The sequence below is a fragment of the Streptomyces sp. NPDC030809 genome (assembly GCF_055572195.1).
Genome location: NZ_JBVIDV010000004.1, coordinates 284,604 through 338,108 on the forward strand (window position 1 = coordinate 284,604; position 53,505 = coordinate 338,108).

Annotated in this window: 45 protein-coding genes, 2 pseudogenes and 1 riboswitch (1 of these 48 cut by a window edge); of the genes and pseudogenes, 25 read left to right on the forward strand and 22 right to left on the reverse strand. The window is 73.7% G+C overall.

From position 1 onward, the window contains the following. On the reverse strand, window positions 1-972 hold the 5' portion of the coding sequence (locus tag ACZ407_RS08020; protein WP_468126416.1) for a M23 family metallopeptidase. The gene continues 558 nt to the left of window position 1, outside the view; 972 of the gene's 1,530 nt are visible here — the first part of the coding sequence; its start codon is at window positions 970-972; its stop codon lies beyond the left edge, outside the window. A gap of 212 nt (window positions 973-1,184) precedes the next feature. Beyond that, a complete protein-coding gene (locus ACZ407_RS08025) occupies window positions 1,185-1,991 on the reverse strand; it encodes an esterase/lipase family protein (protein WP_468126418.1) in 807 nt (268 codons plus the stop codon). Window positions 1,992-2,218: 227 nt separating this feature from the next. Between ACZ407_RS08025 and ACZ407_RS08030 the strand changes: the two genes are divergently transcribed. After that, window positions 2,219-2,632: a cobalamin B12-binding domain-containing protein gene (locus ACZ407_RS08030; protein ID WP_468126420.1), complete on the forward strand. Its 414-nt coding sequence runs from the start codon at window positions 2,219-2,221 to the stop codon at window positions 2,630-2,632. A 256-nt stretch (window positions 2,633-2,888) separates the two neighbouring features. Here the strand turns inward: ACZ407_RS08030 and ACZ407_RS08035 are convergent, their stop codons facing one another. Together ACZ407_RS08035 and ACZ407_RS08040 are read right to left on the reverse strand one after the other, a co-directional pair. Continuing rightward, the gene (locus ACZ407_RS08035) at window positions 2,889-4,523 is read right to left on the reverse strand and encodes a DUF5691 domain-containing protein (RefSeq protein ID WP_468126422.1); all 1,635 of its coding nucleotides are present in this window, start codon (window positions 4,521-4,523) and stop codon (window positions 2,889-2,891) included. Between the two features lie 470 nt (window positions 4,524-4,993). Further along, a complete protein-coding gene (locus ACZ407_RS08040; RefSeq protein ID WP_468126424.1) occupies window positions 4,994-6,343 on the reverse strand; it encodes an SWIM zinc finger family protein in 1,350 nt (449 codons plus the stop codon). A gap of 158 nt (window positions 6,344-6,501) precedes the next feature. Here ACZ407_RS08040 and ACZ407_RS08045 point away from each other — a divergent pair, with 158 nt between their 5' ends. The 5 genes from ACZ407_RS08045 to sucD all read left to right on the forward strand — a co-directional run bounded on the left by ACZ407_RS08045 (window position 6,502) and on the right by sucD (window position 13,986). After that, window positions 6,502-7,608 (forward strand): ATP-binding protein, encoded by a 1,107-nt coding sequence (locus tag ACZ407_RS08045; protein ID WP_468126426.1) that lies wholly within the window; start codon window positions 6,502-6,504, stop codon window positions 7,606-7,608. Beyond that, a complete protein-coding gene (locus ACZ407_RS08050) occupies window positions 7,605-10,016 on the forward strand; it encodes a DUF5682 family protein (RefSeq protein WP_468126428.1) in 2,412 nt (803 codons plus the stop codon). Before ACZ407_RS08045 ends, ACZ407_RS08050 begins: the two co-directional genes overlap by 4 nt. 329 nt (window positions 10,017-10,345) lie before the next feature. After that, window positions 10,346-11,566 (forward strand): VWA domain-containing protein, encoded by a 1,221-nt coding sequence (locus ACZ407_RS08055; RefSeq protein WP_468126578.1) that lies wholly within the window; start codon window positions 10,346-10,348, stop codon window positions 11,564-11,566. A gap of 333 nt (window positions 11,567-11,899) precedes the next feature. After that, complete coding sequence (gene sucC / locus ACZ407_RS08060) at window positions 11,900-13,078, forward strand: ADP-forming succinate--CoA ligase subunit beta (protein WP_468126430.1); 1,179 nt, start codon at window positions 11,900-11,902, stop codon at window positions 13,076-13,078. A 23-nt stretch (window positions 13,079-13,101) separates the two neighbouring features. Then, entirely contained in the window at window positions 13,102-13,986 is an 885-nt protein-coding gene (gene sucD, locus ACZ407_RS08065; protein WP_468126432.1) for a succinate--CoA ligase subunit alpha, read from the forward strand. Window positions 13,987-14,174: 188 nt separating this feature from the next. Here sucD and ACZ407_RS08070 read toward each other — a convergent pair whose 3' ends face one another. Both ACZ407_RS08070 and ACZ407_RS08075 read right to left on the reverse strand, forming a co-directional pair. Beyond that, window positions 14,175-15,065, reverse strand: coding sequence for a SigE family RNA polymerase sigma factor (locus ACZ407_RS08070; protein ID WP_468126593.1), 891 nt, complete (start codon window positions 15,063-15,065; stop codon window positions 14,175-14,177). 561 nt (window positions 15,066-15,626) lie between these two features. Further along, window positions 15,627-15,812: pseudogene (locus tag ACZ407_RS08075) on the reverse strand (helix-turn-helix domain-containing protein); the annotation flags it as partial. A 116-nt stretch (window positions 15,813-15,928) separates the two neighbouring features. On the opposite strand from ACZ407_RS08075, the gene ACZ407_RS08080 reads away from it, so the two are divergent. Further along, a complete protein-coding gene (locus ACZ407_RS08080; RefSeq protein WP_468126434.1) occupies window positions 15,929-17,806 on the forward strand; it encodes a cell division protein PerM in 1,878 nt (625 codons plus the stop codon). 60 nt (window positions 17,807-17,866) lie between these two features. On the opposite strand, the gene ACZ407_RS08085 is transcribed toward ACZ407_RS08080, so the two are convergent. Next, on the reverse strand, window positions 17,867-18,412 hold the full coding sequence (locus ACZ407_RS08085; protein ID WP_468126436.1) for a hypothetical protein: 546 nt from the start codon (window positions 18,410-18,412) through the stop codon (window positions 17,867-17,869). Window positions 18,413-18,618: 206 nt separating this feature from the next. On the opposite strand from ACZ407_RS08085, the gene purN reads away from it, so the two are divergent. Next, window positions 18,619-19,242: a phosphoribosylglycinamide formyltransferase gene (gene purN / locus ACZ407_RS08090; RefSeq protein ID WP_468126437.1), complete on the forward strand. Its 624-nt coding sequence runs from the start codon at window positions 18,619-18,621 to the stop codon at window positions 19,240-19,242. Further along, window positions 19,239-20,804 carry a bifunctional phosphoribosylaminoimidazolecarboxamide formyltransferase/IMP cyclohydrolase gene (gene purH, locus ACZ407_RS08095; protein ID WP_468126438.1) on the forward strand — a complete coding sequence of 522 codons (1,566 nt, stop codon included), beginning with the start codon at window positions 19,239-19,241 and terminating at the stop codon, window positions 20,802-20,804. Before purN ends, purH begins: the two co-directional genes overlap by 4 nt. 111 nt (window positions 20,805-20,915) lie before the next feature. Here the strand turns inward: purH and ACZ407_RS08100 are convergent, their stop codons facing one another. Continuing rightward, entirely contained in the window at window positions 20,916-21,500 is a 585-nt protein-coding gene (locus ACZ407_RS08100; protein WP_468126439.1) for an RDD family protein, read from the reverse strand. Between the two features lie 236 nt (window positions 21,501-21,736). Here ACZ407_RS08100 and ACZ407_RS08105 point away from each other — a divergent pair. The 6 genes and pseudogenes from ACZ407_RS08105 to ACZ407_RS08130 form a co-directional block, all read left to right on the forward strand. After that, window positions 21,737-22,612: pseudogene (locus ACZ407_RS08105) on the forward strand (bifunctional methylenetetrahydrofolate dehydrogenase/methenyltetrahydrofolate cyclohydrolase); the annotation flags it as partial. A 106-nt stretch (window positions 22,613-22,718) separates the two neighbouring features. Beyond that, the gene (locus tag ACZ407_RS08110; RefSeq protein ID WP_468126440.1) at window positions 22,719-23,231 is read left to right on the forward strand and encodes a DUF3017 domain-containing protein; all 513 of its coding nucleotides are present in this window, start codon (window positions 22,719-22,721) and stop codon (window positions 23,229-23,231) included. Window positions 23,232-23,445: 214 nt separating this feature from the next. Beyond that, window positions 23,446-24,435 carry a malate dehydrogenase gene (locus ACZ407_RS08115; RefSeq protein ID WP_468126442.1) on the forward strand — a complete coding sequence of 330 codons (990 nt, stop codon included), beginning with the start codon at window positions 23,446-23,448 and terminating at the stop codon, window positions 24,433-24,435. A gap of 119 nt (window positions 24,436-24,554) precedes the next feature. Then, window positions 24,555-26,339, forward strand: a complete 1,785-nt coding sequence (locus tag ACZ407_RS08120; RefSeq protein ID WP_468126443.1) for a hypothetical protein — start codon at window positions 24,555-24,557, stop codon at window positions 26,337-26,339. Continuing rightward, window positions 26,329-26,712, forward strand: a complete 384-nt coding sequence (locus ACZ407_RS08125) for a hypothetical protein (protein WP_468126444.1) — start codon at window positions 26,329-26,331, stop codon at window positions 26,710-26,712. The genes ACZ407_RS08120 and ACZ407_RS08125 overlap by 11 nt, the downstream gene beginning before the upstream one ends. A 3-nt stretch (window positions 26,713-26,715) precedes the next feature. Next, the gene (locus ACZ407_RS08130) at window positions 26,716-28,080 is read left to right on the forward strand and encodes a hypothetical protein (protein WP_468126445.1); all 1,365 of its coding nucleotides are present in this window, start codon (window positions 26,716-26,718) and stop codon (window positions 28,078-28,080) included. A gap of 62 nt (window positions 28,081-28,142) precedes the next feature. Here the strand turns inward: ACZ407_RS08130 and ACZ407_RS08135 are convergent, their stop codons facing one another. Next, entirely contained in the window at window positions 28,143-28,664 is a 522-nt protein-coding gene (locus ACZ407_RS08135) for a carboxymuconolactone decarboxylase family protein (RefSeq protein ID WP_468126446.1), read from the reverse strand. Window positions 28,665-28,711: 47 nt separating this feature from the next. Here ACZ407_RS08135 and pdxR point away from each other — a divergent pair, with 47 nt between their 5' ends. Beyond that, window positions 28,712-30,148, forward strand: coding sequence for a MocR-like pyridoxine biosynthesis transcription factor PdxR (pdxR, locus tag ACZ407_RS08140; RefSeq protein WP_468126447.1), 1,437 nt, complete (start codon window positions 28,712-28,714; stop codon window positions 30,146-30,148). A 65-nt stretch (window positions 30,149-30,213) separates the two neighbouring features. On the opposite strand, the gene ACZ407_RS08145 is transcribed toward pdxR, so the two are convergent. The 3 genes from ACZ407_RS08145 to rocD form a co-directional block, all read right to left on the reverse strand. Beyond that, a complete protein-coding gene (locus ACZ407_RS08145) occupies window positions 30,214-31,164 on the reverse strand; it encodes a hypothetical protein (RefSeq protein ID WP_468126449.1) in 951 nt (316 codons plus the stop codon). 871 nt (window positions 31,165-32,035) lie between these two features. Continuing rightward, on the reverse strand, window positions 32,036-32,854 hold the full coding sequence (locus ACZ407_RS08150) for a DMT family protein (protein WP_468126580.1): 819 nt from the start codon (window positions 32,852-32,854) through the stop codon (window positions 32,036-32,038). A gap of 48 nt (window positions 32,855-32,902) precedes the next feature. Beyond that, window positions 32,903-34,111: an ornithine--oxo-acid transaminase gene (gene rocD / locus ACZ407_RS08155; protein WP_468126450.1), complete on the reverse strand. Its 1,209-nt coding sequence runs from the start codon at window positions 34,109-34,111 to the stop codon at window positions 32,903-32,905. Window positions 34,112-34,217: 106 nt separating this feature from the next. After that, a riboswitch (ZMP/ZTP riboswitch) is annotated at window positions 34,218-34,309 on the forward strand. A gap of 35 nt (window positions 34,310-34,344) precedes the next feature. On the opposite strand from rocD, the gene ACZ407_RS08160 reads away from it, so the two are divergent. The 4 genes from ACZ407_RS08160 (at window position 34,345) to ACZ407_RS08175 (ending at window position 38,980) form a co-directional block, all read left to right on the forward strand. After that, window positions 34,345-35,610 (forward strand): serine hydroxymethyltransferase, encoded by a 1,266-nt coding sequence (locus ACZ407_RS08160; protein WP_468126452.1) that lies wholly within the window; start codon window positions 34,345-34,347, stop codon window positions 35,608-35,610. 330 nt (window positions 35,611-35,940) lie between these two features. Continuing rightward, complete coding sequence (trpS, locus tag ACZ407_RS08165; RefSeq protein WP_468126453.1) at window positions 35,941-37,005, forward strand: tryptophan--tRNA ligase; 1,065 nt, start codon at window positions 35,941-35,943, stop codon at window positions 37,003-37,005. Between the two features lie 139 nt (window positions 37,006-37,144). Beyond that, the gene (locus ACZ407_RS08170; protein ID WP_468126455.1) at window positions 37,145-37,732 is read left to right on the forward strand and encodes a 2'-5' RNA ligase family protein; all 588 of its coding nucleotides are present in this window, start codon (window positions 37,145-37,147) and stop codon (window positions 37,730-37,732) included. Between the two features lie 222 nt (window positions 37,733-37,954). Further along, on the forward strand, window positions 37,955-38,980 hold the full coding sequence (locus tag ACZ407_RS08175; protein ID WP_468126457.1) for a YihY/virulence factor BrkB family protein: 1,026 nt from the start codon (window positions 37,955-37,957) through the stop codon (window positions 38,978-38,980). Here ACZ407_RS08175 and ACZ407_RS08180 read toward each other — a convergent pair. After that, window positions 38,925-40,175, reverse strand: coding sequence for a D-alanyl-D-alanine carboxypeptidase family protein (locus ACZ407_RS08180; protein ID WP_468126458.1), 1,251 nt, complete (start codon window positions 40,173-40,175; stop codon window positions 38,925-38,927). The genes ACZ407_RS08175 and ACZ407_RS08180 overlap by 56 nt on opposite strands. A gap of 121 nt (window positions 40,176-40,296) precedes the next feature. Between ACZ407_RS08180 and ACZ407_RS08185 the strand changes: the two genes are divergently transcribed. The 3 genes from ACZ407_RS08185 to ACZ407_RS08195 all read left to right on the forward strand — a co-directional run bounded on the left by ACZ407_RS08185 (window position 40,297) and on the right by ACZ407_RS08195 (window position 43,568). Then, a complete protein-coding gene (locus ACZ407_RS08185) occupies window positions 40,297-40,605 on the forward strand; it encodes an SCO4848 family membrane protein (protein WP_468126459.1) in 309 nt (102 codons plus the stop codon). Continuing rightward, entirely contained in the window at window positions 40,602-41,873 is a 1,272-nt protein-coding gene (locus ACZ407_RS08190) for a metallophosphoesterase (protein ID WP_468126460.1), read from the forward strand. The genes ACZ407_RS08185 and ACZ407_RS08190 overlap by 4 nt, the downstream gene beginning before the upstream one ends. A 138-nt stretch (window positions 41,874-42,011) precedes the next feature. After that, complete coding sequence (locus tag ACZ407_RS08195) at window positions 42,012-43,568, forward strand: ABC transporter substrate-binding protein (protein WP_468126462.1); 1,557 nt, start codon at window positions 42,012-42,014, stop codon at window positions 43,566-43,568. A 52-nt stretch (window positions 43,569-43,620) separates the two neighbouring features. Here ACZ407_RS08195 and ACZ407_RS08200 read toward each other — a convergent pair whose 3' ends face one another. The 9 genes from ACZ407_RS08200 to ACZ407_RS08240 form a co-directional block, all read right to left on the reverse strand. Beyond that, on the reverse strand, window positions 43,621-44,472 hold the full coding sequence (locus ACZ407_RS08200) for a TetR/AcrR family transcriptional regulator (RefSeq protein WP_468126463.1): 852 nt from the start codon (window positions 44,470-44,472) through the stop codon (window positions 43,621-43,623). 11 nt (window positions 44,473-44,483) lie between these two features. Further along, window positions 44,484-44,888, reverse strand: coding sequence for a thiol-disulfide oxidoreductase DCC family protein (locus tag ACZ407_RS08205; RefSeq protein WP_468126465.1), 405 nt, complete (start codon window positions 44,886-44,888; stop codon window positions 44,484-44,486). A gap of 2 nt (window positions 44,889-44,890) precedes the next feature. Beyond that, the gene (locus tag ACZ407_RS08210) at window positions 44,891-45,295 is read right to left on the reverse strand and encodes a hypothetical protein (RefSeq protein ID WP_468126467.1); all 405 of its coding nucleotides are present in this window, start codon (window positions 45,293-45,295) and stop codon (window positions 44,891-44,893) included. A 90-nt stretch (window positions 45,296-45,385) separates the two neighbouring features. Beyond that, window positions 45,386-46,558, reverse strand: coding sequence for a serine hydrolase domain-containing protein (locus ACZ407_RS08215; protein WP_468126468.1), 1,173 nt, complete (start codon window positions 46,556-46,558; stop codon window positions 45,386-45,388). A 266-nt stretch (window positions 46,559-46,824) separates the two neighbouring features. Continuing rightward, entirely contained in the window at window positions 46,825-47,583 is a 759-nt protein-coding gene (locus ACZ407_RS08220; RefSeq protein ID WP_468126470.1) for a succinate dehydrogenase iron-sulfur subunit, read from the reverse strand. Beyond that, complete coding sequence (gene sdhA, locus ACZ407_RS08225; protein ID WP_468126471.1) at window positions 47,583-49,337, reverse strand: succinate dehydrogenase flavoprotein subunit; 1,755 nt, start codon at window positions 49,335-49,337, stop codon at window positions 47,583-47,585. Before sdhA ends, ACZ407_RS08220 begins: the two co-directional genes overlap by 1 nt. 22 nt (window positions 49,338-49,359) lie before the next feature. Further along, window positions 49,360-49,836: a succinate dehydrogenase hydrophobic membrane anchor subunit gene (locus ACZ407_RS08230; RefSeq protein WP_468126473.1), complete on the reverse strand. Its 477-nt coding sequence runs from the start codon at window positions 49,834-49,836 to the stop codon at window positions 49,360-49,362. 5 nt (window positions 49,837-49,841) lie between these two features. Continuing rightward, window positions 49,842-50,222 carry a succinate dehydrogenase, cytochrome b556 subunit gene (gene sdhC, locus ACZ407_RS08235; RefSeq protein WP_468126475.1) on the reverse strand — a complete coding sequence of 127 codons (381 nt, stop codon included), beginning with the start codon at window positions 50,220-50,222 and terminating at the stop codon, window positions 49,842-49,844. A gap of 132 nt (window positions 50,223-50,354) precedes the next feature. Next, the gene (locus ACZ407_RS08240) at window positions 50,355-50,909 is read right to left on the reverse strand and encodes a 2-oxo-4-hydroxy-4-carboxy-5-ureidoimidazoline decarboxylase (protein WP_468126582.1); all 555 of its coding nucleotides are present in this window, start codon (window positions 50,907-50,909) and stop codon (window positions 50,355-50,357) included. A gap of 376 nt (window positions 50,910-51,285) precedes the next feature. Between ACZ407_RS08240 and ACZ407_RS08245 the strand changes: the two genes are divergently transcribed. Continuing rightward, window positions 51,286-52,005 carry an RNA polymerase sigma factor gene (locus ACZ407_RS08245; protein WP_468126583.1) on the forward strand — a complete coding sequence of 240 codons (720 nt, stop codon included), beginning with the start codon at window positions 51,286-51,288 and terminating at the stop codon, window positions 52,003-52,005. A gap of 140 nt (window positions 52,006-52,145) precedes the next feature. Continuing rightward, window positions 52,146-53,069, forward strand: a complete 924-nt coding sequence (locus ACZ407_RS08250; RefSeq protein WP_468126477.1) for a hypothetical protein — start codon at window positions 52,146-52,148, stop codon at window positions 53,067-53,069. The last annotated feature ends 436 nt before the right edge of the window (window positions 53,070-53,505 follow it).

Sequence of the window (53,505 nt, forward strand, 5' to 3'; positions counted from 1 at the left end):
GGCCACCGGCTTCACCGAGGCCGGGTCCGGCGCGGCGAGGGTGGTGGTCTCCTCGGCGGGCTGCTGGCCCCCCGTGAGACCGCCGACGGAGGCGGCCGCCACGCCCGCGACACCCATGACGCAGGCCGAGGGCACGGCCACGGTCAGCAGGGCGGAGCGCTTGGCGGGGCTGCGGCGCCGGCTCGCGGCGCGGCCGCCGCCGGAACCGGCGGGGGCGCTGCGGCGGGCGGCGCGGGAGCCGGTGGGCGCGGGGACGGGCGCCGGGTGCGCCGCCGGGGCCGCGGCCGGCTCCTCGAAGGGCGCGGAATCGTCCTCGGCGACGGCCTCGAAGACGGCCGTCCCCTCGGTCTGCGTCTCGGCGTACTCAGCGTAGCCGGCGGCGGGTTCGGGCACGGTGTACCCGGCCTGGCCGGCGTAGGTCTCGTACGGGTCCGCGGACTGGCCGAACGGGGAGTCGAGCTGCGCCTCGGGCGCGGCGAGGTCCTCGTAGCCGTAGGTCGAGGGGGCGTACTGCTGGGGGAGCTCCTCGGCGACGGCGCCGTTCCAGGCGGCCGCGTCGTAACTGCCGGTCTCCGGGCCGGTGGTGAAGGAGGGCATCGCCCAGTGGCCCGACTCCTGGCCGGCCGGGTCGTACCCGAACCCGCCCGCGGTGTGGCCGGCGCTGCCGTTCCAGGCGCTCGCGTCCCACTGGCCGGTGGTGTCCTCGGGGACCGTCTGGGCCGGAATGGCGGCGAGATAGGCCTCCTGGGAGGCGGAGCTCCAGGCCGAGGAGTCGTACGTGCCCGTGTCGTACGTCTGCTGCGTCGCGTACGTGCCGTACGGGTCGTACGCGTAGCCGTAGCCCTGGGTCTGGTGCTGGGTGTCGAAGCCCTCCTGGAGCGACCCGCTGTACGGATCACCGGCGAAAGTGGTGGTGGAAAGGCCGTCATACCCGGCATCCGGGTACTGGCCCGGCGAGGGGCGGTCGTTCACCAACTTCTCTTTCGCCTCGGCAGTGGGGGCCTGGGTGGCCGGGGAATTCGAGGTTCCCCGGAGGAGAGCAGTGGCGTGACTGTACCCGGCGGTTCGCGGCGCGGACAATCTTCGGAGGGTTTTGTGCCTTCAGGAACCGGGCATTCGGCCGCCTTTCGGCCGACTGCAGGGACAGCCTTGGCGCTGCGTTCGAAGGGCGTTCGAAAAAACGGTCAGGCTACGGAGGAGCTGTCCGCCGGGGCCACCGCGCGGAGGGCCGGGCCGTCGAGGGCCCGGCGGATGCCGGAGGTGACCGCCGGATGCACGGGCAGGGCGAGGTGGCCGATGCCGGTGACCTGCACGTTCTCGGCGATCAGGTCCGGGTGGTCGAGGCAGGCCGTGTCCACCGGGACCATCAGCTGGTCCAGATCGCTCCAGAAGCTCACGAACCGGGTCCGGCAGCCGGGCGCGGGCCGTTGCAGCTCCCGGATCACCTCGGAATCCGGCCGCATCTGCCGCACCAGCGGGTGCGCATCCATCAGCGGGGCCACCCTGGTGCCCTGGTGGGGTGTGCCGAGACAGACCAGTGTCCGCACCCGTGCGTCACCGCCGAGGCGCTGTACGTAATAACGGGCGACCAGGCCGCCCAGGCTGTGGCCGACCAGGTCGATCCGGTCGTGCCCGCTGCGGGCGCAGACCTCCTCGACCCGGACGGCCAGGGCGGCGGCCGCGGTGCGCAGGTCGGTGGTGAGCGGGGAGTAGTTGACCGCCTCCACCCGGCGCCGGCCGTGCTCGGCCAGCAGCGGGCGCAGCAACAGGAACACGGAGCGGTTGTCCGTGAACCCGTGGAGCAGCAGCACGGGCGGGCGGACCCCGGCGGGCGGGGCGCTCGCGGGGCGCTCGGAGCGGATGCCGGTCGGGTACACGAGCAGGTGCGCGGCCAGGATCACCAGCTCCAGGACCCCGGCCCGGAGGGCGTCGGCCGACAGGCCGGAGGCGCCGGGTACCTTCACCCCGGGCACTTTCAGTGACAAGCCCATGCCTGCCTCCCCAGCGGTTCCGGAGGCGGCAGCACCGTCACCGGTATGCCACGCCACCGTGCCGTGCGGCTGGCGGCACGGTGGCGTGGCGACCTCGTCGCGGCTCCCCTTGCGACCGGCTCTGTCAATGACGAAAACGTGTCAGGTGTGATTTCCCCCATGCCGTCCACCGTGAAACGGCGGCTTGCGGGATGCTGTGCTTAACGTTCGTTCACCTGGAGGTAGTGATGGGTGTGACCGGTCCGATCCGTGTGGTGGTCGCCAAGCCGGGTCTCGACGGCCACGACCGTGGTGCCAAGGTGATCGCGCGCGCTCTGCGCGACGCGGGCATGGAGGTCATCTACACCGGGCTGCACCAGACCCCCGAGCAGATCGTGGACACGGCGATCCAGGAGGACGCCGACGCCATCGGGCTGTCGATCCTCTCCGGTGCGCACAACACGCTCTTCGTGAAGGTCATCGAGCTGCTCAAGGAGCGCGACGCGGAAGACATCAAGGTCTTCGGCGGCGGGATCATCCCCGAGGCGGACATCGCGCCGCTGAAGGAGAAGGGCGTGGCCGAGATCTTCACGCCCGGCGCGACGACCACGGCCATCGTGGACTGGGTCCGGGCGAACATCCGCCACCACGCGGAGGCGTAACCGGCCCCCTCGGTCTCGGTCTCGGAGCACCGCCCCAGCCCCCCGCCCCGATCGCCGGCGGGGGGCTGACCTTGCACCGGACCGGGAGTCGGCGGCCGGGCGGTCGCCGGGCCGGGGCTCGGGCGGTCGGCGGGCCGGGGCTCGCTGGGCGTGGCCCCGCGGGCCGGACGCCGCGGGGCGGAACCGAGCCCGTTCGGCGTTCGAGGACCCGGGTCCGGGGCGGAGCAGCGCAAGCCGAGCGCCGCAGCTCACCGTCTCACCGCGTACGTATCAGCTCGCTGTGCATGGCCGCGCGCAGGCGCAAGGTCGCGGTCAGGCGGTGGAAGGCCTCGGCCCAGTAGCCCGTGGCGCCGGGGGCGGTGTCCGGGGGCTCCTCCGAGGACGCGGTGAGCGCGGCCAGACGGGTCGCCTCGGCGGGATCCAGGCAGCGTTCGGCCAGGCCCATCACCCCGCTGAAACTCCACGGATAGCTGCCCGCTTCGCGGGCGCGGTCGAGCGAGTCGACCACGGCCCGCCCCAGCGGCGCGGCCCACGGCACCGCGCAGACCCCCAGCAGCTGGAACGCCTCGGACAGTCCGTGCGCCCCGATGAACTCGGCCACCCACTCGGCGCGTTCCGCCGCGGGCAGGGTCTCCAGCAGCTTCGCGCGTTCCGCGAGCGAGGCCGTCCCCGGCCCGGCCGCCGGAGGCGCGGAAGCCGATCCGAGCAGGGCCTTCGCCCACGGCGCGTCACGCTGCCGGACGGCTGCCCGGCACCAGGCGGCGTGCAGGTCCTCGGCCCAGCCCTCGGCCACCGGAAGGGCCACGATCTCCGCCGGGCCGAGCCCGCCGAACCGGTCCCTCCAGCAGGACAGCGGGGCCGCCTCCACGATCTGCCCCAGCCACCAGGACCGTTCGCCCCGGCCGGCGGGCGGCCGCTTCACCACCCCGTCCCGCTGCATGCCCGCGTCGCAGCTGCGCGGTGCCTCCACGCCCTCCGGTCCCACGCACAGGAGGGCGCGTTCGGCCATGCGTGCGGCCAGTGCCGAACCGGGCAGTGCCGACAGCAGCTCGGCCGCGGTGGCCCGGACGTTCCGGCTGCGGTCCGACAGGGCCTCCTCCAGGAACGGCTCGTCCGCGTCGGACAGGCCGTGGCGCAGCGAGTCGAGGAACATCAGCCGGTCCTCGGCCCGTTCGGTGCCCCAGGTGCCGGCGAGCAGCTCCCGGCCCGCCGCCGGGTCGTGCCCGCGTATCAGGGCGAGCAGGGCCACCCGCTCGGCGAACAGCCCCTCCTGCCACAACAGGCCTACGGATTCCGAGTCCGCGGGATCCGGCAGTGCGGTGCCCCCGCTGCCGCTGCGCAGGGCGAACCGCCATTCCGGATTGAGGCGGGCCAGCCACAGCCCGCGCACCCCGGCCAGCTCCAGCGCGTGCGGCCGCAGGTCGGTGCGGGCCCGGGCCGCGTCCAGCAGGGCCGGCAGCAGGGCGTGCGGGGCCTGGTAGCCGTGGGAGTTGGCGGCGGCCAGCCACTGCGGCAGCAGTTCCGCCAGGTCGGGGGCGGCCCCCCGGCCGGCCGGGCTGCCCGCGGCCCGGCCGGCGAGCAGCTGCGCCAGCCGCTGCTGCGCGGCGTCCGGCAGCTGCGGGCGCGGGTCCTGCGGAGCCGGCTCCGGCAGCGGTGCGGCCGCCGCGGGCCGCAGCCCGGCCCGCCGCCGCACCGTGTGCACGGCGGCGGCATCGAGCAGCGCCTCCGGCCCACCGCCCCCGCGCCGCTCGGTCCCGAGCAGCGCAGCGGTGACCAGCCCCTCCCAGTCCGTCTGCGCCCACCCCGCCCCGGCCCCGACCGGCCGCCGGGGGCACGCAGGCGTCCCGGCCGCCCCCGACCGCGGGGAGCGCGCGGCCCCCCCGACCGCCACCGCCTCCCGCAACGCCGCAACCGCCCCCGGACCCCGTACCGACCTCCCGCCCGCGCCCAGCCCCTCGGCCCCGACGGGTTCCCCGACGGGAGCCGGCCACCCGGCTCCGACGGCGCCCGTAGCCGCGCACCCCGCCGTCCCCCCAGCAGCGTCCGGCGTCTCGGCTCCGGCGGGCCGGGCCGCGGCGGGCCACCCGGCCCCCACGGGCCACCCGGCCGGGGTCGGACGGCCGGTGCCGGTTGGGCGGCTGTCGAGCGGATGGGGGTCCGCGTCGGTCGGGCTTCGCCGCTGGTGGGCGGATGCCGTGCCCCGGCTTGGCCGTTCTGCTGTCTTGACCGTTTGCGCCGTCATCGCGGCTCCCCTCCCTGGTATCGGATCACTCGTGCCCGGGTGTGCCCCGGTCCCGCCCCCTCCGCGGGACCGGGGCAGCCAGTGACCGGCCGTCGTATGCGGCCGGTTCGGGCGGGCGGTCAGCCCAGGACGACCGCCTGCGGTGAGTCCGGCTGCCAGGCCGTCAGCGGGGTGAAGCCCGCATGGCCGCATTCGCCGAACACCGTGAGCGGGCCACCCCCCGACAGCGCCGCCAGCTGCCACCGTCCGGCCGCGGAACGCGGGCCCGGGCTCAGCGGCAGGGCGGACTTGCCGTCCGAGTCCGCCAGTTGCCAGCCGCCGTCCTCGGCCGGCACGGGTATCACCCCCGCCAGGACCACCGGCCAGGAATCCAGCCACGGGTCCTGCCTCAGCGCGGCGCCGTACTGGTCCAGCGCCGCTCCCGTGTCCACCCCCGGCGGCGGCCCCGACGGCCGGGCCGGCGGGCCGGACCGCTCGGTCAGCTCCGCCCGCAGGGGAACCGCCCCCGTGTGGAAGGAGGCCTCCGCCCCCACCACGAGCCCCACCGGAAGGGCCAGTTGGGGCGGCCTACCCGGCGGGCCGAAATCCAGGACCAGTGCCGGGCGGCCGCTCTCCACCCCCCGGAGCCAGATCCGGCGCGTGGTCAGCCGCCCGTCCGGCGAGACCGTGTCGTACTGCGCCAGCACCAGCCAGCGGTCCGGTACCGGCGCCCCGTCCGCAGCCCCCGGCAGCCCCACCCGGGTCCGCACCGTCGCGGCCAGCGGAGCCGGCAGCTCCGCCACCCCCAGCCACGCCCGGTCCAGCAGGTGGAGCAGCGCGCACTCCTCCAGCATCCGCACCGGCCAGCCGGGCCCCGACACCGTCAGCGTCCCCAACTCCCGTACCCGCGCGGCCAGCCCGGGCGCCTGCGCATCGACCATCCGCGCCGCGGTCTCCTCCCAGGCCCGGTACCCCGCCTGCTCCTGCCCCGCCAGCCCCCCGCGCAGCAGATCGGCCAGCCGCTGCTCCAACTCGGAGACTCCCGCGCCGATCCGGCCGGCCCGCCGCTCCGCCCGCCGCCGGGCCGCCGCCTCGTCCACGGGCTTCCCGGCGCCCGCACCCCCCTCCTTCTTCCGCGCGGCCTTCGCCACCCGCTCCCCGAGCCAGCCCCCGGCCCAGTCCGGTGCCTCCCCCGCGGGCACCGCCCCCTCGCCCGAAGACCAGAGCAGCAACAGCCCCAGCGCGTGCTTGCACGGGAACTTCCGGCTCGGGCAGGAGCACTTGTACGCGGGACCCGAGAGGTCCACCACCGTCTGGTACGGCCGGCTGCCGCTGCCCTTGCACAGCCCCCACACGGCACCCGAACCGGAACAGCCCGCTCCCGACCACGGCCCGGCGCTGCCGAGCCTGGTCCCCGCCTTGCGCGACGCTTCGTCAGGCGCCAGCGACAGCACCTGCTCGGCAGTCCAGCGCACCGCCTGATCAGTCATGCCTCCGAAGGTAGAGGCCCCCACTGACAATGCTTCTGACCTGCAACAACGCCCAGCCCAGGGGATTCTGACGGCCCGTTGTCAGTGCCGTGGTGCACGGTGGAAAACGTCGCCGGAGCACCCGATGGCGGCGGAGGCAGACATCTGGAGGGGGACCCATGACCATGTCCGGAAACGGCACGGGCGGCGAGGCGCTGAGGCCGCATGCGGAAGACGCGTTCGCCGATGAGCTGAAGGCCCTGGCGGCCGCGGACGACCGCCCGCGCCCGGCCCGCTGGAAGCTGTCCCCCTGGGCGGTCGCCACCTACCTGCTGGGCGGCACCCTGCCGGACGGCACGGTGATCACGCCCAAGTACGTGGGCCCCCGCCGCATCGTGGAGGTGGCCGTCACCACCCTCGCCACCGACCGCGCCCTGCTCCTCCTCGGCGTCCCCGGCACCGCCAAGACCTGGGTGTCGGAACACCTCGCCGCCGCCGTGAGCGGCGACTCCACCCTGCTGGTGCAGGGCACCGCCGGCACCCCCGAGGAGGCCATCCGGTACGGGTGGAACTACGCCCGGCTGCTCGCCCACGGCCCCAGCCGCGAGGCCCTCGTCCCCAGCCCGGTCATGCGCGCCATGGCCGAGGGCATGACCGCCCGGGTCGAGGAGCTCACCCGCATCCCGGCGGACGTCCAGGACACCCTGATCACCGTCCTGTCGGAGAAGACCCTGCCCATCCCGGAACTCGGCGAGGAAGTGCAGGCCGTCCGCGGGTTCAACCTGATCGCGACCGCCAACGACCGCGACCGCGGGGTCAACGAGCTGTCCAGCGCCCTGCGCCGCCGGTTCAACACCGTGGTCCTGCCCCTGCCCGAGAGCCCCGAGGCGGAGGTGGACATCGTGGCCCGCCGCGTCGACCAGATAGGACGCTCGCTGGACCTGCCCGCCGCCCCCGAGGGGCTCGACGAGATCCGCCGCGTGGTCACCGTCTTCCGCGAACTGCGCGACGGGGTGACCGCCGACGGGCGCACCAAGGTGAAGAGCCCGAGCGGCACCCTGTCCACGGCGGAGGCCATCTCCGTGGTCACCAACGGCCTGGCCCTCGCGGCGCACTTCGGCGACGGGGTCCTGCGGCCCTCGGACGTGGCGGCCGGCATCCTCGGGGCCGTGGTCCGCGACCCGGCGGCCGACCGCGTCGTATGGCAGGAGTACCTGGAGGCCGTGGTGCGCGAGCGCGAGGGCTGGAAGGACTTCTACCGCGCCTGCCGGGAGGTCACGGTATGAACGGTCCCCTGCTCCTGGGCATCCGCCACCACGGCCCGGGATCCGCCCGCGCCGTGCGCGCCGCCCTCGACGCGGCCCGCCCCCGGGCCGTCCTCGTCGAGGGCCCGCCCGAGGGCGACGCCCTGCTGCCGCTCGCCGCCGATCCCGGCATGCGGCCGCCGGTGGCCCTCCTCGCCCATGTCGCCGACGACCCGGGACGGGCCGCGTTCTGGCCCCTCGCCGAGTTCTCCCCGGAGTGGGTGGCGATCCGCTGGGCCCTGGCACAAGAGGTACCGGTCCGCTTCATCGACCTCCCGGCCGCCCACACCCTCGCCGCCGGCCCCGCCGAACCCCCGGCCGGAGCGGGGGGAGCGGACGGGGCCGGTGGAGACGACGGAGACGACGGAGAGCGGACCGGGGACGAGGGGGAGGAAGCGCCCGGGGGCGCGGATGCGGAGGACGCGGGCGCCGCGCTGCGCCTGGACCCGCTCGCCGCACTCGCCGCGGCCGCCGGGTACGAGGACCCCGAGCGGTGGTGGGAGGACGCCGTCGAGCACCGCGGCGCAGGCGGGGACCCCCTGGCCGCCTTCGAGGCGGTCGGGGAGGCCATGGCCGCCCTCCGGGAGGAGCACGGGTCCGCAGGCCCAGGGCGGGACCTGGTGCGCGAGGCCCACATGCGGCAGAAGATGCGCGCCGCCCGGCGGGAGTTCGGGGACGAGTACGCCGTGGTGTGCGGGGCCTGGCACGTCCCGGCCCTGCGGCTGAAGACGACGGTCGCCGCCGACCGGGCCCTGCTCACCGGACTGCCCAAGGTGAAGACCGGGACGGCCTGGGTGCCCTGGACCCACCGCCGCCTCACCCGGGCCTCCGGGTACGGGGCGGGGATCGCCTCGCCGGGCTGGTACCGGCACCTGTTCACCGCGCCCGACCGGCCGGTGGCGCGTTGGCTGACCCGGGTCGCCGGGCTGCTGCGGGAGGAGGACCTCCAGGTCTCTTCCGCGCACGTCATCGAGGCGGTCCGGCTCGCGGACACCCTCGCCGCCATGCGCGGCCGCCCGCTGGCGGGACTGTCCGAAACCCTGGACGCGGTACGGGCCGTGATGTGCGAGGGCTCGGACATACCGCTCGCGCTCGTCGAGGACCGGCTGGTCGTCGGGGACGAGCTCGGCGAGGTGCCCGCGCACGCGCCGGTGGTTCCGCTGCAACGGGACCTCAGCCGGCAGCAGCGCTCGCTGCGCCTCAAACCGGAGGCCGCGGAGCGGGAACTGGAGCTCGACCTGCGCAAGGACACGGACGCGGCCCGCAGCCTGCTGCTGCACCGGCTGCGGCTGCTGGGCGTGGGCTGGGGGGAGCCGGTCGCCTCGCGCGGCAGTACCGGCACCTTCCGCGAGACCTGGCGGCTGCGCTGGGAGCCCGAGCTGTCGGTACGGGTCGCCGAGGCTGCGGTGTGGGGGACCACCGTGCTCGGCGCCGCCACCGCGCGGGCGGAGGCCGACGCCCAGGCCGCCGGACAGCTCGGCGAGGTGACCGCACTGGCCGAGCGGTGCCTGCTGGCCGGGCTCTCGGAGGCCCTGCCCGTGGTGATGCGGGTGCTCGCCGACCGGGCCGCGCTCGGCACGGACGTGGCCCAGCTGGCCCGTGCCCTGCCCGCGCTGGCCCGCGCGCTGCGGTACGGAGACGTACGCGGCACCGACACCGCGGCGCTGGCGGAGGTGGCGGCCGGGCTGGCCGAGCGGATATGCGTGGCGCTGCCGCCCGCCTGCGCCGGGCTGGACGCGGACGGGGCGGCCGAACTGCGCGGACACGTGGACGCGGTGCACGCTGCGATCGGACTGCTGGAGCAGCCGGGGCTGCGGGAGCGGTGGACCGCCGTGCTGCGGGCGCTGGCCGGCCGGGACACCGTGCCCGGCGGCATCCGGGGCCGGGCGGCCCGGCTGCTGCTCGACGAGGGGCAGCTGCCGGCCGAGGAGACGGCACGGTTGATGGGACTGGCACTGTCCCGGGCGGCCGCGCCGGCCGATGCCGCCGCCTGGATCGGGGGCTTCGTCGGCGGGGGCTCGGGCGGCGGCACCCTTCTCGTGCACGACGACCGGCTGCTGGGGCTGGTCGACGAATGGCTCACGGGGGTGCCCGCCGACGCCTTCACCGCCGTACTGCCCCTGCTGCGCAGGACGTTCGGGGCGTACGAGCCGGCGGTGCGGCGGACGCTCGGGGAGCTGGTCCGGCGGGGGCCGGGCGCGGGGCCCGCGGCGGCCGTGGCCGGTTCGGCACCGGCCGGCTTCGCCCCGGAGCTCGATCCGGCGCGGGCGGATGCCGTGGTGCCGCTGGTGGAAATGCTGCTGCGCGTCGGCGCGGCTGCGGCGACGCCGCCGGATGCACGGGGGACGAAGGAACAGGAGACCGAGGACATGGCGGGGGCAGCGGGATGACCACGACGACGGGAACGAACGGCAGCACGGTGGCCGCCGCCGGGACGGCCGGGACGGCCCGGACGGGGGAGGACGGGACCGGCACGGCCGTGACGGGCGCCGTCGGGTCGAGGGCGGTCGCGGCGGTCACGGACGGCTCGGGGGACGTCGGGATGGGCATGGCCCAGGCGGGCGCGGCCGGCGCGGGCACGGTCGGGACATGCGCGGCCGGCGCGGGCGCGGTCGGCACGGGGGAGGCCGGGACGGGCATGGCCCCGGGCGAGGCAGGGGCGGACGCGTTCGGGACGGGGGAGGCCGGGGCGGGCGCGGTCGGCACGGGAGAGGTCGGGATGGGCATGGCCCAGGCGGGGGAGGCAGGGGCGGTCTCGGTCGGGGTGGCAGGGGCCGGCGGTGCGGGTGGGGCTGCGGGCGGGGAGGAGCGGTTGCGGCGGTGGCGGTTGGTGTTGGGGGGCGAGGGCGGGGAGGGGACCGGGTATGAGCCGGGCGGGCGGGACGCGGCCATGGACGCGGCGCTCACCGCGCTCTACGGGTCGGGCCGGACGGCCGGGGGACGGCGGCGGGCGGGGGAGCGGTCGGCGGGTCTCGGTTCGTCCGCGCCCTCGGTGGCCCGCTGGCTGGGGGACATCCGTACGTACTTCCCGAGCCCGGTCGTGCAGGTGATGCAGCGGGACGCGATCGATCGGCTCGGGCTCTCCTCGCTGCTGCTGGAGCCCGAGATGCTGGAGGCGGTCGAGGCGGACGTGCACCTGGTCGGCACCCTGCTCTCGCTCCACAAGGCGATGCCCGAGACGACGAAGGAGACCGCGCGGGCCGTGGTGCGCAAGGTGGTCGAGCAACTGGAGAGCAAGCTCGCGACCCGCACGCGCGCCGCACTCACCGGCGCGCTCGACCGTTCCGCCCGGATCAGCCGGCCGCGCCACCGGGACATCGACTGGGACCGCACCATCCGGGCGAACCTCAAGAACTACCTGACCGAGTACCGCACGGTCGTGCCCGAGCGGCTCGTCGGCTACGGCCGCGCCGACCGGTCCGTGAAGAAGGAGGTGGTGCTCTGCATCGACCAGTCGGGTTCGATGGCCGCCTCGGTGGTCTACGCGTCGGTGTTCGGCGCGGTGCTCGCCTCCATGCGGTCCATAGCCACCCGGCTGGTGGTCTTCGACACCGCGGTGGTCGATCTGACCGACCGGCTCGACGATCCGGTGGACGTGCTGTTCGGCACCCAGCTCGGCGGGGGCACGGACATCAACCGGGCACTGGCCTACTGCCAGTCGAAGATCACCCGTCCCGCGGACACGGTCGTCGTGCTGATCAGCGACCTCTACGAGGGCGGCATCCGGGAGGAGATGCTCAGGCGGGTGGCGGCGATGAAGGCCGCCGGGGTGCAGTTCGTGGCCCTGCTCGCGCTGTCCGACGAGGGGGCCCCGGCCTACGACCGCGAGCACGCCGCCGCTCTGGCCGCGCTCGGCGCCCCGGCCTTCGCCTGCACCCCGGACCTGTTCCCGGAGGTGATGGCCGCCGCGATCGAGAAGCGCCCGCTGCCGGTCCCGTGAACTGCCTGCGTCCTACACGTATCCGCAGCTCAGGCCCGGGACGGGGGTTGGGCGGCCGGTTGCGCGAGGGCGTCCGCCGAGGCCCTGGGAATGGTCCGATCGCACGAACTTGCAGTTCACCCGTGAGGCGATCTGTGAGGGGAATCACCGCGCGGGTGTGATCTGTGATTTAGGGTCCTACGTCCTCCGGGGATAACCTGCCGGACGGACATGCCGCGTCCACGGTCACCGTGTGCGCATCCCCTGTGACAGCGCCGTCACGTTGCCCTCCGCGGCACGCCCACGCAGACAACCGCGAACACTGCGAATCTTTAAGACAAGGGACGGACGCGCGTGGACCTGTTCGAGTACCAGGCGAGGGACCTCTTCGCCAAGCACGGTGTACCGGTGCTGGCCGGTGAAGTGATCGACACGCCTGAGGCGGCTCGCGAGGCCACCGAGCGGCTGGGCGGCAAGTCGGTCGTCAAGGCGCAGGTGAAGGTCGGAGGCCGAGGCAAGGCCGGCGGCGTCAAGCTCGCCGCCACCCCGGACGAGGCCGTCGCCCGCGCGACGGACATCCTCGGCATGGACATCAAGGGCCACACGGTCCACAAGGTGATGATCGCCGAGACCGCGCCGGAGATCGTGGAGGAGTACTACGTCTCCTACCTCCTCGACCGCACCAACCGCACCTTCCTGGCCATGGCCTCGGTCGCGGGCGGCATGGACATCGAGCAGGTCGCCGAGGAGACCCCGGAGAAGCTCGCCAAGGTCCCGGTGAACGCCAACGAGGGCGTGACCATCGAGAAGGCCCGCGAGATCGTCGCCCTGGCGAAGTTCCCGGCCGAGGTCGCCGAGAAGGTCGCCGAGGTCCTCGTGACCCTGTGGTCCACCTTCATCGCCGAGGACGCGCTCCTCGTCGAGGTCAACCCGCTCGCCAAGGTCGCGTCCGGCGAGGTCATCGCCCTCGACGGCAAGGTCTCCCTGGACGAGAACGCCGAGTTCCGCCAGCCGGGCCACGAGGAGTTCGTGGACCACGCCGCGGCCAACCCGCTCGAGGCGGCGGCCAAGGCCAAGGGCCTGAACTACGTCAAGCTCGAGGGCGAGGTCGGCATCATCGGCAACGGCGCGGGTCTCGTCATGAGCACCCTCGACGTGGTCGCGTACGCCGGTGAGAACCACGGTGGCGTCAAGCCCGCCAACTTCCTCGACATCGGCGGCGGCGCCTCCGCCGAGGTCATGGCGAACGGTCTCGAGATCATCCTCGGCGACACCGACGTCAAGTCCGTCTTCGTCAACGTCTTCGGTGGCATCACCGCGTGCGACGAGGTCGCCAAGGGCATCGTCCAGGCCCTTGAGCTGCTCGAGAAGAAGGGCGAGGCGGTCACCAAGCCGCTGGTCGTCCGTCTCGACGGCAACAACGCGGAGCTGGGTCGCAAGATCCTGTCGGACGCCAACCACCCGCTGGTCCAGCGCGTGGACACCATGGACGGTGCGGCCGACAAGGCCGCCGAGCTCGCGGCTGCGAAGTAAAGGGACGAGGTCACAGACTCACCATGGCTATCTTCCTCAACAAGGACAGCAAGGTCATCGTCCAGGGCATGACCGGTGCCACGGGCATGAAGCACACCAAGCTGATGCTGGCTGACGGCACCAACATCGTCGGTGGCGTGAACCCGCGCAAGGCCGGCACCTCCGTCGACTTCGACGGCACCGAGGTCCCGGTCTTCGGCTCGGTCGCCGAGGCGATGGAGAAGACGGGCGCCAACGTCTCCGTCCTCTTCGTGCCGCCGGCCTTCGCGAAGGCCGCCGTCGTCGAGGCCATCGACGCCGAGATCCCGCTGGCCGTCGTCATCACCGAGGGCATCGCGGTGCACGACTCCGCCGCCTTCTGGGCGTACGCCACCGCCAAGGGCAACAAGACCCGGATCATCGGCCCGAACTGCCCCGGCCTGATCACCCCCGGCCAGTCCAACGCCGGCATCATCCCGGGCGACATCACCAAGCCCGGCAAGATCGGTCTCGTGTCCAAGTCCGGCACCCTGACCTACCAGATGATGTACGAGCTGCGTGACATCGGCTTCACCTCCGCCGTCGGCATCGGTGGCGACCCGGTCATCGGCACCACGCACATCGACGCCCTGGAGGCCTTCGAGGCCGACCCGGAGACCGAGCTGATCGTCATGATCGGCGAGATCGGCGGCGACGCCGAGGAGCGTGCGGCGGACTTCATCGCGAAGAACGTCACCAAGCCGGTCGTCGGTTACGTCGCGGGCTTCACCGCCCCCGAGGGCAAGACCATGGGCCACGCCGGCGCCATCGTCTCCGGCTCCTCCGGCACCGCGCAGGCCAAGAAGGAGGCCCTCGAGGCCGCCGGCGTCAAGGTCGGCAAGACGCCGACCGAGACCGCCAAGCTCGCGCGCGAGATCCTCAGCGCCTGAGTCCCTGCGCACCGCCGCGCACCCGGCTGACGGGTGCGCGCGGGCGTGCGCACCCGTGGGCCCGCATCCTCCTCGGAGGGTGCGGGCCCACGACCGTTTCCGGGGCGGCCGGGCGGGTGGGCCGGCCGGCCGGACGGGCTGGACGGCCGGGTGGGGCGGCCGGGTGGGGCGGCCGGCCGGGTGCGGTGCTAGCCGGTCTTCGGGACGAGGCGTTCCGGTCCGTGCGCGGTCTCGGAGCGGAGCTTCTCCCGTAGTTCGCGGCCGTGGTCGGTGAGCCGCTGCGGGCCCATGTGCGGGGGTACGCCGCTCACGGCCGCCCCTGGCGCGGGGATGGGCTCGTACTTGGTCGGGGCGGTGTTCACCGTGTACGCGGTGGCGACGGCGATGACCGCGGTGAGGCCGAGTGCGGCGCGGGTCCACACCCGGTTGCGGTGCTCCGCGGCCCCGCGGGCCGCGGCGGGCGGGCCGGGCTCCAGTCGTACGGCGGGGGCGAACCGGCCGAGGCGTTCGCGGAGCAGGGCCGACTGGGCGGCGGGCGGGGCCTGTGCCAGCTCGGGCAGGCGCTCGGCGAGCCGGGCGTGCGCGGACAGCAGCCGGGCGGCGGCGGCCGCGGTGGTGGCCTCCGTTTCGGCGGCCGTGTCCGGCAGGTCGAGGCCGACCCCGTCGTAGAGCAGGACCGTACGCCGGTACCGGGGCGGCAGGGTGAGCAGCGCGTCGATCAGCGCACGGTCGTCGGCGGCGGCCGGTTGCCGGTCGGGGTGGCGGTGGGCGCGGCTGAACCGGTGCCAGGGCGAGAGGGCGTACTCGTACGCCACCGCGCGGACCCAGCCGACCGGGTCGCGGTCGGTGGCGACTTCGGGCCAGCGCTCCCAGGCCTGGTGGAAGGCGCGCTCGACGGCCTCGACGGCGAGGCGGCGGCGGCCGGTGAGGAGGTACGTCTGCCGGACGAGGGAGGGGGCGGTGTATGCGTACAGGGCGTCGAAGGCCTGGGTGGGGGTGATGCGGGGCCGTGGCGGCTGCGGCGGCTGTGCGGGGGGTGCGGGTGCCGGTGCCTTTGCTGCCTCCGCCTGCTCTTCCACAGCCGGTGCCTCGGCTGTGGACGGCTTGGGCGCGTCCGGCTTCGGTGCGTCCGGCTTGGGCGCGTCCGGTTTCGGCGCGGGGGTGTGGCTTGCCGTGCCGGCGGGGGGTCTGTCGGACCGGCTGTCCGGGCGGTGTTGCCAGGCGGGGGGCCTGGCGGCCCGCTTGGCCGCGGGTTTGGGGCGGGTGCCCGCGCCGGGGGTCGGCTTTGCCGTGGGGAGGGGGCGGCGGGCGGCGGTTGCGGTGGGGGGGAGGTGCGGGCCGTGCGTGGTTTCGGGGGCTCCGCCCCCGGGCCCCCGCGCCTCAATCGCCGGCGGGGCTTGGTTTGGTCCCGGCGGGGCGTGGTTCGCCTCCGGCGGGGCGGGGTGTGGCCCTGGCGGGTCCAGCCTCTGTGCACGGGCGGTTGCGGTGGGGGGGAGGTGCGGGCCGTGCGTGGTTTCGGGGGCTCCGCCCCCGGGCCCCTGCGCCTCAATCGCCGGCGGGGCTTGGTGTGGTCCCGGCGGGGCGTGGTTCGCCCCCGGCGGGGCGGGGTCTCCTGGGGTCAGGGAGGTCAGGAGTTTTGCGTATGCCTCGCGCTTGCGGCCGCGGGGTTCGGTGCGGCCGGTTTCCCAGGAGCGCACGGTGGAGGCGGTCACTCCGACCGCCTCCGCGATCTCCTCGTGGCCGAGGCCGCCGGCTTCGCGCAGTCTGCGCCGCTCCTTGGGGGAGGGCAGGGACAGGTCGGGCGCGGGCTGGGCGCTCTGTGTCATGCCGGACCCCCCACGACGCCTTCCTGAGCGAAAAAGTACATAAACGTATATTGGGCGACACCACGACCATTCGCCCGTTACGCGCCCTCAGCGCGTGTCGTTGGGACCATGGCGTCGTGACCCACGTGACCGAACGCGGCCCGTCCTGCCCGGCGGGTCAGCGGTCCGGGCGCCGCCGCTCGCCCGCGGCCGCCGCCTGCGTACTGGGCGGCGCCGTCGCCGCCGGGCTGGGGCTCGGCTCCCTGGCCGTCCTCGTCATGGTGCTGTGGATCAGCTCGCCCTACCCCGACAGTGGTCCGGGCGGCGCGCTCCACGTGGCCGCCGGCCTCTGGCTGCTGGCCCACGGCACCGAGCTGATCAGGTACGACACGCTCTCCGGGGTGCCCGCTCCGGTCGGCGTGACCCCGCTGCTGCTGGTCGCCCTGCCGGTGTGGCTGATGCGCCGGGCGGCCCGCCTCGCCGTCTACGAGGACGAGGCCGAGGCGGGCGAGGGGCTCTCCGCGGGTGCCGTGTTCTCCGCCGTGACCTGCGGCTATCTGCTGGTCGGGGCCGCCGCCACGGCCTACGCGGCGGGCGGCCCGATGCCGGCGGACCCGCTGAGCGCGGCCTGGCACGTGCCGCTCGTGGCCTTCGCGGCGGCGGCCGGCGGGGTGTGGGCGGCGCGGGGCCGCCCGTACGATCCGCTGCCGCGCTGGGTGCCGAGGGGCGTGCGGAAGGCGCTCGCGCGCCCCCGGAATGCGCGGGCGCTCCGTGCCGGGACCGCCGGGGCCGTGACCCTGCTGGGCGGCGGCGCGCTGCTCGTGGGCGCTTCGCTGATGTGGCACGCGAGTGCGGCCCAGGAATCGTTCCTCCAACTCACCGGGGTCTGGTCGGGCCGGTTCGCCGTACTGCTGCTGGCCCTCGCGCTGATCCCGAACGCGGCCGTGTTCGGTGCGGCGTACGGGCTCGGGCCGGGCTTCGCCCTGGGCGGTTCGGCGGCCGTGACCCCCCTGGCCTTCTCCGGCGCCCCGGCCCTGCCCCGCTTCCCGCTGCTCGCCGCCCTGCCGCCGCAGGGCCCGGGTACGCCGCTGACCTGGGCGGTGCTGGGGGTGCCGGTGCTGGCCGGGGTGGTGGTGGGCCGGTTCGCGGTGGACGGGGAGGGCGAGGACGGGGAGGCCCCCCGCTTCCGCGAGACCACGTTCACGGCGGTCGGCGGGGCCCTGGTCTGCGGACTGCTGACGGCGCTGGCCGCGGCGATGGCGGGCGGTCCGATGGGATCGGGCCGGCTGGCCCGGTTCGGGCCGGTGTGGTGGGAGACCGGGGGAGCGGCCTTCGCGTGGACCCTCGTGGTCTCGGTGCCGGTCGCGATGGTCGTACGCGCCTGGCGCGACCGCGGGATGCCGGAGCCGCTGGAACCGCAGGAGGTGCCGGAACTCGGCCACTGGCACGACGCGGGCGGCCGGGAACTGCGCTGGGAGACCATGCGCCGGTCCTCGGGCACCCTTTTCCCGGACTTCAGGAACCCCTCCGCGCCGCCGCAGGCGCCGCGCCCGCTGCCGGTCGCGGAGTCCTCCGCTGCGCTGCTCCCGGATCCGCCGCCGCTGCCGCCGGCCCCGGCCCAGGTCCCGGCCCCGGCCGGGCTCGCCGGGGTCCTGCCCGATTCCCCGCCCGCTTGGCAGTCGGCGTCCGGCCCGCCGCCGGACCCGGTGCCCGGGCCCCTGCCCGCATTCGATACGGGCGGCTCGGGCGGTTCGGGCGGCTCCGACGGCGCGGACCGGTCCGCGGGGACGCCCGTACCCGGGGCCCTGCCGGTGTACGAGTCGCTGCCGGGCCGCGCAACACCCCCGACGGCCGAGCCCCTGGCAGCCGAGCCCCTGGCAGCCGAGCCCCCGACGGCCGGGCCCCCGGCGGCCGGGTCGCCCGCAGACCGGCCCCCGGCCGCCGCCACCGCTCCCGACCTGGCCCCCGGTGCCACCGGCGCGCTCGTCTACGTACGCAGGAAGCGGACCCCGTGACCGGGCGCGTCCCGACCGGGCACGCCGCGCCCCTGCACGCCGCGCGCCCGGCCGCCGTTGCTACTTCTTCACGCCGATCAGGTCGCGCAGGCCGCTCGGCAGCAGGTCGTTGCACTTCAACTCGGCGGTCTTCGTCAGCGCGTCGTCGCGGCAGACGTAGAAGTCCTTGTACGCCAGCTGCACCCCGTACGTGCCGATGGTCAGCACGAGGGCGACCGACGCCGTCAGCAGGCCGCCCACCGCCGCCGTGAGCTGCGGCCGCGCCTCCTCCGGCTTGGTCTTCGCGCGCAGCGAGCTGATGCCCCAGTACAGCGAGAGCGCACCCAGCAGCAGGCCCATCGCGGGAATGCCGAACAGCGTGAAGAAGAAGGCCCACATGCCGCCGAGCAGCGCGTAGCGGGCCCGGCGCTGGGCCGGGTCCGTCGGGTCCCAGCGGCCGGTGCCCGGCCCGCGGGAGCCGTCGGGGTCCGGCCCGGGGCCGCCGCCGTCCTCGCCCCGCTCCGGTCCGCCCGCTCCGCTGCGCGGCTGCCAGGGCTGGTCAGGCCGGTCCTCCGGCGGGGCCGCGAACGGATTGTCGTCTGTGGGGGACTGGCGTGGGTCCGGCATCGGGTGCGTTTCTTCCCCTGCGTCGTCGTGTCCTCGGTGGGCTGTACGCCAGACGCTACCGCCCGCCCGTCCACCCGTCCCTCGGGGGCCGTCCGGTGTGCCGGTATCGTTGCAGGCGGTCGGTCGCTTCGTATGGTTCCCCGTATCGAGGGTGCCTGCGTTTTTGTACGACCATACAAGACGCACCCCGTGAGAAAGGGCCTCCCATGGCCGCCTCCCGCCTGGTCGTGCTGGTCTCCGGTTCCGGCACCAACCTCCAGGCCCTGCTCGACGCCATCGACGCCCACCCGGAAGGTGCCGAGGGCTTCGGCGCCGAGGTCGTGGCCGTCGGCGCCGACCGGGCCGGGATCGCCGGTCTGGAACGGGCCGAGAAAGCCGGAATCCCCACCTTCGTGTGCTCGGTCAAGGACTACGCGACCCGCGAGGAGTGGGACCGGGCGCTGGCCGTGGCCACCGCCGCCCACGAGCCGGACCTGGTGGTCTCCGCGGGGTTCATGAAGATCGTGGGCAAGGAGTTCCTGGCCCGCTTCGGGGGACGCTTCGTCAACACGCACCCCGCCCTGCTGCCGGCCTTCCCCGGCGCGCACGGGGTCCGCGACGCCCTCGCCTACGGCGCCCGGGTCACGGGCTGCACCGTCCACTTCGTGGACGACGGCGTGGACACCGGACCGATCATCGCCCAGGGTGTGGTGGAGGTCCGGGACGAGGACGACGAAGCAGCGCTCCATGAGCGCATCAAGGAAGTCGAGCGCAGGCTGCTCGTCGATGTCGTGGGGCGTCTGGCCCGGCACGGCTACCGCATTGAGGGACGAAAGGTAACGATCCAGTGACCGCCGAAGGTACCAAGCGCGGCATCCGCCGAGCGCTCGTCAGCGTCTACGACAAGACCGGGCTCGAGGAGCTGGCCCGCGGGCTGCACGAGGCGGGCGTCACGCTGGTCTCCACCGGTTCCACCGCCTCGAAGATCGCCGCCGCGGGCGTGCCGGTCACCAAGGTGGAGGAGCTCACGGGCTTCCCCGAGTGCCTGGACGGCCGGGTCAAGACCCTGCACCCGCGCGTGCACGCCGGCATCCTCGCCGACCTGCGCCTGGAGGACCACCAGCGGCAGCTGGCCGAGCTCGGCGTCGAGCCCTTCGACCTGGTGGTCGTGAACCTGTACCCGTTCCGGGAGACGGTCGCCTCGGGCGCCACCCCCGACGAGTGCGTGGAGCAGATCGACATCGGCGGCCCCTCGATGGTCCGCGCCGCCGCGAAGAACCACCCCTCGGTGGCCGTGGTGACCAGCCCCGAGCGGTACGCCGACGTGCTGGCCGCGGTCAAGGACGGCGGGTTCGACCTGACCGCCCGCAAGCGGCTGGCCGCGGAAGCCTTCCAGCACACCGCCGCGTACGACGTGGCCGTGGCCTCCTGGTTCACGAACGCGTACGCCCCGGAGGAGGGCGCGGTCCTGCCCGAGTTCCTCGCGGGCGCCTGGGAGCGCAAGGCCGGCCTGCGCTACGGCGAGAACCCGCACCAGGGCGCCGCCCTCTACACGGACGGACAGCCGGGCGGGCTCGCCAACGCCGAGCAGCTGCACGGCAAGGAGATGTCCTTCAACAACTACGTGGACACCGAGGCCGCCCGCCGGGCCGCCTACGACCACGAAGAGCCCTGCGTCGCGATCATCAAGCACGCCAATCCGTGCGGCATCGCCGTCGGCGCGGACGTGGCCGAGGCGCACCGCAAGGCGCACGCCTGCGACCCGCTGTCGGCCTTCGGCGGGGTCATCGCCGTCAACCGCCCGGTGACCGTGGAGCTGGCCGAGCAGGTCGCCGAGATCTTCACCGAGGTCATCGCGGCCCCCGGCTACGAGGACGGCGCTGTCGAGATCCTCGCCAAGAAGAAGAACATCCGCGTCCTGAAGGTGGACGGCACCCCGCACCAGCCGGGCGACCTGAAGCCGATCAGCGGCGGCGTGCTGCTCCAGCACAGCGACGTCTTCCAGGCCGAGGGCGACGACCCGGCGAACTGGACCCTGGCCACCGGCGAGGCGCTGTCCGCCGAGGAGCTGGCCGAGCTGGCCTTCGCCTGGCGGGCCTGCCGCGCGGTGAAGTCGAACGCGATCCTGCTCGCCAAGGACGGCGCCTCGGTCGGCGTCGGCATGGGCCAGGTCAACCGCGTGGACTCGGCGAAGCTCGCGGTGGAGCGGGCCGGCGAGGAGCGGGCGCGCGGCTCGTACGCGGCGTCGGACGCCTTCTTCCCCTTCCCGGACGGGCTGGAGATCCTGACGGCCGCGGGCATCAAGGCCGTGGTGCAGCCGGGCGGTTCGGTCCGCGACGAGCAGGTGGTCGAGGCGGCGAAGGCGGCCGGCGTGACCATGTACTTCACCGGCACCCGCCACTTCTTCCACTGAGGTGCCGTGGCGGGCAGCCGCCCGCCGCAACGCGCGCGACGAGTGCCGCAACGACCGGAGGCCGTATCCCCCGCGGGGGATACGGCCTCCGGCCTTTGCCGTGCGTTCGCGTCAGAACTTCTTGACGACGACGCTGCCGACGATCTTGTCGGTGAAGGTCTGCTTCTTGGCGTCCCACGCCGGCCACAGGTAGCCGAGGTAGCAGGGCAGGCCGTTGATGAAGTCCAGCAGGGTGCGGACGAAGGCCATGCCGAAGCCGAGCGGGCGGCCCGTCGACTCCTTCAGGACCTGGATGCTGACGGCCTTGCGCCCGGGGGTCTGGCCGGTGGTGCCGACCATGTACGCGAAGCCGATCCAGACCACGAGGGCCAGGATCAGGCCGACGAAGTACAGGCCGCCGATCTCACCGGTGGTGGAGTCCATGCCCGCGAACATCAGGATGCCGGGAATCAGACCGCCGATCAGGCCGTCGATGATGCGCGCGACGAAGCGCGAGCCCCAGCCGGCGTACTGCTGCTGCACGGCGGCCTGGTTCGGGTAGCCGGGGGCGCCGCCGTAGGGCTGCTGGCCCGGGGCCGGGTAGCCGTAGCCGCCCTGCGGCGGGACGCCCTGCGGGGCCTGCTGCGGGTATCCGTAACCGGGCTGGCCCTGCGGGGGCTGCTGGCCGTACGGGTTGTTCGGGTCGCCGAAGCTCATCTTGTGGAGTTCCTCCGATGGAAGTGCGGGGACGCGCGGCCCGTGTGGAGGAACAGGTGGTACTGAGCGGTCCGCCCCCCGGCACTGCCCGCGGCACTACTTATTTCGGTCATCGTTGCCGGACCGCGTCGGTGTTGTCCAGTTGGGTGCACAAGCTGTTGTGCAAGTGCAACCTCCCGGCCCGCCGTGCGCCTCGAAGTGGATCCGGGACCGCTCCATCCGGGAGGATGGAGTGCATGACCGCCCAGATTCTCGATGGCAAGGCCACGGCAGCCGCCGTCAAGTCCGAACTGACCGCCCGCGTGGCGGCGCTCAAGGAACGGGGTGTCACCCCGGGCCTGGGAACACTGCTGGTCGGCGACGACCCGGGCAGCCGCTGGTACGTCAACGGCAAGCACCGGGACTGCGCCGAGGTGGGCATCGCGTCGATCCAGCGGGAACTGCCCGACACGGCCACGCAGGAGGACATCGAAGCGGTCGTCCGTGAACTCAACGCGAACCCCGCGTGCACGGGATACATCGTCCAACTTCCGCTCCCCAAGGGCATCGACACCAACCGCGTTCTGGAGCTGATGGATCCGGCCAAGGACGCGGACGGGCTGCACCCGGTGTCCCTGGGCCGGCTGGTGCTCAACGAGCCCGGCCCGCTGCCCTGTACGCCGTACGGGATCGTGCAGCTGCTCCGGCACCACGGAGTGGCCGTCGAGGGGGCCCACGTGGTGGTCGTCGGACGCGGCATCACGGTCGGCCGGTCCATCGGCCTGCTGCTCACGCGCAAGTCGGAGAACGCCACCGTGACCCTGTGCCACACCGGCACCCGGGACCTCTCCGCGCAGCTGCGGCAGGCGGACATCATCGTGGCCGCCGCCGGAGTTCCGCACCTGGTCAAGCCGGAGGACGTCAAGCCGGGCGCGGCCGTGCTGGACGTGGGCGTCAGCCGGGACGACGAAGGGAAGATCGTGGGCGACGTGCACCCGGGTGTGGCGGAGGTGGCCGGCTGGCTCTCCCCGAACCCCGGCGGCGTCGGCCCCATGACCCGTGCTCAGCTCCTCGTGAACGTGGTCGAGGCGGCGGAACGGGACGCGGCCGAGCAGCGCGCGGCCGCGGAGGCGGCGGTCGCCGAACGCATCGCGGACGAGCGGGTCGCCGAGGCACAGGCAGACGCAGGCGCCGACGCAGACGCAGACGCAGACGCGGAGACGGACGGGAACGGGCACCGTGCTGGCTGAACGGGAAGGCGGGCCCGCCTCGGGCCCGGAGCCGGGCCGGAAGCCGGCCGAGCCGGGGCGCAAGCCCCCGGTGCCGGCGCGCGAACACGCCCCCGGGGCCGGTGCGGAGCCGCCGCGAACCTCCCGCCGCTTCCCCTCCGTCACCCGTGACACGGCCCGCCCCGAGGGCGGCGGCCGGGCAGCGCCCGGCGACGCGCCCGCGCCCGCCCGCCAATGGCCCATGCTGGCCGTCCTGGGCGCCACCGCCGTCGGGCTGCTGCTCACGGCCCTGGACCATTTCAGGGTGGGCTGCCTGGTCATCGGGGTCGCGCTGATCGCGGCCTCGGTGCTGCGCCGGACACTGCCCTCGGTCGGCATGCTCGCGGTGCGGTCCCGGTTCACGGACATGGTCATGTACGGGCTGCTGGGCGTGGCCATCACGCTGCTGGCGCTGGTCGCGGAGCCGGGACCGTGGCTGCACCTCCCGTTCCTGGAGGACGCCGTCCGGTTCACCGTCCGCTGAGCCGGGCGGGTGGTTTCCGCTGCCCGGACCGCCCCTCCGCCTTCGAACCCCTGCCCCTGTGTGCGACGTACCACACGGGGGTGGGGATTGGCGGCTTCCGGGGTCGGATAGCCTGGCCGCGGATGTCTCTTCACGTCAAGATTCAGAGGGAAGCGGCGTCCCCCAGCACATGGGGCAGGGACGCCCCACCGCCAGCTGTCTAACGGAGAAGGCCATGACCCGCACTCCCGTGAATGTCACCGTCACCGGCGCCGCCGGCCAGATCGGCTACGCGCTGCTCTTCCGCATCGCCTCCGGTCACCTGCTCGGCGCGGACGTGCCGGTCAACCTGCGCCTCCTGGAGATCCCGCAGGGCCTGAAGGCCGCCGAGGGCACCGCCATGGAGCTCGACGACTGCGCGTTCCCGCTGCTCCGCGGCATCGAGATCACCGACGACGCCAACAAGGCGTTCGACGGTGCGAACGTCGCGCTGCTCGTGGGCGCCCGCCCGCGCACCAAGGGCATGGAGCGCGGTGACCTGCTCTCCGCCAACGGCGGCATCTTCAAGCCGCAGGGCAAGGCCATCAACGACAACGCCGCGGACGACATCCGCGTGCTGGTCGTCGGCAACCCGGCCAACACCAACGCCCTCATCGCCCAGGCCGCCGCGCCGGACGTCCCGGCCGAGCGCTTCACCGCGATGACCCGCCTGGACCACAACCGCGCGATCTCGCAGCTGGCCGCCAAGACCGGTGCCGCCGTCTCCGACATCAAGCGCCTGACCATCTGGGGCAACCACTCGGCCACCCAGTACCCGGACATCTTCCACGCGGAGGTGGCCGGCAAGAACGCCGCCGAGCTCGTCAACGACCAGGCCTGGCTCGCCGACGAGTTCATCCCGACCGTCGCCAAGCGCGGTGCGGCGATCATCGAGGCCCGTGGCGCCTCCTCCGCGGCCTCCGCCGCGAACGCCGCCATCGACCACGTCCACACCTGGGTCAACGGCACCGCCGAGGGCGACTGGACCTCCATGGGCATCCCGTCGGACGGCTCCTACGGCGTCCCCGAGGGCCTCATCTCCTCGTTCCCGGTCGTCTGCAAGGACGGCAAGTACGAGATCGTCCAGGGCCTGGACATCAACGAGTTCTCCCGCGCCCGCATCGACGCCTCCGTGCAGGAGCTCGTCGAGGAGCGCGACGCGGTCCGCGAGCTCGGCCTGATCTGAGGCCTCCCCGGGGGTGAGAACCCCTGCTGAGCACGCCAGCGCCCCGGTAAACCTTGCCGGGGCGCTTTGGCGTGAATGGCGCTGTTGGCCGTAAGTCTTCGGCGCCTAGGGTGCCGTGGGTGACCCAGACTGCCGTTCCCGCCCAGCCCCCTTCCGGGCCCTGGGGCGACCCGCAACTGCTCGGAAAGCCCCCGGTGCCGCCGACCGCCAGCGAGGCCGGCCGCCTCCTGTGCGCGGGCACCTACCTCGACGGCGCCTTCCGCGACCGGGTGATCGACGAGCTGTACGTCCACGAGGAGCGCATAGCTGCTCCCTCGTACGGCTACGACGCCGCCCGCGTGCTCGCCCACGCCCTGCGCGCCCGGCGCACCGAACTCGCCTGGGCGGGGGCCATCGTCGGCCTCTGGTTCGTGGGGGTGCTGCTCACGGAGGGGCGCCTCCTGCTGCTGCTCGGGCCCTGCCTCCTGCTCAGCCTGGCCGCGTGGCTCACCCCGCGGGCCCGGGCCGCCGGAGTCTGGGGGCGGTTCTTCGCCTTCCTCGTCCGCCTGTACGCCCGGCTGCTCTTCACCCTCGCCCTCTTCGTGGTCGTCACCGCCGCCTTCACCGCCGAGGACCCCTCGGACTCGTACGGGGGCTCGGGCGGCTACTTCGGGAGCGGCAACCCGTACGAGGACCCGGACGGCATGGACGTCCTCGGCGAACTGCTGGTGCCCACCGACACGGACTCCCTGCTCACGAAGGGCGCCGCCTGGGGAGTCCTCGTGCTCTTCGCCGGGGTCGGCGTACTCAAGGGCTTCTCCCGGCACTGGCAGATGCGCACCATCGCCACCGAACTCGCACCCAAGCGCTACCCGGACCTCGCCGCCGACCCGGCCGAGCAGGCGACGGGCGCCCGGTTCCGCACCGTCCAGCGCCGGATCCGCACCGAACAGCACTGGCCGCTGGTCATGTACGGGGTCGGCGACCCCTTCTGCGGGGCCGGACTCGCGTTCAAGCCCTGGCACCTGGCCATGGAACTGCGCCCGCGCGAGGGCGCCGAGCCGCAGCCCCTCGACAACGCGGGCATCCTGCGGCGGGTGGTGCCCCTGGTGGAAGCCCTCCGGGTGCCCACCGCGCACGGCTCCCCGCAGGCCGCGGCCGCGGTCCTCGACCGGCTGCGCGAGCTCGTCGTCGACGAGTGCGTGTTCCTGCCCGCGCAGGGCCTGCTCCACCGCGACCAGGGGCCGTACACCCCGCAGGACTTCGGCACCCACCGGGCCGGCTCGATCGAGGAGGGCGGCGAGAAGCGCCGGCACTTCCTGCGCATCCGGGTCGGCGGCTGGGACGAGAACGTGGTCGTCACCGTGTTCGTACGCGTCCACACCCAGGGCGGCATGCTGATGCTGGAGGTGGTCCCGCACGTGCTGCCGCCGGTCCGCGGCCAGTTCCAGGACGCGGACGCGACCGCCCAGCGCTACCGGAACAACAATCCCTTCGGGAAGGCCGTGTGGGCGGCCGTCCACACCCCGCGCGCCCTCGGCGGGGCCCTGGCCACCCTCGGCCACGGGCTGCTCAGCGCCTGGCGGATCCTCACCGAGGGCAACGGCGGGGCACGCCCCACCGGGCCCGCGGTCTCGGTCCGGGAACTGGGCGCCGACCTCGAAGCGTCGCTGTTCCAGGACATGGACGTGGACCGCTACCTGCGGACCATCGAGGACCGGGTCGCCAACGGGGTCAAGCTGGCCCTGCGGGAGGCGGGCTGGCAGACCGACGAGATCGAGCAGAAGATCGTCAACCTGGCGGCCGGGTCCACGTACGTGGGCTCCATGAACAACAGCGCCGTCAACTTCGGCGCGGGCGGCAGCGCCCAGAACACGAACCAGCAGAACGGCAACCAGGACAAGGGGGGCGGCCATGGGAAGTGAGACCGCGGACGGGGGGAACCCGTCCTTCCAGGTGGGGAACATCTCCAACAGCGCCGTCAACTTCGGTGCCCACGGCACGGCGAACAACCAGAACCACTTCCATGCCGGGGGCCCGGACCAGGCGCAGCAGGAACTCCTCGCGGCGGTGCGCGAGCTGCGCGCCGACCTCGGCCGGGTGACCCAGAACCCGGCGACGCAGGCGCTCGCCGAGGAACTGGCCGAAACCGCGGAGGACATCGAGAACACGGGCTCCGCGGAGCCGGGGCGGCTGGGCCGGCTGCGCGAGCGGCTGGCGGAGGCCGGTCCGGTCGTGGAGTTCCTGGCCTCGGGCAGCGCGGTGGTCGCGGCCGTCGCGTCCCTGCTGGGAGGCTGAGGAGTGGCGTCCGGCCCGTGGTGGAACCCCCAGACGCAGAGCTGGGAGACCGGCCCCGAACCGGACCCCGAACCGGCCCCGGAGCCGGGCTCGGAACCGGGGCCGCCGGCCCCGGTGGTGCCCGTGGCCCCGGTGGTCCCGGGGGTGCCCGTGGTGCCGTCGGTCCCGCCCGGCGCGGGGAACCCGGCGGGGCCGCCGGGCGCCGGGACCCTGCCGGTCCCGCCGACTCCGCAGGCGCCGCCCGCGGGGCCTGCCGGGTCGGCGGAGGGCGCTCCGGCGGCCGCTGCGGGTCAGGGCTCCGCTCCGGCCCAGGCGCCCTGGCAGGGCGGGGGCCCGGCCGCCGGACGCGGGCCCGTGGCCGGGCCCGTCGTCGGCGTGGAGACCGGCTCGGACGCGGACGCGGACGCGAGCACGGGCGGCACGGCCGAGGTCCCGGGCCCGGCCGAGGTCCCGGGCCCCGCCGTGGACCTGGGCAAGGGCGCGGCCCCGGGCCCGGGACCCGGCATGGGCCCGAACGCCGGTGTCGGTGCGGGGCCGGCCGTGGGGGACGGTGGGGATGACGGGCTGGGTTTTCGGGCCGGGCCCGTGCCGCTGCCTGCCCTGCCGCCGCTGCCCCCGCTGTCCGATCTGCCGCCGCTTCCGCCGCTGCCCCCGCTGGCCGGGGACGCCGCGGCGCCCGGGCCGGGGCGCAAGCGGGCGGGGTTCCTGAACCCCGTGCTCGCGGTGGTGGCCGTGGCCGCCCTCGCGGGCGGTGCGGCCGCCGTGTGGCTGGTGCAGCGGAGCGGGGAGCCCGAGGCCAGGCCGGGAGCCACGGCCCCGGTCACCCCCGGCCCGGGCACCGGCGGCCAGGACCCGCAGGGCGGCGGGCCGGACCCGGCCACCCCCTCGGCCCAGGCGAGCGCCTCGCCCTCGCCGTCCGCGAGCGGGGCGCCGGCCGGCTTCCGCGTGACGGAGGACCCGAAGGGGTTCACGCTCGCCGTCCCGGAGGACTGGGAGCGCAGCGAGGAGAAGACCGGGATCTTCTTCCGCTCCGCCGACCGCGAGTCCCTGCTCCAGGTCTTCCGGGTGGACGAGGCGTCCATGACCCCGCTGGAGGCGGTCCGCGGCGCCTCCGGCACCCTCGCCTCGAACCCCGGCTACGCCGAGATCTCCGTGACGGAGCTCCCCGCCGGTCCGGACGGCCGGGCCGCCGCCGAACTCGTCTACGAGTACGACGGGGACACGGGCAACCGGCGCCGCGGGGTGGAGCGGGTCTTCTACACGCCCGGCGGGGAGAAGTACGCCCTGCTGGTGCGGGCCCCCGCCTCGGAGTGGCCCCGGCAGCAGACCGTGCTGACCACCGCCGTGGACTCGTTCAAGGTGCCGTAGGACCTGCCCGACGGCGGCCGCCCGGCCGCCGTCGCGGGTCACGGCGGGCTGCGCCGGGGCCGCTACTTGTACATGCCCGCCGTGTAGTGCCCGGGCACCAGGCGGCAGGACACGCCGAAGCGGTTCCACGCGTTGATCGTGGCGATCACCGCGAGCAGGTGGGACAGCTCGGTCTCGTCGAAGACCGCGGCGGCCTTCGCGAAGACCTCGTCCGGCACGAACCCGTCCGTCAGGACGGTGACGGCGTCGGTCAGTTCGAGGGCCGCCAGCTCCCGCGGGGTGTAGAAGTGGCGGGACTCGTCCCACGCCGACAGCTGCACGATCCGCTGGGCGCTCTCCCCCTCGGCCAGCGCGTCGATGGTGTGCATGTCCAGGCAGAAGGCGCACCGGTTGAGCTGCGAGGCGCGGATCTTCACCAGCTCGGCCAGCGACGGGTCGAGGTTCTTCTTCGAGGCGGTCTCCAGGGCGACCATCGCCTTGTAGACCTCGGGGGCGTGCTTGGACCAGTTGAGCCGGGCCGGCTGCTCGGGGGCGCGGGCCGTGCCGTCGAGGACTGCGTTCGTACCGTTCGTTCCGTGTGTCATGCGCTCCACCGTACGAGCGGACCGGCAGGCGGATATGGTCCACTGCCATGACGGATTCCTGGGCCACTTTCGGTGCTGACCTGCACCTGGAGCTCGGCGCCGCTGGGCAACCGGGCGGCCCGCCGGGCACGGCCGGAGGCCCGGCCGCCGGGCGCGGCGGGCGTGGCCGCGGGATCCGGGCGGCCCTCGTCAACGCCCTGCGGGAGGCCGTGCGCAGCGGCCGGCTCCCCGCCGGCACCCGGCTGCCCTCCTCGCGCCAGCTGGCCGCCGACCTCGGGATCGCCCGCAACACCGTCGCCGACGCGTACGCCGAACTGGTCGCGGCAGGCTGGCTGACGGCCCGCCAGGGCTCCGGCACCCGGGTCGCGTCCCGGCCCGTGCCCCCGCAGCGCCCGCCGGAGCGCCCGGGACCGGCGTACAGCCTGGTGCCCGGCTCCCCGGACCTGTCCGGCTTTCCGCGTGCCGCCTGGCTGGCGGCGGCCCGCCGGGCCCTGACCGAGGCCCCGCACGAGGCCTTCGGATACAACGAGCCGCGCGGCCGCGCCGAGTCGAGGGCGGTCCTCGCCGAATACCTGGCCCGGGCCCGCGGGGTGTACGCGGATCCCGGCCGGGTGGTCATGTGCGCCGGATTCGCCCACGGGCTGATGCTCGTGGGGCGGGTGCTGCACGAGCGCGGCACCCGGGCGGTGGCCGTGGACCCGTACATGCTGGACATCCACCGGGACCTGCTGGCGCGGGCGGGGCTGGAGACCGTACCGCTCGGCGCCGGGGAGCTGCCCGGCCCGGAGGCGGGGGCGGTGCTGCTGACCCCCGCCCACCAGTTCCCCACCGGGGACGCGCTGTCCGGGCCGCGGCGCGCCGAACTGGTCGCGTGGGCGCGCGCGTCCGGCGGCTGGCTCCTGGAGGACGACTACGACGGCGAGTTCCGCTACGACCGGCAGCTGGTCGGGGCCCTCCAGGGGCTGGACCCGGAACGGGTGGTCTACCTCGGGACGGCCAGCAAGTCCCTGGCTCCGGGGCTGCGGATCGGCTGGCTGGTGCTGCCGCCCGGCCTCCTCGACGAGGTGGTCGCGGCCAAGGGCGGCAGCGACTGGACCTCCAGCGCGCTGGAACAGCTCACACTGGCCCAGTTCATCGCCGCGGGGGCCTACGACCGGCACGTGCGGGCCATGCGGCTGCGCTACCGGCGCCGCCGCGACCAGCTGGTCGCGGCCCTCGCCGAAGGGGCTCCGCACGTACGGGTCTCGGGGGTGGCGGCCGGCCTGCACGCGGTGCTGGAACTCCCGCCGGGCACCGAGCGCGCGGTGATCCGCGAGGCCGCCGCCCGCAACCTCCAGGTGGAGGGCCTCTCCCGGTTCCGCCACCCGGCGGCGGGCCTGCCCCGGCGCGACGCACTCGTCGTCGGCTACGCCACGCCGCCGGACAGTGCGTGGGGGCCGACGCTGGCCGCGTTGTGCGGGGCGCTGCGCACGACGGCGGGGTGACGGGGGCCGGTCGGTGCCCGATCGGTGCTCGGTCGGTGCCCGGTCGGTGCCCGGTCGGTGCCCGGTCAGGGGGCCGCGGCGGTGGGGGTCGGGGCCGACGGGCCTTCCTGGGGAGGGGGATCGGTGGTGGGCTGGTCCGAAGCGGCCAGCGCCCCGCCCGAATCCGCGTCCACCGGTACCCGGGAGCCGAGCGGGGAGCGGAGCGCCACCCGGACCCGCTCGACCGGCGGGGCGGTGTCGCACGTCGCGAAGCCGGTGACCGGCGGGCGGCTGATCAGCCCGGCCAGCACCACGCTCTCCCGGCCCTCCAGCACCCGGACGGACACGGTCTCGCCGCAGCCGTGCTCCACGAGTGCGGTGAGGGCGCGGCCGTCGGCGGACACCTCCGCCAGGCCCCGGATCCGGGCCAGCCCGTCCAGCGGCGCCAGTCCCTCGGGCCGGTCCGTGTAGTCCTCCGGGTACGCGGCACGGGGGAGCGGGTCGGTGCGCACCGCGAGCCGGAGCAGCGGGGTGCGGTGGCCGCGCAGGTGGAACGCCCACGCCGGGGCGCGGACCCGGCCCCGGTTGGAGCCGACGGTCAGGGTGGCGGGCCGGACGGCGGTGACCACGAGCGGGTCCCCGCCGTCGGCCTCGCCGGCGGTGTCGAGCGCGGCGAACGCCTGGTCGGCCGTCAGGACCGGCGGGTCGTCGGTCCCTCCGCCGGGGAGGCGGAGCTCCGGTCGGGGGTGCGGGGCGTACGGGAGGCGGCCGGCCAGTACGAAACGGCCCTCGCGGTACGCGGACTGCTCGGCGGGGGTGCGGAAGCCGGGGCGCGGGAGCTGCTCGGCGCCGCTGAGCGGGTGGAAGCCTTCGCGCCAGGTGCGGGAGCCGGAGGTGCTCTGCCAGGCCTCGGCCAGGGCGGTCATGCGGGTGGCGACCTGGTGGGGGGAGGGGGGTTTGGGCTCGGGCGGGGTGCAGGCGGTGGTGACTGCGGTGAGGGAGAGGAGTGCGGCGGCGGCGGTGACGGGTCTTCGCAACGGGGCCTCCGGGGGTGCGGCTCCTTTTGTGACGCGGTCCGGGTCCGGCGGGTTCCCCGCCGCCTCCGCTGCGCGGGGCCCTTTCCCCACCCCGCCCCTTCCCGAACCGGGGCTCCGCCCCGGACCCCGCGCCTCAAACGCCGACGGGGCTGAAGGGATCCGGGGCTCCGCCCCGGGCCCTGCGCCTCGAGCGGCGGCGGGGCTGAGGATTCGGGGCTCCGCCCCGGGCCCTGCGTCTTGAGCGGCGGCGGGGCTGAGGATTCGAGGCTCTGCCTCGGACCCCGCGCCTCAAACGCCGACGGGGCTGAAGGGATCCGGGGTTCTGCCCAGGGCCCTGCGTCTTGAGCGGCGGCGGGGCTGAGGATTCGGGGCTCCGCCCCGGGCCCCGCGCCTCAAACGCCGGCGAGGCTGGAAGGATCCCGGACCCCGCGCCTCAAACGCCGCCGGGGCTGGAAGGATCCGGGGCTCCGTGCCTCAAGCGCCGGCGAGGCTGGAAGGAGCCGGGGCTCCGTGCCTCAAGCGCTGGCGAGGCTGGAAGGATCCCGGGCCCCGCGCCTCAAGCGCCGGCGGGGCTGGAAGTTGCCCCGCGAGGCTGGAAAGTGGACCGCAGTGGCAGCTTTGGGACGGGGGCGGGGGAAATCCAGCCCGTCCGGCGATTGAGGACCGGGGTCCGGGGCGGAGCCCCGAATCCTCAGCCTCGCCGGCGATTGAGGCGCGGGGCACGGGGCGGAGCCCCGGGAAGGGCGGGGCGGGCGGGGGGCGCAGACTCAAGCCTCGCCGGCGATTGAGGCGCCGGGTTCGGGGCGGAGCCCCGGGAAAGCGGGGCGGGCGGTGGCGGAGAGGCAAGCCTCGGCGGGGCGGAGGCGCGGGGTCAGGGTGGGGGTTCGCCGAAGCGGGTCAGGGTGAGGGCGCCGGTCACGGCCACCGCGAAGCCGAGCGCGGCCAGCCAGGTCAACCCTTCGCGCGTGCGGTCGCCCAGCCAGATCACCCCCACCAGCGCCGGGCCGACCGTCTCGCCCAGGACCATGCCGGCCGTGGCGGTGGTGACCGAGCCCCGCTGGAGGGCCGAGGTGAGCAGCAGGAAGGCCGCGGCCCCGCCGAGCAGCAGGGCGTACCCGGCCGGGTTGGTGAGCAGGTGGCCGGGGGACAGGCCGTCGATCAGGCGGACGGAGACCTCCACCACGCCGAACCCCGTACCCGCCCCGAGCCCCAGCGCGAGCGCCCGTCCGCGCCCCGGCAGCCGCCCCGCCGCCACACCCACGCCCGGCAGGGCCACCGCGCAGCCGAGCATCGCCCACCGCAGCGCGCCGCTGCCCGGCTCCGCACCCTCCTCGCCGGACGCGAGGCCCAGCATGGCCAGGCCCGCGCAGACCACGCCCACCGCGCCCCATTCCGTACGGCTCAGCCGTACGTGCAGCAGCCGCGCGGCGACGACCGCCGTCACCGCGAGGCTCGCCGCGAGCGCCGCCCCGACCGCGTAGATCGGGATCGACCGCAGGGCGACGATCTGCAGCACGAAGCCCAGCCCGTCCAGGCCGAGCCCGGCCAGGTACCGCCACTGGCGCAGCACCCGCAGCAGCAGCCTGGCGTCCACCCCGGACCCGGTGCCGGGCGGGGTGGCGCGGGCGGCCACCGCCTGCAGGACCGAGGCCGTGCCGAAGCAGACCGCGGCCCCGAGCGCGCAGATCATTCCCGTGAGCACGAATCGGACTTTAGGGGACGGCGGGCCCCCGGGGCCTCAGCCCGCGGCCAGGACCGCCCGGAGCTGGTCCAGCCCCCAGTCGAGGTCCTCCTTGCCGATCACCAGCGGCGGGGCGAGGCGGATCGTGGCCCCGTGGGTGTCCTTCACCAGCACCCCGCGCTCCATCAGCTGCTCGGAGACCTCCCGCCCGGTGCCGTGCCCCGGCGCGATGTCCACACCCGCCCACAGCCCCCGGCCGCGCACCGCGGTGACCGCCCCGCCGCCCACCAGCAGGCCGAGCTCCCGGTGCAGGTGGTCGCCGAGTTCGGCGGCCCGCTGCTGGTACTCGCCGGTGCGCAGCATCGCGACGACCTCCAGGGCCACCGCACAGGCCAGCGGGTTTCCGCCGAAGGTGGAGCCGTGCTCGCCCGGCCGGAACACGCCGAGCACCGAGCGGTCCGCCACCACCGCCGAGACCGGCACGATGCCCCCGCCGAGCGCCTTGCCGAGCACGTACACGTCCGGGACCACCCCCTCGTGCTCGCAGGCGAAGGTCCGACCGGTGCGGCCCAGCCCGGACTGGATCTCGTCCGCCATGAAGAGCACGTTCCGCTGCCGGGTCAGCTCGCGGACCCCGGCCAGGTAGCCGGGCGGCGGCACGAGCACCCCCGCCTCGCCCTGCACCGGTTCGAGGAGCACCGCGACCGTGTGGGCGGTGACCGCGGCGTCGAGGGCGGTCAGGTCCCCGTACGGCACGATCTCGAACCCGGGCGTGTAGGGCCCGAAGTGGTCGCGGGCCTCGTGGTCCGTGGAGAAGCTGACGATGGTCGTCGTACGGCCGTGGAAGTTGTTGGAGGCCACCACGATCTTCGCGTGCCCGTCGGGCACGCCCTTGACCTCGTAGCCCCACTTGCGGGCCGTCTTGATCGCCGTTTCCACGGCCTCGGCGCCCGTGTTCATCGGCAGGACCATGTCCTTGCCGCACAACTCGGCGAGTTGCGTGCAGAATTCGGCGAAGCGGTCGTGGTGGAAGGCGCGCGAGGTCAGGGTGACCCGCTCCAGCTGGGCCTTGGCGGCCTCGATCAGGCGCCGGTTGCCGTGGCCGAAGTTGAGCGCCGAGTAGCCGGCCAGCATGTCGAGGTATCTGCGCCCCTCGACATCGGTCATCCAGGCGCCTTCGGCCGAGGCGACGACGACCGGGAGCGGGTGGTAGTTGTGCGCGCTGTGCGCCTCGGCGGAGCGGATGGCGTCTGCGGTGGTCGACACGAGGTCTCCGTTCGTCATTGGACGGCGACGTGGGTGGCGTCACTTTCTATCGTCGCTCGCATGCCGGACGGGGAAACCTGGACCCGGCGCGTCACGTTAGGGTGGGGCCACGCACGGCGACTGGCGTACGGAGAACGAACTCCGGGGGAGCCGTGCGGGTACGACCGCAACAGCGGACCGCTCGCCTGGGCCGTCGCGGGGACGATTCGCCAACGACCCCGGAGGACGCCGCCATGACCGCGCGCCACCCCGCCCTCGCCGCCGCCGACCCCGCGCTCGCCGCGCTCGTCGGTGCCGAGGAGCGCCTGCAGGCCGAGACCCTGCGCCTGATCCCCAGCGAGAACTACGTGTCCGCGGCCGTGCTGGAGGCCTCCGGCACCGTGCTCCAGAACAAGTACAGCGAGGGCTACCCGGGCCGCCGCTACTACGAGGGCCAGCAGAACATCGACCAGGTGGAGTCCCTGGCGATCGAGCGGGCCAAGGCCGTCTTCGGGGTGGACCACGCCAACGTCCAGCCGTACTCCGGCTCGCCCGCGAACCTGGCCGTCTACCTGGCCTTCGCGCAGCCCGGGGACACCGTCATGGGCATGGCCCTGCCGATGGGCGGCCACCTCACGCACGGCTGGGGCGTCTCCGCCACCGGCTCCTGGTTCCGCGGGGTCCAGTACGGCGTCCGCGCCGACACCGGCCTGATCGACTTCGACGAGGTCCGCGAGCTCGCCCTCAAGGAGCGCCCGAAGGTCATCTTCTGCGGCGGCACCGCCCTGCCCCGCACGATCGACTTCGCGGCCTTCGCGGAGATCGCGCAGGAGGCGGGCGCCGTGCTCGTCGCCGACATCGCCCACATCGCCGGCCTGATCGCGGGCGGGGCGCACCCCTCCCCGGTCCCGCACGTGGACGTCGTCTCGACCACCACCCACAAGACCCTGCGCGGCCCCCGCGGCGCCATGCTGATGTGCCGCGAGGAGCACGCGAAGGCCATCGACAAGGCGGTCTTCCCGGGCCTCCAGGGCGGCCCGCACAACCAGACCACCGCCGGTATCGCGGTGGCCCTGCACGAGGCCTCGCAGGACTCCTTCCGCGGCTACGCGCACGCCGTGGTCGCCAACGCCAAGGCCCTCGCGGAGGCGCTGCTGGAGCGCGGGTTCGACCTGGTCTCGGGCGGCACCGACAACCACCTGATCCTCATGGACCTGACGCCGAAGGACGTGCCGGGCAAGGTGGCGGCCAAGGCGCTGGACCGGGCCGGGATCGTCGTCAACTACAACACCGTGCCGTACGACCCCCGCAAGCCGTTCGACCCGTCCGGCGTGCGCATCGGCACGCCGTCGCTGACCTCGCGCGGGCTGGGCACCTCGGACATGGCGGCCGTCGCGGACTGGATCGACCGCGGGGTGGCGGCCGCCGGGCGCGGGGACGAGGCGGAGCTGGCGGTGATCCGGGCGGAGGTGGCCGAGCTGATGGCCGCGCACCCGGCGCCGGGGCTGCCGGTCGGCTGACCGGACCGGGCCGGCTGACCGGACCGGGCCGGCTGACCGGACCGGGCCGGTTGCCCGGGCCCCGGTGGAGCGGCCCCTCCCGGTGGACCGGCCCAGCCCGGTCGGAGGGGGACGTCCCGGCGTCCCCCTCCGGTTCCCCTGGCCGGGATCCGGCCCCCGCCCCCGGCTAACGGTCGTTAGACCGGGGCAAGATCCGGCCGCGCGTGTACCGGTGGGTACCGGGCCGGGCCGCCGCGGGGGCTGTGATCTGCGCCTCAGCCGGGGGCCGGACCCGGCGGGTTCCGGCCATCACGCGGCCGAGAGCAGCCCCGTACCTGAGAGAATGGGTGCATGGCCTTCGACCGCCCACCCGTCACCGACCACCGCCCCGAGACGAGGCGCTCCGCGCCGCTGCGCCCTCGCGCACTCTCCGGCATCCAGCCCACCTCCGGTTCGTTCCACCTCGGGAACTACCTCGGAGCCATCCGGCAGTACGTCGCCCTGCAGGAGTCCCACGACGCCTTCTACATGGTCGTCGACCTGCACGCGATCACCATGCCGCAGGAGCCCGCCGCCCTCCGCGAGAACACCCGGCTCTCCGCCGCGCAGCTGCTCGCGGCCGGTCTCGACCCCGAGCGCTGCACCCTCTTCGTGCAGAGCCACGTGCCCGAGCACGCGCAGCTCGGCTGGGTCATGAACTGCATCACCGGCTTCGGCGAGGCCAGCCGCATGACGCAGTTCAAGGACAAGTCCGCGAAGTCCGGCGCCAACAACGCGACCGTCGGCCTCTTCACGTACCCGATCCTCCAGGTCGCCGACATCCTGCTGTACCAGGCCGACGCGGTCCCGGTGGGCGAGGACCAGCGCCAGCACATCGAGCTGACCCGCGACCTCGCCGAGCGCTTCAACCAGCGCTTCGGGCAGACCTTCACCATCCCGGCGCCGTACATCGTCAAGGAGGTCGCGAAGATCTACGACCTCCAGGACCCGGCGATCAAGATGTCGAAGTCGGCCTCCACGCCCAAGGGCCTGATCAACCTCCTCGACGAGGCCAAGGTCACCGAGAAGAAGATCAAGAGCGCGGTCACCGACACCGAGGCCGAGATCCGCTTCGACACCGAGAACAAGCCCGGCGTCAGCAACCTGCTGACCATCTACTCCACCCTGACCGGCACCGAGATCCCGGTCCTGGAGGAGAAGTACGCGGGCAAGGGCTACGGCGCGCTGAAGACCGACCTCGCCGAGGTGATGGTCGAGTTCGTCACACCCTTCAAGCAGCGCACCCAGGAGTACCTGGACGACCCGGCCGAGCTGGACGCCGTCCTCGCCAAGGGCGCGGAGAAGGCCCGGGCGGTGGCCTCCGGCACCCTGGCGCAGGCCTACGACCGGCTGGGCTTCCTGCCGCCGAAGGGCTGAGCGGGATCCGGCCGAAGGGCCGGCTGAGGGGTCGATCCGGAGCCGTGGCACACCCGGCGACCTGGGACCCTGGCAGGAAGGGGGGTGCTGCCCCCACACTGGGCGGCAGCACACCCGTGAGGACGACTGAGGAGAACACGTGGGGACCGTAACGCTCGGCGTTTCGATCGCGGTCCCGGAGCCGTACGGCAGCCTGCTCCAGGAGCGGCGGGCCGGCTTCGGGGACGCCGCTGCGTACGGCATCCCCACGCACGTGACCCTCGTGCCGCCCACCGAGGCGGACCGGGACCGGCTGCCGGCGATCCGCACGCACCTCGCCGAGGTGGCCGCGGCCGGCCGCCCGTTCCCGATGCGGCTGGACGGCACCGGGACCTTCCGCCCGCTCTCGCCGGTGGTCTTCGTCCAGGTGGTCGAGGGCGCGACGGCCTGCACCCGGCTCCAGGGGCTGGTGCGGGCCGAGGACGGCCCGCTCCGGCGCGAGCTCCAGTTCCCGTACCACCCGCACGTCACCGTCGCCCACGGCATCTCCGAAGAGGCGATGGACCGGGCGTACGCCGAACTGGCGGACTTCCGGGCGGACTGGCTCTGCGAGGGCTTCGCCCTGTACGAGCAGGGCTCCGACGGGGTCTGGCGCAAACTGCGCGACTACCCTTTCGGCACCGGCCCGGTGGGGGTCCCGGCGCAGGTCCCGTCCCACCGTGACGAGCCCACCACGCTCCAGGCCTGACGGGCCCGGCGGGCCCGGAAGCGCAGGGACCGCAGCACCAGGCTGCGGAACGGCGGGACGGTGGCGGGCTTCTTCAGGGCCGCGGACTGCCTCGTGGGGACCGACCTCTTCATGAAGCCGACCGTATCGCCCAAACGAGACGAATCCGGTTATTTCGGACGGCTCGTGGCCGGTGGTCCGGCGCTCCGCGCTCCGCGGGCCCTCCGCCTCTACCGTGGGCCCATGGACTGGCTGAAGAAACTCCCGGTGGTCGGCCCGGCGGCAACCCGCCTCATGCGGACGCACGCGTGGCTCTCGTACCAGCGCCTCGACCGGGTGCACTGGAGCAGACTCGCCGCGGCCATCACCTTCACCAGCTTCCTCTCCCTCTTCCCGCTGATCACCGTGGCCGCCGCGGTCGGCGCCGCCCTGCTGTCCGCCAAGCAGCTCGACAAGCTGGAGGCCACCCTCTCCGAGCAGGTCCCCGGCATCTCCGAGCAGCTCGACATCGGCGGCCTCGTCGACAACGCCGGCACCATCGGCCTGGTCGCCGGCTTGGTCCTGCTGGTCACCGGCATCGGCTGGGTGGGCTCGATGCGCGACTGCCTGCGCGCCGTGTGGGAGAAGGACGACGAGGACGAGGGCAACCCCGTCCTGCGCAAGCTCAAGGACGGCGGAGTGCTGCTCGGCCTCGGCGGGGCCGCCCTGGGATCGGCCGTGGCCTCCGTGCTCGGGGCCTCGGCGGTCGGGCGGGTGGCGGACTGGCTGGGCATCCCCCGTGACGGGGCCGGCGGGGTGCTGCTGCGCGCCGCCGCCTTCGGGGTCGGCGTGCTCGCCGCCTTCCTGCTCCTGCTGTACGTCCTCACCCTGCTGCCCGGGGTACAGCCGCCCCGGCGCCGGCTGGTGGTGGCCGCCCTGATCGGCGCGGCCGGGTTCGAACTCCTGAAGCTGCTGCTCAGCGGCTACTTCCGGGGGGTGGCGGCCAAGAGCATGTACGGGGCCTTCGGCGTCCCCATCGCCCTGCTGCTGTGGATCAACTTCACGGCGAAACTGCTGCTGTTCTGCGCCGCCTGGACGGCGACGGGCCCCGCCCCGGAGGGGGCGGAGCCCGATGCACAGGACGCGGCGGGCCCGGAAGCGGGTCCGGCCGCGGGAGCGGGTCCGACCGCCGAGGCGGGGCCGGATGCCGGGGAGGGCGCCGGCAGCGACCTCGTCAGGCCTCGTCCGCAGCCCCCCGGCTCCGCTGCCCCCTCGGCCAGCGCCGGTTGACCGCGAAGACGGCCGCCGCCAGCACGCCCAGCACCCCGCCGGCGATGGCCAGGGCCGTGCCCAGGCCGCCCCCGCCGTCCTCCCCGGCCGCCGCCGGGGTGTTCTCGTGGGACTGGGCCGGCGAGCCGTGCGGGGAGGTGTCCGCGCTCTTCGGCGGCACCAGCTCGCCGACCGGCTTGGCCTTCCCGGCCGCCGCGAAGCCCCAGTCGAAGAGCGCCGCGGTCTCCTCGTACACGCTGTTGCCGCCGGCCGCGCTCGGGTTCATGACCGTCACGAGCAGCTTGCGGTCACCCCGCTGGGCCACACCCGTGAAGGTGGCCCCGGCCATCGTCGTGTTGCCGTTCTTCACCCCGGCGATGCCCTTGTACGGGGTCATGCCGTGCGCACCGGTCAGCAGCCGGTTGGTGTTCTGGATGCCGAAGGTCGGGCGCTGCTTGCCCGGCGCCGCCTCGCCCGGGAACTGGGCCGTGGCCGTCGAGCAGTACTCCCGGAAGTCCTTCTTCTGCATGCCGGAACGGGCGATCAGCGACAGGTCGTACGCGCTGCTGACCTGCCCGGGGGCGTCGTAGCCGTCCGGCGAGACCACGTGCGTGTCGAGGGCCTGCAGCTCCTCCGCGTGCGCCTGCATGTCGGCCACGGTCTTCTCGACCCCGCCGTTCATCGCGGACAGCACGTGCACCGCGTCGTTGCCGGACATCAGGAACACCCCGAGCCACAGGTCGTGGACGGTGTACTCCTGGTCCTCCTTGACGCCGACCAGGCTGCTGCCCGCTCCGACCCCCTGGAGCTCGGCGTCGCTGACCTTGTGCACCTGGTCCTTGGGAAGGGTCGGCAGCACGGTGTCCGCGAAGAGCATCTTCATGGTCGAGGCCGGGGGCAGCCGCCAGTGCGCGTTGTGCGAGGCGAGCACCTCACCGGACTCCGCGTCGGCCACGATCCACGAGCGCCCGGTGAGCGTGGCCGGCAGGGCGGGCACGCCCGGACCGAGGTTCACCTGCGTGCCGGGCTGCCCCAGCCGGACCCCGCCGACCGTGGACATCGAGGCGGGCGGCGCGGGCTCGTTGACCGCGCCCTTCTTCGCGGCGCCCTTGCCGTCCGGGGGCGGGGTCGGCGCCGCATGCGCCTGCCCGAGGGTCAGGGCAGGGAGCAGCAGCGCGGCGGCGGCGACCGTCAGCGCGGTCTTTTTGGCAGACACGCAGGTGAACGTACATGCAGTCCGGCGGGTTGCCGAGCCGGATGGCCCAAACCGGCGCAAGCGCCGCCGGGACAGCCCACCCCGACGCGTCCGTCCTGGGGACGGATCCGATACTGAGGGCATGAAACTCAGCCGCGCCGCCTCCTGGTTCCTGCTCGCGTTCGGAGTCTGGAGCTGGTTCATCTGGGTGTCTTTCGTCCGGAATCTGTGGAAGGACGGCAGCGGGCTTGCCTTCGACGACGCGGGGGACCCGACGGCCTACTTCTGGGTGCACCTGACCCTGGCCGTCACGTCCTTTCTCCTGGGGACGGCCGTGGGGCTGATCGGGTTCCGGGGGGTCCGCGCGCTGCGGCGAGAATCACGCGGCCCGGGCGCCGGATCCGCCTCCGGTTCGGATTCCGGTTCCGGTTCCGGCGTCGGCGCCGCATGACCGTTCTCGTCTTCGCGCTGATCGCCCTCGCGGTCCTCGCCCTGCTGGCCCTGGTCCACCGCTGGCTGTGGATCCGGCTGGTCCGCGACACGACGGCCCCCGGCGGCCCCGCCCGCCGCGCGGGCACCATCGCGCTGACGCTGCTGCCCCTGCTCTCCGTGGCCGCCCTGACCGCAGGCCGGGCGGGCGCCCCCTTCCCGCTCCAGCAGGCCCTCGCCTGGCCCGGCTACATGTGGCTGGCCCTCCTCCTCTACCTGACCCTGGCCCTGCTGGTGGCGGAACCGGTACGGGCACTGTGGCTGCGGCGCAAGGCGACTCCGGAAGAGGAGCGCATGCAAGCCCCGGACACCGGGCAGGCAGCCGCCGACGGGGGGCACCATCAAGCCCCGCCGGCGATCGAGGCGCGGGGGTCCGGGGGCGGAGCCCCCGAAGTCGGCCCGGCTCAGACCCGCCGCGTCTTCGTCGCCCGTACGCTCGCCGCAGGCGCGGTCGCCGCCGCCGGCACCACCGTCGCCACCGGCACGTACGGCGTCCTGCGCGGCCCGAAGGTCAAGCGCGTCACCGTCCCCCTGGCCAAGCTCCCCCGCCGTGCCCACGGATTCCGCATCGCCGTCGTCAGCGACGTCCACCTCGGTCCGGTCCTCGGGCGTGCGCACACCGAGCGGATCGTCCGTACCGTCAACTCCACCCAGCCCGACCTGATCGCGATCGTCGGCGACCTGGTGGACGGCAGCGTCCCCGACCTGGGGCCGGCCGCCGAGCCCCTGGCCCGGCTCCGCGCCCGGCACGGCAGCTTCTTCGTGACCGGGAACCACGAGTACTTCTCCGGCGCCCGCCAGTGGGTGGACCACGTCCGCGAACTGGGCCTGCACCCCCTGGAGAACGCCCGCGTGGAACTGCCCGCCTTCGACCTGGCCGGGGTCAACGACGTGGCCGGGGAACGCGAGGGCGAGGGTCCGGACTTCGGCCGGGCGCTCGGCGACCGGGACCGTGCCCGGACCGCCGTGCTCCTCGCCCACCAGCCGGTCGTGATCCACGACGCGGTGGCCCACGGGGTGGACCTCCAGCTCTCCGGCCACACCCACGGCGGCCAGCTCTGGCCCGGCAACTACCTCGCCGACCTGGCGAACCCGACCGTGGCCGGCCTGGAGCGGTACGGGGACACCCAGCTCTACGTGTCCCGCGGGGCCGGCGCCTGGGGTCCGCCGGTGCGGGTCGGGGCGCCCTCCGACATCACCGTGGTCGAACTGGCCTCTTACCACAGTTGATCGCCGACTCCTATAACAAATCGCCCTTTCACTCGTGAAAGTTCCGTGGTTGAGTGATCAACGTAGTCATGGGCGTGCCGCGGAGTGTGATCCACCGACCGGTGCGCGCGGGGTGGGGCTCAGAGGAGTAGTAGCGGTATGCGGTCTGTTCGCACCCGTGCCATTGCGGCCGGTTTTGTCCTGGTCGTGGCGGGCGTCGGGGCCTGGCAGTTGCTGCCTTCGGCAGGCGGGTCCGCGGACGCGGTCAGAGTGGGGACGACCGACGTCGCCTCCTCGCTCGACCCGGCGGGCGCCTACGACGCGGGCTCCTGGGCCCTGTACAGCAACGTCTACCAGTCGCTGATGACGATCAAGCCCGGGGCGGCCGCTCCCGTCCCCGACGCGGCGAGCTCGTGCAAGTTCACCGACACGAAGCTGACGGCGTACCAGTGCGAGGTCCGCGAGGACCTGACCTTCTCCGGCGGCGGGAAACTGACCGCCGAGGACGTCAAGTACTCCTTCGACCGGATCAAGGCGATCAATTCGGACCAGGGCCCGGCCCCGCTCTTCAACACCCTGAAGTCGGTGTCCGTGTCGGGCAGCACGGTCACCTTCACCCTGAGCGCCCGCGACGCGACCTTCCCGTACAAGATCGCCACGGGTGCCGCCTCCATCGTGGACCGGAGCAAGTACCCGGCCGACCGGCTGCGCGAGGGGGACCGGGCGGACGGCTCCGGCCCGTACGTGCTGAAGTCCTTCACCAAGGGCACCGAGGCCCGGCTCGTGCCCAACGGGGACTACAAGGGGCACGCGAGGGCCCCGCACGTGCCGGTGTCGATCCGGTACTTCAAGAACTCCGAGCAGCTCGACGCGGCCTGGAAGGGCCACGACATCGACGTGGCCCACCGCGACCTGCCCCCGCAGGTGCTCGCCGCCCTGCGGCCCGGCATGCCGGACACCCGCTACGAGCAGGCCGGCGGCTCCGAGACCCGCAACATGGTCTTCAACGTGCGCCCCGGTTCGCCGATGGCCGACCGGGCCGTCCGGCAGGCCGTGGCCGCCGTGCTCGACCGGGCCAGGATCTCCGCGGGCACCTACCAGGGGACCGTCACCCCCCTGTACTCCCTGATCCCGCAGGGCGTCGGCGGCCACAGCACGCCGTTCTTCGACATGTACCCGGAGCCGGACGCGGAGAAGGCCGAGAAGCTGCTCCGGGAGGCCGGGGTGAGCACCCCGGTCTCGTTCAAGCTCGGCTTCAACGTACGCGGGGCCAACGTCGCCGAGGCCGCCGAGATCAAGAAGCAGCTGGAGGCGACCGGGCTGTTCAAGGTCGCGACGGAGGCGGTCGACGAGTGGCCGGAGTTCCAGAAGGCCTATGCGGCCGGGCGGTTCGACGCCTACACGATCGGCTGGATCGCGGACTTCCCGGACCCCGACAACTTCACCGCCCCGCTGGTCGGCGCCGACTCCTCCATGAACAACGGCTTCAAGGACAAGGAGATCGACCGGCTGATCACCCGGACCCAGGGCTTCAGCGACCGGTCCATGGCGGTGGGCGACTTCCGCGAGCTCCAGCGGCTGGTGGCCGAGAAGGCCCCCATGCTGCCGATCTGGCAGAAGAAGGACTTCGTGGTCAGCCGGGAGGCGGTCACCGGGGTCCAGTACCTCTCCGACGGTACGGGCGTCTGGCGCCTGTGGGAGCTGAACTGGCTGTAGGGCGGAGGCCCTGGCGGGCCGCCGGCTCGGAGGCCGCCGGCCCGGCCGGGGCTCAGTCCTCGGCGGAGGGCTCGGCCGACTCCTTCGCGGCGGCCGCCTTCTTGGCGGTCTTCGCCGTCTTGGCGGCCTTCGCGGCCCCGGTCGGCTTGGCGGTCTTGGCGGCCTTGGTGCCGGCGGCCGTCTGGGCCATGCCGGGGAGGAAGTCGTCGAACAGCTCGTGCAGCTCGCGCACCAGCGGGCGCAGGACCCGGAACCGGGCCAGGACGATCCCGCGGGTGGTGAGCGAGGCCCCCTTGACCGCCATCTTGCGGGTCTTCTCGCTGTTCTCGGACCGGTCGAAGACCCAGTAGAGCACCAGGCCCATCTGGGACAGCCACATCAGCTCGGGGAGGATGTCCGCGAGTTCGGCGGGCACCTTGGTCTTGGCCCCGGCGAGCACCTCGCGGTGCATGGCGATCGCCTGGTTGCGGGCCGGCTCGGACTCTGCCGAGAACGGGCTCAGCGGGCTCTCCGGGTCCGCCGCGTTCTTGAAGAACTGGGCGGCGAACTCGTGGTACGGGGCCGCGATGTCCAGCCAGGCGGTCAGCACCCCGGCCAGCCGGGTCTGGAGGTCCGTCTCCGTGTCCAGGATCGGCCGCACGGCCCGCTGGTGCTCGGCGCCGATCCGGTCGTAGAACCCCTGGACCAGGTGTTCCTTCGACTCGAAGTAGTAGTAGGCGTTGCCCACGGAGACCCCGGCCTCCTTGGCGATGGCCCGCATCGTCGTCTTGTCGAAGCCGCGCTCCTGGAACAGGCGCAGCGCGGTTTCGAGGATGAGGGTGCGGGTCTGCTCGCTCTTGGCCGCCTTGGCGTCGGCCGCCGTGGTGTCGGTGGCCTGCGGATCCGGGGACTTCGTGTCTGTCACGGTGTCCGAGCCTATCCGGGCAGGCCGGGCGCCGGACACGCACCGTCGGTGCACTCCGGTCCGGAGCGGGTGGCCTCGCGGTACTTCGACGCCGCGAGCATGGCGGCCCGGGCGAAGGGCCGGCCGGCCGGGGTGGCCAGCCAGTGGGCCTTGGGCCGGTGCTCGGCCAGTGCCCACAGGCAGACGATGAAGGCGTCGGTGCCGGTGTACACCTGCCCGCGGTCGCCGATGACGGTGATCTCGCGCAGGGTGGCCTCGTGGTCGAGCGCCGGGTAGCGCCGGCGCGCCTCGAAGGACCCGGCCGGGACCAGCGACAGCGGTACGAGCCACCGCTGGCCCAGCAGCCACGCCCGGATGTGCACGCAGAGCGGGCAGTGGGCGTCGTAGAGGACGGTCAGCCGCCGGACGGGCTGCACGGTCAGGCTCCGGCCGGAGTGGTCCACCCCTGCGGGCCGACGGGCGGGGTGTTGTCGCGCTCCATGACCCCGCGGCGGCGGATCTTGTTCAGGACGTAGACGTTCGCCAGGTGCATGAACCCGAGTACCAGCAGCACCACGCCGAGCTTCACCGACAGGGCCTCGAAGAGCCCGCGGGCCTCGCGTACGGTCTCCGCGGCTCGCAGGTACAGCGTCACGAACCCGAGGTTGACCAGGTAGAAGCCGACCACCAGCAGGTGGTTGACGGCGTCCGCGAGCTTTTCGTTGCCCTGCAGGACGTCCGAGATGAAGATCCGCCCGTTCCGGCTGAGCGTACGCGCCACCCAGATGGTGAGCCCGACGCTGATGAGCAGGTAGATGACGTACGCGACCACGGTGAGGTCCATGCCCCCCGCCTCCTTGAACACGTTCAAAAGGCTGACGTGCTTCACTGTAGGCCTTGATTTGAACGCGTTCAACCCCACACTTGAACGCGTTCAGTCGAGACCCGAGGAGGAAGGCGCCGGAGCGGGCTCCGCGCCGAAGGCGGCCTTGGCGATCTTCCTGAGGTACGGCTCCTCGGGGAAGGCGGGCCGCGGCTCGCCCGGCTTCGGCGCGGGCGTGAACCCGGTGGGTATGAGCGAGTAGACCAGCACCCGACCGGCCTCGCGGGGGGCGAACAGGCCGCTGACGTACTGCCCGTAGGAGCCGGTCTTGCCCCAGACCTCGGAGCCGTCGGTCAGCCGGAACCGCTGCACCCCGGCCCGGCTGAACCCGCGCTCCGCGTGTGCGGGCATCTCGAAGAGGACCCGCTGCTGGGCGGGCGGCAGGAGCCGGCCGCGCAGCAGGGCGGACAGGAAGCGCTCCAGCTCGGGAGCGGTGGAGATCATGCCGCCCTCGGCCCAGGCCCACGGGTCCACCGGGGTCGGCGCGGCCAGCGAAGGCGCCGGTATGGAGGTGTCCCCGGCCGCCGGCACGTAGGTGTGCCGCAGGCCGAGCGGGCGGGCGATCCGCCGCTGCACCTCCCCGGCGAACGGCCGCCCGGTGATCTTCTCGACGGCCAGGCCGAGCACGAAGTAGTTCACGCCGTTGTAGACCTGGACGATCTGCTCCCTCGGAGCCGGGTCCACCCCGCACTCCGCCACGTTCCGCACCAGTTCCTCGGCCGTGTAGGGCCGGTTGCGCTCCAGGCAGCGGGGGAACGGCAGTCCGCTGGTGTGGCTGAGGAGCTGCTCGATGGTGATCGGCGCCCAGTGCGCCGGGAAGGTGCCGGGCAGCACCTCCTGAACCGGGGTGTCCAGGCTCACCTTCCCCTCGGCGACCAGCTGGAGCACCACCGTCGAGGTGAACAGCTTGGTGATGCTGCCGATACGGAAGGAGGCCTGCGGATCCGCGGACAGCGGCCCCGCGGTACCCCGCCAGCGGCCCTCCCGCCCGCCCACCCGGGCCATCGCCCCCGCGATCACCTCGTCGGGAAGCCCGGCCAGCGAGGCCCGCAGCGCGTCCCGGTCTATCGACGGCCGCGCGGCGGCCGTCACGGTCCCGGTCACCGCAGGACCGCCGGGCGCGGCCGCCGCGGCCGGCACGGCACCCGCGGCCAGCGCAACGAGCGCCGCCCCCGAGGCGGCGAGGGTGGTCCAACGGGCCTTGTGGGCAGTGGAGTTCGTCATGGCACGATCCTGCCCGCCCCAAGATCCCCTCCCCATCGGGGACACCCCCGACCCCACCCTGATCCCCCACCTAGGGCGACCGTGCGAACAACCCCGAGTCCCGATCCCCGCCCCCCATCGCCGACTCCCGCCTCCGACCCCATCCCCCGTCCCCGGGCCCCCGGGCCCCGGGCCCCCGGGCCCCGGGCCCCACGCCCCCACGGCAAAGGCCCCGCCCCCGGCAGCAGCCGGGAGCGGGGCCTTCGCGTCGAGGCGGACCGGGAGGGTCAGAAGCGGCGCGTGATCAGCGCACGCTTGACTTCCTGGATCGCCTTCGTGACCTCGATGCCACGCGGGCACGCGTCGGTGCAGTTGAACGTGGTGCGGCAGCGCCACACGCCGTCCTTGTCGTTCAGGATCTCCAGGCGCTGCTCGCCCGCCTCGTCACGCGAGTCGAAGATGAAGCGGTGCGCGTTGACGATCGCCGCCGGGCCGAAGTACTGGCCGTCGTTCCAGAACACCGGGCACGAGGACGTGCACGCGGCGCACAGGATGCACTTGGTGGTGTCGTCGAAGCGCTCGCGGTCCTCGGCGGACTGCAGGCGCTCGCGCGTCGGCTCGTTGCCCTTGGTGACCAGGAACGGCATGACGTCGCGGTACGCCTGGAAGAAGGGCTCCATGTCGACCACGAGGTCCTTCATCACCGTCAGGCCCTTGATGGCCTCGATGGTGATGGGCTTCTCCGGGTTGATGTCCTTGATCAGCGTCTTGCAGGCGAGCCTGTTCTTGCCGTTGATCCGCATCGCGTCGGAGCCGCAGATGCCGTGCGCGCACGACCGGCGGAAGGTCAGCGTGCCGTCGAGGTCCCACTTGATCTTGTGGAGACCGTCGAGCACGCGCTCCTTCGGGTCGATCTCGATCTGGAAGTCCTGCCACTCCGCCTGGTCCGAGACCTCGGGGTTGAAGCGGCGGATCCGGAAGGTGACCGTGATGTTGTGCGAGGCCGTGGCCTCGGACTCCACCTTGTCGAGGGTCGGGGTAGCCATCAGTACTTACGCTCCATCGGCTGGTAGCGGGTCTGGACGACGGGCTTGTAGTCGAGCCGCACGGAGTCCGTGCCGTCGTCGCCGACCTCGCGGTACGCCATGGTGTGGCGCATGAAGTTGACGTCGTCGCGGTTCGGGTAGTCCTCGCGGTAGTGACCGCCGCGGGACTCCTTGCGCGCCAGGGCGGACACGGCCATGACCTCGGCCAGGTCGAGCAGGTTGCCCAGCTCGATGGCTTCCAGCAGGTCGGTGTTGAACCGCTTGCCCTTGTCCTGGATCGCGACGTTCTTGTACCGCGCGCGCAGCTCCGCGATCTTCTCGACCGCGGTCTTGATCGTCTGCTCGGTGCGGAACACCATCACGTTGGCGTCCATCGTCTCCTGCAGCTCCAGGCGCAGGTCCGCGACCCGCTCGCTGCCGGTGGAGTTGCGCAGCCGCTCGACCTGCTCGACGACGAAGGCGGCCGGGTCCTCCGGCAGCTCGACGAAGTCGTTCTCGGCCGCGTAGCGCGCCGCCGCGATGCCCGAGCGCTTGCCGAAGACGTTGATGTCCAGCAGCGAGTTGGTGCCGAGGCGGTTGGCGCCGTGCACGGAGACGCACGCGACCTCGCCGGCCGCGTACAGGCCCGGGACGACGGTGGTGTTGTCCGACAGGACCTCACCCTCGACGTTGGTCGGGATGCCGCCCATGGCGTAGTGCGCGGTGGGCTGGATCGGGATCGGGTCCGTGTAGGGCTCGATGCCGAGGTAGGTGCGCGCGAACTCCGTGATGTCCGGGAGCTTGGCGTCGAGCTGCTCCGGCGGGAGGTGCGTCAGGTCCAGGTACACGTGGTCCCCGGCCGGGCCGCAGCCGCGGCCTTCGCGGATCTCCGTGTAGATGGAGCGGGAGACGACGTCACGGGACGCGAGGTCCTTCATGACCGGCGCGTACTTCTCCATGAAGCGCTCGCCGTCCTTGTTGCGGAGGATGCCGCCCTCACCGCGGGCGCCCTCCGTCAGAAGGATGCCCATGCGCCAGATGCCCGTCGGGTGGAACTGGAAGAACTCCATGTCCTCCAGCGGCAGGCCGCGGCGGTAGCAGGCCGCCTGGCCGTCACCCGTGAGGGTGTGCGCGTTGGAGGTCACCTTGAAGAACTTGCCGGTGCCGCCGGAGGCGTAGATCACGGACTTCGCCTGGAAGACGTGGATCTCGCCGGTGGCCAGCTCGTACGCCACGACGCCCGCGGAGTGCTTGACCCCGTCGACCTCGGTGATGAGCTGGTCCAGGACGTAGAACTCGTTGAAGAACTCCACGCCCTCCTTGACGCAGTTCTGGTACAGCGTCTGGAGGATCATGTGACCGGTGCGGTCCGCGGCGTAGCAGGACCGGCGGACCGGGGCCTCGCCGTGGGCGCGCGAGTGGCCGCCGAAGCGGCGCTGGTCGATGGTGCCGTCCGGGGTGCGGTTGAACGGCAGACCCATCTTCTCCAGGTCGAGGACGGCGTCGATGGCCTCCTTCGCCAGGATCTCGGCGGCGTCCTGGTCGACCAGGTAGTCACCGCCCTTGACCGTGTCGAAGGTGTGCCACTCCCAGTTGTCCTCTTCCACGTTCGCCAGCGCGGCGGCCATGCCGCCCTGCGCGGCGCCCGTGTGGGAGCGGGTCGGGTACAGCTTGGTCAGCACGGCGGTGCGGCTGCGCTTCGTCGCCTCGATGGCGGCGCGCATGCCGGCGCCACCGGCGCCGACGATGACGGTGTCGTACTTGTGGATCTTCATAGTCGGTTGCCTCAGCCCGTGCCTAGCGGATGTTCGGGTCGAAGGTGAAGATCACCAGCGTGCCCAGAAGGATGGTGAACACCGTGGCGGTGTAGAGCAGGCCCTTCAGCCACAGCCGCGTGTTGGCGCGCTCCGCGTAGTCGTTGATGACGGTGCGCAGGCCGTTGGCGCCGTGCAGCATCGCGAGCCACAGCATCAGCAGGTCCCAGACCTGCCAGAACGGGGAGGCCCAGCGGCCGGCCACGAAGGCGAAGCCGATCTTGCTGACGCCGCCGTCCAGCACGAGCTGGATGACCAGGTGGCCGATGACCAGCACGACCAGGACGATGCCCGAGAGGCGCATGAACAGCCAGGCGGCCATCTCGAAGTTGCCGCGCGTGGCGCGGGGCGTCTTCGAGGTGCGCTTGCGCGGGGCCTCGATGTACGGGGCCGGGTGGTCGACGTCGTACAGGCTCACGCCCTCGACGTCGCCGATCGAAGAAGAGGTGTCAGTCGACATGCGCGTCACTTCCCGAACAGTTCAGAAGCTGCGTGGCCGAGCACGGGGTACAGGGCCCCGGCCATCAGCACGACCCAGACGCCCACGACGGTCCAGAGCATCTGCTTCTGGTAGCGGGGGCCCTTGGACCAGAAGTCCACGGCGATGACGCGAAGACCGTTGAGCGCGTGGAAGAGGATGGCGGCCACGAGGCCGTACTCCAGCAGCGCGACGATCGGAGTCTTGTAGGTAGCCACGACGTCGTCGTACGCCTCGGGGGAGACGCGGACGAGAGCGGTGTCGAGGACGTGTACGAACAGGAAGAAGAAAATGAGGACGCCGGTGACTCGGTGAGCCACCCAACTCCACATTCCTTCCCGGCCGCGGTACAGCGTTCCAGCCGGCACGGAAAACCCTCCGGAAGCGAGGCGAGGGCCGCCGGCTTCGTTGTCGGTCGGGCCCGGCCGGGTACGGTCCACCGGCCCCCGACATCGTAGCGACGACTTGTCGGTTCCTTCGCGCGGGGTCAGCCGGTGTGATCAAACAGGCACGGACGGGCTATCGGCAAGGTGGAAATCGGCCCAATCCAGGTGTTCCGCGCCCACTCCGTCGACGAGTGCGAGGAGCCGCCCGCGCGCCAGCCGCCGCAGTTCGTCGGCGGCCACCGCGCGCTCCTCTTCCCGGTCGTACGCCATCCGGCGCCGGATTCCGGCCAGCACCTGGGCGGGATGCTCCTCGACGGGGAACTCGTCGAGGCAGATGACGAAGGGGTGCCCGAACTTCCGCTCGTACTCCGCATGGGCCGCGCCGAGCGCCAGGTGGGCGGCGTACGGCGCGCCGTGGTGCAGCTCGGCCGAGGACTCGTCGGCCAGCGCCTCGGCGAGGTCGGCGGGGGAGAGGTCGTAGCCCGCCTCGTCGGCGGCGGCGAGCAGCGCCTCCAGATCCGGGTACGGTCGGTGGGCGGCCACCCGGTGCGCCCAGTAGCGGCTGCCGCAGCAGTGCAGCAGGGCCTCCTGGAGTGCCTCGGCGGCAGCGGCGTTGAAACGGGCCAGCCCGGAGCTGCCGCGGAGCTGGGCCGGGAGGTGGCTGGACAGCAGGGGGCTCCTCGGGGCGGGGCACGACAGGGGTTTCCGCAACGCTATCGAGGGCCGGCCGGTGCCGTCGTACGGATACGCGGATTTCACTCTTACGAGGAGGGGGAGCAGGGTGTGAACCTGCTGAACGTCCCATAGAGGGGTCCGGAGCGACAGCCGAGGCCGCCACCCCCCACAGGAGAGGCCCCGGCCGTCGTCCGTTACGGGCTCGTGCGACAAGCCCGTATATGTGTCAGCGCCGCGGGTGCGTTTTCTGTCACACCCCGCTTCGCGTACGAATGGTTGCTGGTTGTACAACTCGTGGACGAGAGGTGCTTGAAAGTCGTAACGTGCTGATTTGCGCAGGACGTACAGGACAGTGAACGGGTTGGGGACTTTGCTGGGGGACGACGCGGAGCTGACCGCCGCGGTGCTCGCGGCGCAGGGCGGCGACGAGAGCGCCTTCAGAACTGTGTACCGCTCGGTGCACCCGCGCCTGCTCGGATACGTACGCACGCTCGTGGGCGACACCGAGGCCGAGGACGTCACGTCCGAGGCCTGGCTGCAGATCGCCCGCGACCTCGACTCGTTCAGCGGCGACGCCGACCGCTTCCGCGGCTGGGCCGCCCGGATCGCCCGCAACCGGGCGCTCGACCACGTCCGCATGCGCGGCCGCAGGCCGGCCGTCGGGGGCGACGAGACGGAACTCACAGGCCGCCCGGCGGACTCCGACACGGCCGGCGAGGCCATGGAGGCCCTCGCCACCGGCCGCACCATGGCGCTCATCGCCCGACTGCCCCAGGACCAGGCCGAAGCCGTCGTGCTGCGCGTGGTCGTCGGCCTCGACGCGAAGAGCGCGGCCGAGACCCTCGGCAAGCGGCCCGGAGCCGTCCGCACGGCCGCGCACCGCGGACTCAAGCGGCTCGCCGAAATGCTCGGCAGCGAGTTCGGGGATAATGCGGAAGGCCCTGGCGCCCTCGGTGATCCCCGGGGTTGCGGAGACCAGGGAGACAGCCGGGACCTGGACGCCGTACCGGCGCCACGCGCACACCGCGACGGTCGCGTGCAGCGCACGGGTGTGACGCAATCGCGTTGGCGTACGCAGAAGGACATGTGATGGCCGACGATCGCTACGAGTGGCTTGACGGAGCCGCAGCGGAAAAACTGCTGCGCGGTGAACCCGTCGACCCGGTTGCGCCCGGCGAAGGTCGTCATGCGCAGGACATTCACCGGCCGGGCTCCGAAGGTCCCGACCCCGTGCGCGCAGAGCGGATGCGCGGCGAGGCCGTGCGCCTCGCGGACGCGCTCGGCTCCCTCGTGCCCGCCCGCCCGGCCGCCGGTTCCGGCGAGCTGCCCGGCGAGGCCGCGGCCCTCGCCGCCTTCCGCGCCGCGCACGCCGGGGCGTCCGGTCGGGCGCCGCACCCTGCCGAGGAAGACCTGCTGACCGTCCGGCTGGGCGTGCCCGAGCCGGCCGTCGTCGTGCCGCTGCGCGGCCGGGTCCGGCGTCCCGTGCGGCTCGGACTCGCGGCCGCCGTGGCCGCGCTCACCATCGGCGGGGTGGCCGCGGCGGCCACCAGCGGGCTCATCCCGGATCCGCGCAGCGTCGCGGGCCCGGCCCCGTCCGTGTCGGTGACCACCGGCCCCAGCCCGCAGCCCACCGGTGCCGGCAGCAGCGGGGCCCCCATCTCCGAGGACCAGCCCCGGCGGCTGCGCGTCGAGGACGACCCGTCGGCCTCGGCCTCCGCCTCGGCGGCCGGCACCGAGGGCACCGGGCCGAGCCCGGACGGGGGGAAGACCCCCGACGACCCCCGCGAGACGGCCGGGGGCGGCGAGGGCGGCGGGACCGGCGCCACCGAGACCCCGGCACAGCTCGCCGCCTTCTGCCGCAACCTGCGCGCGGGCAAGCTCGAAGCCCAGCACCGGCTCAAGCTGGAGCGCGCGGCCAAGGGCTCGAAGATCGAGAAGTACTGCGACGGGCTGATCGGCAAGAGCAGCACCGGCGGCGGCGCGGGCGGCTCCGGCGGCTCCGGCGGGTCGAACGGCTCCGGCGGCGGCTCGGCCGGCGGCAGCGACGGCGGGGAGAGGCCCGGCGGCGGGACCGCCACTCCGCCGGGCGGCACCACCCCCGGCGACCACGGCGTCGTGCTGCCCACCCTGGGCTTCGGCCGCCCGGCGGCCTGACCGCACCTCAGCACCCGCCTGGTGCACGCACCTGGTGCGCGCACCGGTACACGCGCGCCGGGGCCGGTCCGGGGTCGGTCTCGAAGGCCGTCGGCGCCCGTCCGGGGCCGGGTCCGGGGCCGGGTCCGGGGCCGGCCGCGTACGTCGTCCACCCGCTCGCGGGCCGTCCGCCGGACGGCCCGCGACCCGTTTCCGGACCCTGCACGGATGCCGCGGCGAAACGGTTCACCGCACGTGCGCGCAGGGCTGTAACACTTTTCGAGCGTGTGGCGCAGTACTGAGTGAGCCGACTGGTCATCGGCCGCGCATGAGCCGGGGTTCCCCCCGTACCCCGTGGCTCTGCGCACCTGGCGGGGGGGGGGGGGGGGTCCCCCCCCCCCCCCCCCCCCCCCCCCTTTCCTACCCCGCGTTGCGGGGGGGAGGGGGGGGGAAGGGG

What these genes read in the sequence shown, in the direction of transcription:
- ACZ407_RS08150 (WP_468126580.1), bottom strand. Translation starts at nt 32,854, where the DNA reads ATGATCTGCGCGCTCGGGGCCGCGGTCTGCTTCGGCACGGCCTCGGTC.
- pdxR (WP_468126447.1), top strand. Translation starts at nt 28,712, where the DNA reads ATGACGGATTCCTGGGCCACTTTCGGTGCTGACCTGCACCTGGAGCTC.
- sdhA (WP_468126471.1), bottom strand. Translation starts at nt 49,337, where the DNA reads ATGAAGATCCACAAGTACGACACCGTCATCGTCGGCGCCGGTGGCGCC.
- ACZ407_RS08190 (WP_468126460.1), top strand. Translation starts at nt 40,602, where the DNA reads ATGACCGTTCTCGTCTTCGCGCTGATCGCCCTCGCGGTCCTCGCCCTG.
- ACZ407_RS08135 (WP_468126446.1), bottom strand. Translation starts at nt 28,664, where the DNA reads ATGACACACGGAACGAACGGTACGAACGCAGTCCTCGACGGCACGGCC.
- sucD (WP_468126432.1), top strand. Translation starts at nt 13,102, where the DNA reads ATGGCTATCTTCCTCAACAAGGACAGCAAGGTCATCGTCCAGGGCATG.
- ACZ407_RS08055 (WP_468126578.1), top strand. Translation starts at nt 10,346, where the DNA reads ATGGGCATGGCCCAGGCGGGGGAGGCAGGGGCGGTCTCGGTCGGGGTG.
- ACZ407_RS08230 (WP_468126473.1), bottom strand. Translation starts at nt 49,836, where the DNA reads ATGTCGACTGACACCTCTTCTTCGATCGGCGACGTCGAGGGCGTGAGC.
- ACZ407_RS08025 (WP_468126418.1), bottom strand. Translation starts at nt 1,991, where the DNA reads ATGGGCTTGTCACTGAAAGTGCCCGGGGTGAAGGTACCCGGCGCCTCC.
- ACZ407_RS08215 (WP_468126468.1), bottom strand. Translation starts at nt 46,558, where the DNA reads ATGACGAACTCCACTGCCCACAAGGCCCGTTGGACCACCCTCGCCGCC.
- ACZ407_RS08195 (WP_468126462.1), top strand. Translation starts at nt 42,012, where the DNA reads ATGCGGTCTGTTCGCACCCGTGCCATTGCGGCCGGTTTTGTCCTGGTC.
- purN (WP_468126437.1), top strand. Translation starts at nt 18,619, where the DNA reads ATGGCCGCCTCCCGCCTGGTCGTGCTGGTCTCCGGTTCCGGCACCAAC.
- ACZ407_RS08085 (WP_468126436.1), bottom strand. Translation starts at nt 18,412, where the DNA reads ATGCCGGACCCACGCCAGTCCCCCACAGACGACAATCCGTTCGCGGCC.
- ACZ407_RS08100 (WP_468126439.1), bottom strand. Translation starts at nt 21,500, where the DNA reads ATGAGCTTCGGCGACCCGAACAACCCGTACGGCCAGCAGCCCCCGCAG.
- ACZ407_RS08050 (WP_468126428.1), top strand. Translation starts at nt 7,605, where the DNA reads ATGAACGGTCCCCTGCTCCTGGGCATCCGCCACCACGGCCCGGGATCC.
- ACZ407_RS08030 (WP_468126420.1), top strand. Translation starts at nt 2,219, where the DNA reads ATGGGTGTGACCGGTCCGATCCGTGTGGTGGTCGCCAAGCCGGGTCTC.
- ACZ407_RS08045 (WP_468126426.1), top strand. Translation starts at nt 6,502, where the DNA reads ATGACCATGTCCGGAAACGGCACGGGCGGCGAGGCGCTGAGGCCGCAT.
- ACZ407_RS08210 (WP_468126467.1), bottom strand. Translation starts at nt 45,295, where the DNA reads ATGGACCTCACCGTGGTCGCGTACGTCATCTACCTGCTCATCAGCGTC.
- ACZ407_RS08160 (WP_468126452.1), top strand. Translation starts at nt 34,345, where the DNA reads ATGACCGCGCGCCACCCCGCCCTCGCCGCCGCCGACCCCGCGCTCGCC.
- ACZ407_RS08115 (WP_468126442.1), top strand. Translation starts at nt 23,446, where the DNA reads ATGACCCGCACTCCCGTGAATGTCACCGTCACCGGCGCCGCCGGCCAG.
- ACZ407_RS08185 (WP_468126459.1), top strand. Translation starts at nt 40,297, where the DNA reads ATGAAACTCAGCCGCGCCGCCTCCTGGTTCCTGCTCGCGTTCGGAGTC.
- trpS (WP_468126453.1), top strand. Translation starts at nt 35,941, where the DNA reads ATGGCCTTCGACCGCCCACCCGTCACCGACCACCGCCCCGAGACGAGG.
- ACZ407_RS08175 (WP_468126457.1), top strand. Translation starts at nt 37,955, where the DNA reads ATGGACTGGCTGAAGAAACTCCCGGTGGTCGGCCCGGCGGCAACCCGC.
- ACZ407_RS08220 (WP_468126470.1), bottom strand. Translation starts at nt 47,583, where the DNA reads ATGGCTACCCCGACCCTCGACAAGGTGGAGTCCGAGGCCACGGCCTCG.
- ACZ407_RS08040 (WP_468126424.1), bottom strand. Translation starts at nt 6,343, where the DNA reads ATGACTGATCAGGCGGTGCGCTGGACTGCCGAGCAGGTGCTGTCGCTG.
- ACZ407_RS08125 (WP_468126444.1), top strand. Translation starts at nt 26,329, where the DNA reads ATGGGAAGTGAGACCGCGGACGGGGGGAACCCGTCCTTCCAGGTGGGG.